48 protein-coding genes (2 of these 48 running past the window's edge) are annotated in these 57671 nt (G+C 46.0%); 15 read left to right on the forward strand and 33 right to left on the reverse strand.

The annotated features are described in order from the left end of the window. On the reverse strand, positions 1-68 hold the beginning of the coding sequence (locus tag FKN16_RS09700) for a hypothetical protein (RefSeq protein WP_005395624.1). The gene continues 556 nt to the left of window position 1, outside the view; the window shows 68 of its 624 coding nt (coding positions 1-68); its start codon is at positions 66-68; its stop codon lies beyond the left edge, outside the window. 325 nt (positions 69-393) lie between these two features. Continuing rightward, positions 394-714 (reverse strand): DOPA 4,5-dioxygenase family protein, encoded by a 321-nt coding sequence (locus FKN16_RS09705; protein WP_005375836.1) that lies wholly within the window; start codon positions 712-714, stop codon positions 394-396. 656 nt (positions 715-1370) lie between these two features. Between FKN16_RS09705 and pdhA the strand changes: the two genes are divergently transcribed. From pdhA to FKN16_RS09720, 3 genes are read left to right on the forward strand one after another with little or no spacing between them, the layout of a single operon-like run. Beyond that, complete coding sequence (pdhA, locus tag FKN16_RS09710) at positions 1371-2465, forward strand: pyruvate dehydrogenase (acetyl-transferring) E1 component subunit alpha (RefSeq protein WP_170902574.1); 1095 nt, start codon at positions 1371-1373, stop codon at positions 2463-2465. Further along, positions 2458-3441 (forward strand): alpha-ketoacid dehydrogenase subunit beta, encoded by a 984-nt coding sequence (locus FKN16_RS09715; RefSeq protein WP_042521051.1) that lies wholly within the window; start codon positions 2458-2460, stop codon positions 3439-3441. Before pdhA ends, FKN16_RS09715 begins: the two co-directional genes overlap by 8 nt. Next, positions 3438-4586 (forward strand): dihydrolipoamide acetyltransferase family protein, encoded by a 1149-nt coding sequence (locus FKN16_RS09720; RefSeq protein WP_005375831.1) that lies wholly within the window; start codon positions 3438-3440, stop codon positions 4584-4586. The genes FKN16_RS09715 and FKN16_RS09720 overlap by 4 nt, the downstream gene beginning before the upstream one ends. A gap of 67 nt (positions 4587-4653) precedes the next feature. Here FKN16_RS09720 and FKN16_RS09725 read toward each other — a convergent pair whose 3' ends face one another. Further along, the gene (locus FKN16_RS09725; protein ID WP_054574341.1) at positions 4654-5619 is read right to left on the reverse strand and encodes an FAD-binding protein; all 966 of its coding nucleotides are present in this window, start codon (positions 5617-5619) and stop codon (positions 4654-4656) included. Positions 5620-5756: 137 nt separating this feature from the next. Here FKN16_RS09725 and FKN16_RS09730 point away from each other — a divergent pair, with 137 nt between their 5' ends. Further along, the gene (locus FKN16_RS09730) at positions 5757-7418 is read left to right on the forward strand and encodes an electron transfer flavoprotein-ubiquinone oxidoreductase (protein ID WP_170902575.1); all 1662 of its coding nucleotides are present in this window, start codon (positions 5757-5759) and stop codon (positions 7416-7418) included. A 159-nt stretch (positions 7419-7577) separates the two neighbouring features. Here the strand turns inward: FKN16_RS09730 and FKN16_RS09735 are convergent, their stop codons facing one another. Beyond that, complete coding sequence (locus FKN16_RS09735; RefSeq protein ID WP_170902576.1) at positions 7578-13361, reverse strand: VCBS domain-containing protein; 5784 nt, start codon at positions 13359-13361, stop codon at positions 7578-7580. Between the two features lie 368 nt (positions 13362-13729). On the opposite strand from FKN16_RS09735, the gene FKN16_RS09740 reads away from it, so the two are divergent. The 3 genes from FKN16_RS09740 to FKN16_RS09750 all read left to right on the forward strand — a co-directional run bounded on the left by FKN16_RS09740 (position 13730) and on the right by FKN16_RS09750 (position 17650). Further along, the gene (locus FKN16_RS09740) at positions 13730-15043 is read left to right on the forward strand and encodes a TolC family outer membrane protein (RefSeq protein WP_048625183.1); all 1314 of its coding nucleotides are present in this window, start codon (positions 13730-13732) and stop codon (positions 15041-15043) included. Positions 15044-15048: 5 nt separating this feature from the next. Further along, complete coding sequence (locus tag FKN16_RS09745) at positions 15049-15666, forward strand: OmpA family protein (protein ID WP_168187771.1); 618 nt, start codon at positions 15049-15051, stop codon at positions 15664-15666. Positions 15667-15994: 328 nt separating this feature from the next. Then, the gene (locus FKN16_RS09750; protein ID WP_065646165.1) at positions 15995-17650 is read left to right on the forward strand and encodes an ABC transporter substrate-binding protein; all 1656 of its coding nucleotides are present in this window, start codon (positions 15995-15997) and stop codon (positions 17648-17650) included. A gap of 74 nt (positions 17651-17724) precedes the next feature. Here FKN16_RS09750 and FKN16_RS09755 read toward each other — a convergent pair whose 3' ends face one another. From FKN16_RS09755 to artP, 5 genes are all read right to left on the reverse strand, one after another. Next, positions 17725-18297: a protocatechuate 3,4-dioxygenase gene (locus tag FKN16_RS09755; RefSeq protein WP_170902577.1), complete on the reverse strand. Its 573-nt coding sequence runs from the start codon at positions 18295-18297 to the stop codon at positions 17725-17727. A 139-nt stretch (positions 18298-18436) separates the two neighbouring features. Continuing rightward, on the reverse strand, positions 18437-19105 hold the full coding sequence (artM, locus tag FKN16_RS09760) for an arginine ABC transporter permease ArtM (RefSeq protein ID WP_170902578.1): 669 nt from the start codon (positions 19103-19105) through the stop codon (positions 18437-18439). After that, positions 19102-19791 carry an arginine ABC transporter permease ArtQ gene (gene artQ / locus FKN16_RS09765; protein ID WP_005388570.1) on the reverse strand — a complete coding sequence of 230 codons (690 nt, stop codon included), beginning with the start codon at positions 19789-19791 and terminating at the stop codon, positions 19102-19104. The genes artM and artQ overlap by 4 nt, the downstream gene beginning before the upstream one ends. A gap of 1 nt (position 19792) precedes the next feature. After that, positions 19793-20536, reverse strand: coding sequence for an arginine ABC transporter substrate-binding protein (locus FKN16_RS09770; protein ID WP_005390934.1), 744 nt, complete (start codon positions 20534-20536; stop codon positions 19793-19795). An 88-nt stretch (positions 20537-20624) separates the two neighbouring features. Continuing rightward, positions 20625-21353: an arginine ABC transporter ATP-binding protein ArtP gene (gene artP / locus FKN16_RS09775; RefSeq protein WP_104970792.1), complete on the reverse strand. Its 729-nt coding sequence runs from the start codon at positions 21351-21353 to the stop codon at positions 20625-20627. 427 nt (positions 21354-21780) lie between these two features. On the opposite strand from artP, the gene FKN16_RS09780 reads away from it, so the two are divergent. Beyond that, the gene (locus tag FKN16_RS09780) at positions 21781-24015 is read left to right on the forward strand and encodes a hypothetical protein (protein ID WP_170902579.1); all 2235 of its coding nucleotides are present in this window, start codon (positions 21781-21783) and stop codon (positions 24013-24015) included. A 141-nt stretch (positions 24016-24156) separates the two neighbouring features. Further along, entirely contained in the window at positions 24157-25152 is a 996-nt protein-coding gene (locus FKN16_RS09785) for an ABC transporter substrate-binding protein (protein ID WP_005390942.1), read from the forward strand. 82 nt (positions 25153-25234) lie between these two features. On the opposite strand, the gene FKN16_RS09790 is transcribed toward FKN16_RS09785, so the two are convergent. The 7 genes from FKN16_RS09790 to FKN16_RS09820 form a co-directional block, all read right to left on the reverse strand. Next, positions 25235-25612 (reverse strand): nuclear transport factor 2 family protein, encoded by a 378-nt coding sequence (locus tag FKN16_RS09790; protein WP_005390944.1) that lies wholly within the window; start codon positions 25610-25612, stop codon positions 25235-25237. Positions 25613-25756: 144 nt separating this feature from the next. After that, the gene (locus FKN16_RS09795) at positions 25757-26488 is read right to left on the reverse strand and encodes a DUF3726 domain-containing protein (RefSeq protein ID WP_047009283.1); all 732 of its coding nucleotides are present in this window, start codon (positions 26486-26488) and stop codon (positions 25757-25759) included. Next, a complete protein-coding gene (locus FKN16_RS09800) occupies positions 26485-28221 on the reverse strand; it encodes a hypothetical protein (protein WP_170902580.1) in 1737 nt (578 codons plus the stop codon). The genes FKN16_RS09795 and FKN16_RS09800 overlap by 4 nt, the downstream gene beginning before the upstream one ends. A 101-nt stretch (positions 28222-28322) precedes the next feature. After that, positions 28323-29924, reverse strand: coding sequence for a BCCT family transporter (locus tag FKN16_RS09805; protein WP_170902581.1), 1602 nt, complete (start codon positions 29922-29924; stop codon positions 28323-28325). A 109-nt stretch (positions 29925-30033) separates the two neighbouring features. Further along, positions 30034-31023 (reverse strand): membrane dipeptidase, encoded by a 990-nt coding sequence (locus FKN16_RS09810; protein ID WP_170902582.1) that lies wholly within the window; start codon positions 31021-31023, stop codon positions 30034-30036. A gap of 69 nt (positions 31024-31092) precedes the next feature. Further along, positions 31093-32553 (reverse strand): aldehyde dehydrogenase family protein, encoded by a 1461-nt coding sequence (locus FKN16_RS09815; RefSeq protein WP_053349978.1) that lies wholly within the window; start codon positions 32551-32553, stop codon positions 31093-31095. Between the two features lie 72 nt (positions 32554-32625). Next, a complete protein-coding gene (locus FKN16_RS09820) occupies positions 32626-33024 on the reverse strand; it encodes a RidA family protein (protein ID WP_012842492.1) in 399 nt (132 codons plus the stop codon). 155 nt (positions 33025-33179) lie between these two features. Between FKN16_RS09820 and FKN16_RS09825 the strand changes: the two genes are divergently transcribed. After that, positions 33180-34070, forward strand: a complete 891-nt coding sequence (locus tag FKN16_RS09825) for a LysR family transcriptional regulator (RefSeq protein ID WP_139059842.1) — start codon at positions 33180-33182, stop codon at positions 34068-34070. 105 nt (positions 34071-34175) lie between these two features. Here FKN16_RS09825 and FKN16_RS09830 read toward each other — a convergent pair whose 3' ends face one another. The 15 genes from FKN16_RS09830 to FKN16_RS09900 form a co-directional block, all read right to left on the reverse strand. After that, complete coding sequence (locus tag FKN16_RS09830; RefSeq protein ID WP_085343642.1) at positions 34176-35561, reverse strand: FAD-binding oxidoreductase; 1386 nt, start codon at positions 35559-35561, stop codon at positions 34176-34178. Positions 35562-36088: 527 nt separating this feature from the next. After that, the gene (locus tag FKN16_RS09835; protein WP_170902583.1) at positions 36089-37192 is read right to left on the reverse strand and encodes an NADH:flavin oxidoreductase; all 1104 of its coding nucleotides are present in this window, start codon (positions 37190-37192) and stop codon (positions 36089-36091) included. A 217-nt stretch (positions 37193-37409) separates the two neighbouring features. Then, positions 37410-37823: a hypothetical protein gene (locus FKN16_RS09840; protein WP_249370527.1), complete on the reverse strand. Its 414-nt coding sequence runs from the start codon at positions 37821-37823 to the stop codon at positions 37410-37412. 123 nt (positions 37824-37946) lie between these two features. After that, a complete protein-coding gene (gene cyoE / locus FKN16_RS09845; protein ID WP_031780178.1) occupies positions 37947-38867 on the reverse strand; it encodes a heme o synthase in 921 nt (306 codons plus the stop codon). Beyond that, positions 38828-39139, reverse strand: coding sequence for a cytochrome o ubiquinol oxidase subunit IV (gene cyoD / locus FKN16_RS09850; protein ID WP_012842490.1), 312 nt, complete (start codon positions 39137-39139; stop codon positions 38828-38830). Before cyoD ends, cyoE begins: the two co-directional genes overlap by 40 nt. Beyond that, positions 39139-39741, reverse strand: coding sequence for a cytochrome o ubiquinol oxidase subunit III (gene cyoC / locus FKN16_RS09855; protein ID WP_005375782.1), 603 nt, complete (start codon positions 39739-39741; stop codon positions 39139-39141). Before cyoC ends, cyoD begins: the two co-directional genes overlap by 1 nt. Beyond that, a complete protein-coding gene (gene cyoB, locus FKN16_RS09860) occupies positions 39731-41767 on the reverse strand; it encodes a cytochrome o ubiquinol oxidase subunit I (protein ID WP_005375781.1) in 2037 nt (678 codons plus the stop codon). The genes cyoC and cyoB overlap by 11 nt, the downstream gene beginning before the upstream one ends. 5 nt (positions 41768-41772) lie before the next feature. Continuing rightward, entirely contained in the window at positions 41773-42654 is an 882-nt protein-coding gene (gene cyoA / locus FKN16_RS09865; protein WP_005388604.1) for a ubiquinol oxidase subunit II, read from the reverse strand. A 792-nt stretch (positions 42655-43446) separates the two neighbouring features. Next, positions 43447-44205 carry an SDR family oxidoreductase gene (locus FKN16_RS09870; protein WP_005390975.1) on the reverse strand — a complete coding sequence of 253 codons (759 nt, stop codon included), beginning with the start codon at positions 44203-44205 and terminating at the stop codon, positions 43447-43449. Between the two features lie 110 nt (positions 44206-44315). Continuing rightward, positions 44316-45221: a 3-hydroxyisobutyrate dehydrogenase gene (gene mmsB, locus FKN16_RS09875; protein ID WP_170902584.1), complete on the reverse strand. Its 906-nt coding sequence runs from the start codon at positions 45219-45221 to the stop codon at positions 44316-44318. An 11-nt stretch (positions 45222-45232) separates the two neighbouring features. Continuing rightward, complete coding sequence (locus FKN16_RS09880) at positions 45233-46372, reverse strand: enoyl-CoA hydratase/isomerase family protein (protein WP_170902585.1); 1140 nt, start codon at positions 46370-46372, stop codon at positions 45233-45235. An 8-nt stretch (positions 46373-46380) separates the two neighbouring features. Continuing rightward, positions 46381-47166: an enoyl-CoA hydratase gene (locus FKN16_RS09885; RefSeq protein ID WP_005390981.1), complete on the reverse strand. Its 786-nt coding sequence runs from the start codon at positions 47164-47166 to the stop codon at positions 46381-46383. A 38-nt stretch (positions 47167-47204) separates the two neighbouring features. Further along, complete coding sequence (locus tag FKN16_RS09890; protein WP_170902586.1) at positions 47205-48359, reverse strand: acyl-CoA dehydrogenase family protein; 1155 nt, start codon at positions 48357-48359, stop codon at positions 47205-47207. Between the two features lie 19 nt (positions 48360-48378). Beyond that, on the reverse strand, positions 48379-49872 hold the full coding sequence (locus FKN16_RS09895) for a CoA-acylating methylmalonate-semialdehyde dehydrogenase (RefSeq protein WP_170902587.1): 1494 nt from the start codon (positions 49870-49872) through the stop codon (positions 48379-48381). A 23-nt stretch (positions 49873-49895) separates the two neighbouring features. Next, positions 49896-51107: a thiolase family protein gene (locus FKN16_RS09900; protein ID WP_104972720.1), complete on the reverse strand. Its 1212-nt coding sequence runs from the start codon at positions 51105-51107 to the stop codon at positions 49896-49898. A gap of 277 nt (positions 51108-51384) precedes the next feature. Here FKN16_RS09900 and FKN16_RS09905 point away from each other — a divergent pair, with 277 nt between their 5' ends. The 5 genes from FKN16_RS09905 (at position 51385) to FKN16_RS09925 (ending at position 56402) form a co-directional block, all read left to right on the forward strand. Beyond that, positions 51385-51759 (forward strand): MerR family DNA-binding transcriptional regulator, encoded by a 375-nt coding sequence (locus FKN16_RS09905; RefSeq protein ID WP_012842485.1) that lies wholly within the window; start codon positions 51385-51387, stop codon positions 51757-51759. Positions 51760-51825: 66 nt separating this feature from the next. Then, a complete protein-coding gene (locus FKN16_RS09910) occupies positions 51826-52995 on the forward strand; it encodes an isovaleryl-CoA dehydrogenase (RefSeq protein ID WP_170902588.1) in 1170 nt (389 codons plus the stop codon). Positions 52996-53020: 25 nt separating this feature from the next. Then, complete coding sequence (locus FKN16_RS09915) at positions 53021-54625, forward strand: carboxyl transferase domain-containing protein (protein WP_170902589.1); 1605 nt, start codon at positions 53021-53023, stop codon at positions 54623-54625. A gap of 29 nt (positions 54626-54654) precedes the next feature. Beyond that, positions 54655-55494, forward strand: coding sequence for an enoyl-CoA hydratase-related protein (locus tag FKN16_RS09920; protein ID WP_048625205.1), 840 nt, complete (start codon positions 54655-54657; stop codon positions 55492-55494). Further along, positions 55494-56402 (forward strand): hydroxymethylglutaryl-CoA lyase, encoded by a 909-nt coding sequence (locus FKN16_RS09925; protein ID WP_170902692.1) that lies wholly within the window; start codon positions 55494-55496, stop codon positions 56400-56402. The genes FKN16_RS09920 and FKN16_RS09925 overlap by 1 nt, the downstream gene beginning before the upstream one ends. Positions 56403-56410: 8 nt before the next feature. Here FKN16_RS09925 and FKN16_RS09930 read toward each other — a convergent pair whose 3' ends face one another. Together FKN16_RS09930 and FKN16_RS09935 are read right to left on the reverse strand one after the other, a co-directional pair. Continuing rightward, positions 56411-56962 (reverse strand): DUF2301 domain-containing membrane protein, encoded by a 552-nt coding sequence (locus FKN16_RS09930; RefSeq protein ID WP_170902590.1) that lies wholly within the window; start codon positions 56960-56962, stop codon positions 56411-56413. Between the two features lie 40 nt (positions 56963-57002). Next, on the reverse strand, positions 57003-57671 hold the 3' portion of the coding sequence (locus FKN16_RS09935; protein WP_170902591.1) for a DMT family transporter. Its footprint extends 210 nt past the window's final position; only the last 669 of its 879 coding nucleotides appear in the window; its start codon lies off the right edge, out of view; its stop codon occupies positions 57003-57005.

Below are 57671 nucleotides of genomic sequence, written 5' to 3' on the forward strand. Positions count from 1 at the left end.
GCAGGTCCGTTGCGAAACAACAACCAAAATATATACAGTGAAAGTATGACCAAGAGTATCGAAAACATACCCTTCCCCCTCAGAAATTATCGGCTCCACTGCCAATGGCGTTGGGGTCGTAAACTGCACTTCCCTGCTATACTTATTTCATTTATCTGAACTTATTATTTTATTGCTGCCAAAACTTATTTAACGACATGCTAAACAGAAACATGGTCTCACTTGATGTTTAAGCTCAAAAACCTACTTGTAGGTTTAGCACACAAAAACAGGGCCTGCAGAATGGAGAAAAGGAAACCGCGACTTATTAACGAACATGAAGACGCTAACTTGCTACGGTGACCGCGATGAGGGGAGAAGCATTCAAAGCGGTCATACATGCGAGAGGAACAACTATTTCTCTAGCTTCTCTTCAAATACACCAATCTCTCTACCCAGCCAAATCGCGCGTTCCGTATGATCGAGCAACTCTTCTTCACTCACAGGATGGATAAGCACAGAAAAATCGCCTCGAATCGTATCGAGCCAAGCCAAAAACTCTTCACTCAATGACTCTAGGTGAATTTCAAACATCGGCATTTTATGTGGGCCAACCAATCTTCCAACCAAAGGAAACACACGCAGCACATCTTGACGCTCTTGACGGATGATCTCGTTCAAGGCTTGCGCTTTATCTTGTTCTCTTAAAGGAAAATAAACATGAGCGTGATACATAATTTCTCCATAATCACTTCGACTTGAGCACCATCTACTGTTGATAAGCTCAAGGACCGCCGAGGGTATACATTTGTAATGTCGTCACCCTACCCTGATTCCACTCTGTTGGGAAGAAGTTATGTATTCTCATAAGGCCGGAGTTTCGGGCACAACAAAAAATCTCAATACAACACATAACAACTACTTGAGTTGATTCATTAATAATGACTCACTTTGTCAAATTTTACAGCCAAATTTTGTTGCAAATATGTTTCATTCAATAGCAATTAAATTCGAGTTTAAAAATGCCATCAATTAAAAATTAGCATATTACTCTACAAAATCAGGGTGTAAGCAAAACTTTACTACTGGTCAAAAGTCAAAATGAAGCACAATTTAACAATTTGTTTACACTTATTGTATCTGGCTATACCACGATTTAGTTAGAGGGTTAGATGCAGAAAAATGTTTCTCTGTGTCTTGCGATGAAATAGCCGCAGCGGTGTTATCGAAAAATAGTTTAAAGGACGTACAGATGCCTACAGCTATAGAAAACACAAGCAACCTTAGGTATGGCCTTTGCGCTGATATCAGAGTTTGAGTACCCATACAAACTCTGGTTTGATATGAACAGCTGCAGTCCAAAAGACACGCAGCGTCAAAAGGAGCTTGAGATGAACGTTCAGGCATTACCCATGCATCGGTTTATCGACCATCATGGGGACCTAGTCGGCCAACTACCCAACTGGGCTGACACTGAAACTTTGGTCGGGTTTTACCGAGACATGGTATTGACTCGCACTTACGACAACAAAGCCGTTGCGTTGCAACGCACCGGCAAGTTAGGGACCTACCCTTCGCACCTAGGTGCTGAAGCCATCGGCATTGCGGTCGGCAGAGCGCTGAAAGCCGATGATGTATTTGTCCCTTATTATCGCGATATGCCTGCAATGTGGTGTCGTGGTATTGGCATGGAGAAGAATCTTCAATACTGGGGCGGTGATGAGCGCGGTAGTGATTTTGCTCCAGAGGGCAGCCCAATTCCTAGCCGAGATCTTCCATTCTGTGTCCCCATTGCGACGCAATGTACGCACGCTGTCGGGGTGGCTTCCGCACTGAAAATTCAAGGTAACCATGAAGCTGCGCTAGTCATGTGCGGCGATGGCGGTACATCCAAAGGGGATTTTCTAGAGTCAATAAACTGTGCGGGTGCTTGGAATATTCCACTTGTTTTCGTTGTGAATAACAACCAGTGGGCAATTTCAGTGCCGCGTAGCCTTCAATGTGCTGCCGATTTCTTATCAGAAAAAGCGCAAGGCGCTGGCATCCCGGGCATTACGGTAGATGGTAACGATGTAGTCGCCGTTTATGATGCAACTAAGACCGCACTTGAGAGAGCGAGAAAAGGGAAAGGCGCAACACTCATCGAAGCGGTCAGTTACCGATTAAGTGACCACACTACGGCCGATGATGCGACTCGTTATCGTAAAGAAGATGATGTTCAAACTGCATGGCAATACGAACCTATCGCACGTCTTAAAACGTACCTCCTTAATCAAGGCGCTTGGAGCGACGAACAAGAACAGCAATGGCTAGATTACTGTAAAGAGCAAGTAGAGTTAGCTGTTGAACGCTATCTGAGCTTACCGCCACAAGCACCAGAAACCGGTTTCGATTATTTGTATGAATCGCTACCTCAAGAGCTTCATGCACAAAGAGATGAACTCATCAACAAGGCAATGAGAATACAGGGAGGCAGACATGGCTGAGCTAACGTTGGTTGAAGCAGTAAACCTTGCCCTGCACCACGAAATGCAACAAGACCCCAATGTTGTCGTATTAGGTGAAGACGTGGGCGATAATGGTGGTGTATTTCGTGCCACTGTTGGACTCAAGCAAGAGTTTGGTCTTAAACGAGTCATCGATACGCCACTCGCTGAAGCCTTAATCGGCGGGGTTGCGGTCGGTATGGCAACGCAAGGATTACGACCTGTCGCCGAATTTCAGTTTCAAGGTTTCGTTTTTCCTGCGATGGAGCACTTAATGTGCCACGCGGCTCGAATGCGTAACAGAACTCGCGGTCGGCTCACTTGTCCCGCGGTTTTCCGTGCGCCATTTGGCGGCGGTATCCACGCTCCGGAACACCACTCAGAAAGCGTGGAAGCGTTATTTGCTCACACTGCTGGATTTAAAGTGGTGATTCCTTCTTCTCCACAACGCGCATACGGCTTACTTCTCGCTGCAATTAGAAGCAATGATCCCGTCATGTTCTTCGAACCGAAGCGCATATATCGCACCGTTAAATCTGAAGTCGTTGATAACGGCGAAGCACTCCCACTCGACACCTGCTTCACCTTACGCAAGGGGCGAGATATCACGCTCGTTACTTGGGGCGCATGCGTCGTAGAGTCACTTCAGGCCGCGCAAACCTTGTCTAGTCAGGGAATTGAAGTCGAGGTGATTGATTTGGCGAGTATTAAGCCAATTGATACCGCGACGATTTTCAGCTCACTAGAAAAAACTGGACGTTTACTCGTTGTTCATGAAGCGAGTAAAACTTGTGGTGTGGGATCTGAGCTATTAGCTCGAACCGCTGAACACGCCATGTGCTTACTTAAAGCCCCACCTAAACGAGTAACTGGAATGGACACCATTATGCCTTATTACCGTAACGAAGATTATTTCATGGTTCAGAAAGAAGACATTGTGACCGCAGCGCGCGAACTCGTGGAGGATTGGAAATGAAGACGTTTAACTTACCCGATCTCGGCGAAGGCCTCGCTGAATCAGAAATTGTAAAATGGCACGTTAATGTCGGTGACATGGTTAAATTAGATCAAGTGATCTTAACCGTAGAGACAGCAAAAGCGACGGTAGACGTCCCTGCCCCCTATTCGGGCCGTGTGGTCAGCCGTCATGGTGAGGAAGGTGAAATCGTCAATATTGGTGCATTACTGCTAGAGATTGATGAAACAGGTGCCGGGAGAGAAGTAACGGCAGAGAAAAAAGCCACTGCTGACGCCGCAACCGTCGTCGGTAGCGTTTCTCACCAAGCGCATCATGTTAACGTTGATGATTTCTGGATTGGTGGCAACCACAACACGACAGAAAGTAACCTCGTTACCGCCCTGCCTTCGGCTCGCTTGTTGGCACAAAAACTTGGGGTAGATCTTAACCTCGTGTCAGGTAGTGGCCCGAACGGACTTATCGTTGATGCCGATATTTACGACGAAGCCGGAAAACAGCGTCCAGGCACCGAAGTTTTGAAAGGCGCTCGACGTACCATGGTATCGTCTATGACCGAGTCGCACGAACATGTTGCCGCCGTAACCATTACGGAAGAAGCGTTGTTGGAAGATTGGCTGCCAAACGAAGATATCAGTATCCGCCTTGTTCAAGCGATTGTTCATGCGTGTCAAGAAGAGCCTGCTTTAAACGCTTGGTTTGATGCCGAAACCATGACACGCTGTGTACACACAACGGTCAATGTAGGAATTGCAGTAGATAGCCGTCATGGATTGTACGTACCAGTTTTGCGCCACGCAGATGAATACGAGCCACAAGATGTTCGTCGTTGGCTCGATCAAACCGTTGAAGGGATCAGAGAGAGAAAAATCGGTCGTGAGCAATTGCAGCACGCGACGATTACGCTTTCCAACTTCGGCGCGATTGCCGGTATTTACGCAACACCTGTCGTCACACCGCCACAAGTCGCTATTGTCGGCGCGGGCCGAATACTCGACCGAGTTGTGATAAGAAATGGTCAAGCAATTTCGGTGAAAGCAATGCCGCTATCCGTAACGTTTGATCATCGCGCTTGTACTGGTGGTGAAGCTGCAAGGTTTACGAAAGTACTTGCAGAGCACCTGCAACGTCCGAGCGAAAAGTAACTTATTAAAATCAAATGATAAAGGCTTCCAGTCCGGAAGCCTTTTGTTTTAGGGAACAAGACTATATCTACAGCTTCTCTAACAGCTCAGGCATTACCACAAACAAATCGCCGACCAATCCATAATCTGCAATGTCAAAAATAGGCGCATCAGGATCGCTATTAATTGCAACAATCACCTTGGAATCTTTCATTCCCGCCAAATGCTGGATCGCGCCAGAAATTCCGACGGCAATGTATAACTCCGGTGCAACAATTTTGCCGGTTTGTCCGACTTGATGGTCATTAGACACATAGCCCGCATCGACCGCCGCTCGTGACGCCCCTACCGCTCCACCTAGCTTGTCAGCCAATTGTTCTACTAAAACAAACTTCTCTTTACTCCCGAATGCACGCCCCCCCGACACCACTACTCTAGCCGCTGGCAATTCTGGTCGCTCACTTTCTGGCGTTTGTTGCGAAACAAACTCACTAAGTTTATTGATAATCACCGTGTCGACTTGAGTAAGCTTAGGGACAACTGGCGTGTCAGATAGCTCTGCGGCATCAAAAGCCGTACTTCTTATGGTCATCACTTTATAGAGATCATTCGACGTGACTCTCGCCAATGCATTTCCAGCATAAATTGGACGAATCACCGTATCGATAGACTCGATTGTCATCACGTCAGAAAGTTGACCAACATTAAGCAACGCCGCCACACGAGGCATCACATTCTTACCAAATGTACTGGCAGGAGAAAGAATGTGTGAGTAGTTTTTGGCTACTTGTGAGATCAAAGGTGCGATATTTTCCGCTAAGCCATGTTCATATCCCTTCGCATCAACCCAGATAATTTCTGCAACACCCTGAACGCAATTCAACTCATCCAAAACTGATTGGCACTGATAACCAATAAGCAACACAGAAACAGGAAGCGATTTATCATCATCCTTAATCTCAAATGCCGCTTTAATTGCACACAGCGTCCCTACAGCCAACGATTGGTTGTCATGCTCTGCGAGCACAAGTGTTGCTAATGGTCGGTCTTCCATGGTCATGCCTCATATAACACGTCAGATCCATTACTTGAGCTTAGTCCACTTCACGTTAACGTCAACTGAGCTATAGTTTTCTGTATAGAAACCAAAACCTGTCACGCAGATGACGATAATAGAAAGGAAGCATAAAGATGGAACGAGAATGCATGGAGTTTGATGTCGTGATCGTGGGGGCCGGACCTGCAGGCTTAAGCGCCGCTTGTCGGCTAGCTCAACTCAGCCAAGACAGTGAAGGTGACGCACTTTCAATTTGCGTTGTAGAAAAAGGCTCAGAAGTGGGCGCACATATTTTATCTGGCGCTGTTTTTGAAACTAGTGCCTTAGATGAGCTTTTCCCCAATTGGAAAGAAATGGACGCCCCGCTAGCAGCCTCAGTTCAACGAGATGATTTCCTTTATCTTACTACTGAACAAAACCATATTCGCGTTCCCCACTTCCTTACACCGCGTCCAATGATAAATGGCGAGAATAATTACGTAATTAGCCTTGCCAACCTTTGCCGTTGGCTCGCTAACCAAGCAGAAAATCTTGGGGTGGAAGTTTTTCCTGGCTTTGCCGCTGCAAACATCAATTATGATCAGAGTGGCGTCGTGACAGGCATTAATACGAGCGACATGGGACTAGATAAGAACGGCCAAGCCAAATCTAACTTTGAGCCAGGTATCGAGCTAAAGGCAAAATACACCCTTTTTGCTGAAGGTTGTCGCGGACATCTGGGTAAAAAACTTATTCAAAGGTTCGACCTAGACGCAGGCAAGCAACCTCAGCACTACGCGCTTGGCTTAAAAGAGATATGGGAATTACCCTCTGACAGCAAGGATGTATCCGGCAGTGTTATCCACTCCGCTGGCTGGCCTTTGAGCGAGACAAATACCACTGGCGGCGGTTTTCTCTATCACATGGAGAACAACCAAATCGCGGTCGGTTTGATCGTAGATTTAAACTACAGTAACCCTTACTTAAGCCCGTTTGACGAGTTTCAACGCTTTAAGCATCATCCAGCTATCGAGCAACACCTGAAAGGTGCCCAACGTATCGCATATGGTGCAAGAGCCATTGCAAAAGGTGGACTTTCTTCTCTGCCGAAACAGCAATTCCCCGGCGGTTTATTGATTGGTTGTGATGCAGGAACTTTGAATGTCGCTAAAATTAAAGGCAGCCACACAGCCATGAAGTCCGGAATCATTGCAGCAGAAGCAGTACATACTGCCCTACAAACTGGGGCTTCTGAGCCAGACTACCAGTCATTGTTTGAATCATCATGGTTGTATGACGAGCTCGCCGAAACACGTAACTTTGGTGCGAACATCCACAAGTTTGGCAGCATACTGGGCGGTGCACTTTCGACCTTTGAGCATAACCTATGGCAACCACTGGTTAAGAAGCCGTTACCTTGGACTGTCAAGGACTATTCGTACGATCACGAACAGTTAAAACCTAAACAAGAGTGCCAACCAATTACATACCCAAAACCAGATGGTGAAATCAGTTTTGATAAGCCTTCGTCGGTATTTTTATCGGGAACACAGCACGAAGAGAACCAACCTTGCCACCTTGTTCTGACTTATCCTCACATTCCAATTGATGTGAATTTGGGTATGTATGACGAGCCGAGCCAGCGCTATTGCCCCGCTGGGGTTTACGAAGTGGTGGAAGTTGAGAGTAAGTTGAAGTTTCAGATAAATGCCGCCAACTGCGTGCATTGCAAAACCTGTGACATCAAAGATCCTTCACAAAACATCACATGGAAAGCGCCAGAAGGTGGTGGCGGACCAAGCTATCAAAACATGTAACCAAAGAACCACTTAAAGTGCGAAGCAGTGCATTTACTACTGCCAATTTTTGAAGTGGTTAGGCAAAAAGTCGGTAACTAACAACAGCAGAAAAGAAAAACAGCACCTGATGATTCAATCAGGTGCTGTTTACTAAAATAACTTTATCTTCAGGTAATACTAATCCACGTTAAAAACTTGGTGATGGAACAGCTGATCAACGATTTCATGAGATGTCGCTGACGACCCTAGCTCCAACCCTGATAAATCAAAGTTCTCTAATGCCACGGACATTGTGTTGCTGCCTTCTCCAGTAATCGTCAAATTCAGAGTATCTAGGGCACTATCGTAGTCTGCACTTACGTGTTCCAACAAGTTATCCATATCCGTTGTGTCGTCACCGACAAACTCAAGAATGTCACTCAAATCCAACTTGTCTTCATCCAGCCTAAAGTCTTTAATCACATCTCTTGATGACGTCATGTCCAGTGATTCTTGAGTAAAGGTGAAGGTGTCAATACCCTCTCCACCTGTCAAGATGTCACTGCCTAGACCTCCCGTCAGGATATCGTTTCCGAGCCCACCAACCAGAATGTCATCGCCTGCGCCACCATTCAACGTATCTTCACCTGCTTGACCTAGCAAAATATCAATGCTTTCGCCACCAGTGATGCTATTCGCAAACTCATCTCCCACCGACGCATGGCGCTCAGTTTGCACAATATCGGTGCCAGAATCGTTCAATGTAAGTGTAAAGACGTTTTCACTTATGCCACCTTTACCATCAGACACTTTAAACAAGAAATGTAAATCCGCCTGCTGGTCTCCCTGTAGAGTAAGCTCATCGCTTTGAGTAAAGCTATAACTGCCATTGGATGACACTTCCAAAGTGCCGAACGCTGTCTGGATATGAAGCTGACCATCTACGTCACTGGATGAAGAAACTAACGGCTGATTTACAGTTACACCGTGCAGATCTGCGCCCAGCAGAGTGAAATCGCCTTCTGCCAAAGAAACGGTCATGCTATCACCATCAGCGTCCTGGCTTCCCGCCAGTAACTCACCGGCAATTGGATCGGGAGAGAACTGGTTTAGGTACTGCCCCAAGTCTTCACCTGAGTCGATAAACACCACTTTGTCGCTAAGCTCATCTAGAGCCTCTGCTGCTTTGACATTATCAGAGAGAGCAATACCAATCCCATATACCTTGGCGTCATGAGTCTGTTTGTAATCTTCCCAGCGCTCGGCTAGATCAGGAGAAGTAACAGCGCCCTCGCTAGGGTTGGGTTCGCCATCTGAGATAAAGAATATGGTGTCCTTACTCTCAGACGGTTTTTCTGGACCGAAATAGTCCCAACCATCCTGCCAAGGGTAAACGGCATTACTTGCCTCACCAGGCTCCATTACAGCCTCTAAAGCTTTATCGTAATCCGTATTGGTACCGTATTCTACGTCACACCAGTTGCGCACATATTCTGACACTTCATTTTGGAAACTTAAATCGTTTGGATCACGACCATTCATCTCTGGTGGGCGTGTCATCAACTCAACTTCACTCAAGGTCAGCCAGCTATGTGTGGATGTATCTCCGTCGAAACGTACCAGGCGGATATAGGTATTTGATTCTCCTCCATCGGCAATCATGTTTTCAACCATGGAATGTAACGCTGCTGCTGCTTTGTAAGCTCTCGATTCAGTTTTCGGTGCGGTTGCCTCACGACCCACGGTATTCTCACCGTCAAAGGTGCGGGTCATGCTGTTCGAGTGGTCGAACACTACCGTCACTTTATTGATCGGTAAGTCTTCCATCTGAGCAAAGCCCTGAACTGGAGATGAGGTTGGGGCATGGTTCTCAGTGACATTCAGGATAACCTGAGTTGTATCGATATCCACACCATCGCTTGCAGACACTTCCAACTGATACGTTTGCTGAGTCGAGTGATCCAGTTTTACACCATCTTTCAGCCAAATCTCACCACTATTAGAGTCAACACGGAATAGATCAGCATCACCACCACTCAATTCATACTTTATGGTGTCACTGCCATCCGGATCAAACGCTTCCACCTGGCCGACTAATACCCCCACTTCTTGCTCAGCGACGTCAAAGCTTGCTGTATCTTCTGTTGGCATACCGTTGGCATCGGTGCCGTGGGTTTGATCTGCATCACCGACACTGATGAATTCTGGTGCGCGATCTCGGATATCAATGGTAACTTCGCTATTTGTAGTATCACCGTCAGCATCGATAACCGTAACGTCAAGCTTCTCTTGTTGATGACCTACAACATTACTCGCTTGATAGTCGTAGTGACCATTTTCAAAGTTAATGGTCAGCTTGCCGTGGTTGGTATCAATCTGCGCCAGAGAATGATCCGATATTTTCGTGCCATCGCTGGTAGTGACATCACCGTTTACTTTGTTGTAGTAATATATCTCGCCATCGATAGTGATGTGATCTACCCACTGAGCATCACCGCCATTGTCATCCAGAAGGTTGCCTTGCAACTGGCCTGAGACCGTTTTACTAAGCAAATCCCCAATCTGAGAATCATCTACAACGACAATAGCACTGCCTTTATCTGTCGCGATCGACTCCAGATGTTCCAGAGACGCTCCATTACCAATACCAACAGACCAGATATTTTCAACATCCTGACCGCTACTGCTGATGCTATTTTCCATCGCATTTTGCAGAATGATGCCCTCTTCTTCAGAAGTAGGCTGAACCCGACCATTCACTATGTCCTGATAACGCTGTTCACTTTCAAAATCATCTGATGTTGACCACTTAATCAAGTTTTCACGGGTTTGAATTTCTCCCACGTTCGTTTGATTTGTCCAATAGGTAAAATCGGAAGGTCGACCATCTGAGATAAAGTAAAGCTGGGTATCGGTATTACTAAGCAATGCGTCATCTTCTGGATCACTAAGTATTTCATTTATTTGGTCAACGGCCTGGTTATATGGCGTCGATGCATAGGGATGTATACCAGAGATAAAGGCATCAATGGCCTCGGCAGAATCTAGCCACTCAGAAATCTGGCCAGATGGTTGTCCGCTGTAAGTTGCAATTCTAAAACTTACTGGACCCAAATCTTGGTATTGCTCAAACATTGACTTAATGGAGTCTTGAGCAAGTTGCCAGCGAGTAACATATTGTCCGTCTGCATCTGTTACCCAGTCGAGCATTGATTCTGACGCATCAAGTGCAATCACAACACTATTACTTTGTGAATCAACATCATTTATTTCGTAGTGAGCTGAAGACGATGACGGTAATGAATCCGTCACATTCAGATGCAAGGTGGCACTCTCAGACTGACCTCCGGCATCCACCTCGACGCTAGCGCGGATATCCAGCATGTCCGCCCCCTGCTCCGCATGATCAAGAGGCATATATTGATCAACTGTGAAATGACCCGTTTTGCTATCTATGTTGGCTTGAACCACTTTGATGCGGTCGGCACCTGTTCCAGTATAACCAGTTAGAGTGCTCTGATCTGCACTCACTTCAAACACAACCTCTTTACCATCACTGGTGAAACCACCTAGGTTTTGATCGGCGTTGAAGTGATATTCAGCCTCCGTTGCAGAACCGAGGTTTGCGATAAAGTTGCCTTCAGCATGTACGCCAGTATCCGTATCAACTTGAGATTCATCCAATGCTGCGTGTGCATCACTGAGCGACATAGGCTCACCCATCACACTAACGGTAACTTCTGCTTTATCAGTCAGGCCGTCGTCATCACGGATGGTGTATTCGAAGGTATAATCTTTCACTTCACCCGTTTTCAGGGTTTGTTGATCAGCTGGCAGTGACTCTAGGTACTTGGCCGCATCAAAGACCAATTTACCATCTTGCAGACTAAGGAAGCTTTCTGATGGATAGTCGATAATAGTCAGAGCGTCACCATCCGGGTCGCTGTCATTCGCTAGAACATCCAGCTCTAACGTGCCTGAGCCGTTGGTCTGGTAAGCGTCATCAAAGGTCGTCAGGTCCGCTGATACCTGAGTAATAAAGTACTCTGAGCCTTTAGGATCAATGACACCGTCTTTATAGCTGGTAGTAGACATTTCAATACTATCGAAGAAACGCCCATCTGCATTGATGTTGACTACTTGATTACCACCACGGGTACCTTCAAACTCACCTGTGGCAACCAAGTCATCTTTGTAGTAAGCCTTCCAAACACCGCGCTCAATACCAGGCTCCCAGCTACCGTTCGAAGTGTCTGTCCATAGGTTTTTCACTTCAACTTCAGCATGATCGGCAACCTGACCATTAGCGAAGGAGAAGCGCATTGCTTCACTTTGTCCAGTTGCATCATCATATCGGATCTGACCATCTTGAACCCGGTCAGAGCCGCTGTCTAGCGCAGAACTAACGCCATATTTGTGGTCGCCGTCACCAACATAATCAGCTTTCGATGCATCAGAAACCTTGTTTCCAGATCGAGTATCAATCACATAATAATCAACTGTGATATCAGCACTGTCATCCCAGTTGCTCTGGTCAAGTGTCTTGGTCGTTTTTTCAATGCCCTTATCATCTTCAGCAATAGGGGCTTCATTAATATCGCGAACCAACACTTCGACCTGAGCGGTGTCTTTACCGCCAAACTGGTCACGAGCTTCCACTTCTAGCTGGTAGTTATCGATAGATTCATGGTCCAGATTTGCACCATTTTTGACACTGATCTCACCGGTAAGACTGTTGATTTCAAACAGTTCGCTATGACCGTTTAAGTGATACGTAATCTGACTGTCCTGATCGACATCGAATGCATTTACTTTTCCAATTACACCCGATTGACTGTTTTCATCAACGCTAAACTGGTAACTATCGATGTCGGTTTTACCTTGGGAATCCAGACCAAAGTTGTCATTACTCCCACTAACAAATTCAGGAACATCATTAGTGCCCGTAATATCAATCACGATGTTTTGTTGGGTGCCATCGGTTGCCGTCAGGGTGATGGTGTCTTGCACCTGCTCACCCTCGTCCAGCTGTTGAACTTGGCTTTGATCCAGCGTATACGTCCACTTTCCATCCAACAATACCAGTTCACCGTAAGTGCCCGTCGCTGTAGTGTTGCTAAACACTGGCTCATCGCCATTATCAAGATCAGTAATAGCAATGGTGCCGGTTGCGGTCACCACATCACCGAGATTGCCTTCAGTCACCTTGCCCGTGAACGTGCCCGTCACGACTGGCGCATCTTCAGTGCCCGCAATAGAGATCACAACTTCATGCTCAGTGCCATCTACAGATAAAACGGTAATACTTCTGATGATTGGGTCACTGTCATGATCCAAAGCCTGCACTTCTTCGTGCTCATTATTCAGCTGATAATTCCAGTTACCGAAAGCATCAATTGAGAAGACGCCCCAATAACTATCTTGAACCTCACTCTGTGATTGGAATAACGCTTCACCTGTATTTGGATCAGTAACACTGAGGTTGCCAGAAGTTCCAAGCGTCACGTCTTCTTGAACGGCACCTCTATCTTCACCATCAATCAACGCTTCAGTTTCACCAAGCTCTGAGGTTGTGAATCGAGAAATATTAAATAGCGTTGTACTTTGCTCTGTCGTCACGCCGGCGGTTTCAAAAAAAGTACTTGCTAGTACTTCTGCCCCCGTTCGTTCAACAGTACCAGAGGCCGTCAAACTTGAACCCGTAATTTCACCAGCTTCAGTAGCATATTCATCACCTAGTTGACTCGGGTCTTGTCCTTTTTCGATGGCCTCTAATATTTTCGCAAGCTTGTCGGTAGAATCAGTTTGAGCTTCACCTTCTGTGTCAGCAATATATACATGCTGAGGTTGGATCTTCCCCTCTACTAATTCAACGACCACTTCTCCCGGTAACAAGTTTTCTTTAGACGCAAAAGCTTTAATTTGACCATCTAGGCCGATTACAACATAGGTTTGTGCGGTTAATTTTGATGGTCCAACCAAGAGCTTATACCTCATTTAGTAAATACAAAAATCTCAAAGTCCATAAAACTAAGAAAGTAATAAGACTTATTTTCAAGAAGCGATATACACAATTGGGCGTAAGCTAGCATCAATTAACCCACCTAAAACACGCAATTATCCTATCAATAATTTTCATGTTTTAAATTTGTTTTATTTTGCTCCGTAAAAACATATGTTATGCGACCTATTTTTAATATTCTTTAAACTTGTCATTAAATTTTCATTGAAATAGCAGCTTACATTCCAAAAAAGCAAGCAAAGGGAAACGTTTGCCTTGGGTAACATTAGTAATCTTTAATATTTATTTTTGAAAAATAACTGGCGTTAAATTATTTGGGGAGATTTTAGTGAAGCTAAGTAATATTAGTATCGCGTGTTTTGGTTTGCTAATACCACTGGTTTCTAGCGCACAAACTTTAGAACAAGCAATAGCGACAACATTTGCAACGAACCCTGATATCAAAAGTGCGTTTAACGAGTATATGAGTAGTCGTTATATTATCGATAAATCACGTGGAGCATATAAACCTAGTCTCGATATTGACGCGGGTATCGGTTACGAGAGCATTCACCCTTCCGACTCTACTGGTAAGAGTGATACCGAGATGACCCGCAAAGATATGGCAATTACTCTTACCCAGTTGATCTGGGATGGTTCAAAAACCCTATATGACATTGATCGTACCTCTGCAGATGCAGAGTCTGTGCGTTATCAGTTACTTGCAGATGCCCAAAATGTTGCGTTAGAAGTCATCAAAGCTTATTTGGATGTAGTAAAAACACAAAAGCTGACTGCGCTTTCCACTAGCAACCTAAACACACATAAGCGAATTTATACTGATATTAAAAAGCGTACAGAGTCAGGAATTGGCTCAGTTGCCGACCTTAACCAGGTTAAAGCTCGTTTAGCAAAAGCTCAAAGTAATGTTTTAGCTGCACAAAATAACCATAAAGACGCTCAAACAGCATTCTTTCGCTTAGTTGGTGAAGCACCAACTAACCTTATTTTTCCGCACGCAGACCAAAACTTTATCCCCAATTCTCTAGACGAGGCCCAATCGCAGGCTTTTGACAATCATCCTGTCATAAAAATAGCACTCGCAGATGTCGATTCTGCCAGGTTCCAATATAAACAAGCAGATGCAAACTATTTCCCAGTCATCTCATTTGAAGCGAAACAAAGCTGGAACGATGATGTAGGAGGAGTAAATGGTCTCAACTCTGAAACACAAGCAATGCTCCGTGTCCGATACAACCTTTACAACGGTGGCCGAGACTCTGCAAACAGTGACAGTATGGCCTACCAACTCAATAAAGCGAAAGACCTCAGAGAGCGAGCATACCGAAGTGTGGAGCAAGAGCTCCGCCTTTCGTGGAGCGCTCTTGAGCTGACTAAACAACAAAAGTCTTTTTTAATACAACACGTTGATTCCATGTCAAACACCGTTATTGCATACCAAAAACAATATCGTATTGGAAAGCGCACCCTACTTGATCTGCTGAACACTGAAAACGAGTTGTTTGAATCACGCAAAAACTACTTAGAAACACAATTTGCGCAGCAATACGCACAATATCGAACCCTGACTTCAACCGGGCAGCTTTTAGACGCATTGCGCGTCGACATACCGGAAGAGTGGACTCAATCGGTGGAGTACTAAATACAATGAAAAAGAATCTTCTAATCACTCTGGCTTTAGTCATAATGAGTCATCATAGTGCATACGCAAAAGATGAGCTGGCGTACATTCCTATACCAAAGGCGAATCAGATTGCTGACCTAAACGACTTGGACCAAGATGGTGTGATAAACGCTCGTGATCTTTGCGCAGGTACTCCAATAGGGGCAGAAGTGGACAATGATGGTTGTGAAACCTATTTGCATAAAGAAGAGCAATACCAACTTAAGATTTTGTTTGATAATGACTCTGCTCTTATTAACCAAATTTTTAAAAACAAGATAGATGAGTTGGCTGCATTTCTTAAAAAGTATCCAACCACTTCTATAGAGATACAAGGATACGCAAGTAAGGTAGGACGCGCAGAATACAATTTAAACCTATCTCGCCATCGTGCAGAGAATGTACGCGATCTATTGATAGAAAAAGGAATCCCGGGTGACCGCCTCGCAATTATTGCTTTTGGCGACACACAGCTAGCAGAGCCGGGTATGGATCGTGTCAGCCACGCATTAAACCGCCGCGTTACTGCCACTGTTGTCGGCCAGCAAGGGATGGTTAAAGATGAGTGGACGATATTCACTACCTTCCCAGAAGTAAAATAAACTTATACCCCTGCTTATTTACATAGATGAGTGGGGGTATTTTCATGTCATTACGCCTAACTAATTAGACACAACTAATAAAACAAACACTAACATTAATCATAACTCACTAATATTATAGTAAAAATTAAAAGTGAGCCTTTGCTCTCTATTAGTAGTAATATATTAGAGTCAAAATGAAAACCACCAATACTTTTAAATGGGAAGAAGATAAGCCAATCAATAACACTGAGAGGTTTAAGCAATCACCTTTCTTCACCACAATATGAAATCAATTTATTATATAGCTTTAATAAATCAATCATCTATTGAGGAAACATAATAAAACATGACAGAAACATGTCTTCGTAGATTGAGCCAGTTATTAAAACATTACAAACACTCTCAAACGTATCAGGTAAACCTCGACGATTTAGAACTGGTTTTTTCAACTTCTAGACGCAATATATCTAATATACTGAGAATACTTGACAGCTACAATTGGATCCACTGGGAGCCAGGTCGTGGCCGTGGGAAAGCCAGCACACTAAAAGTGACGGTAACAATACACCAAGCCCTCTACTTTACGATTCGTAATGAAATCAACAATGGTAGTTTTGACGTCATCTCGAGGTTACTTGAGCATTACCGTAGCACCGCTGTAAGCGCACTTAGCCAAGCACTCGCAGAAGTTTCAGAAGAAAACAAAGATTCAAATACACTCATCGTCAGCCAGTATCCTTGGGTAGATGAGCTAACCCCTTCACTGACTTATCGTTTTTCAGAACTGCAGGTAATACGCAGCTTGTATGACACCCTATTTACCGTTGATCACTACGGTCAATTAAAAAATCACCTCGCTTGTGAGTACAAAAATGAAGGCAGTTGTATATATATTTGGCTCCGCCCTGATATCTACTGTCACGATGGGCTAACATTACAAGCAGAAGATGTCGTACACTCTTTAAATAAGCTCATTACAACAGATGGTCCCGTCCAAAAATTACTTCAGCAAGTCACTCGTATCAGCTTCGATAATGCCAAACAAGCTATACGTATTGACTTAAAGCAGCCTAATAACTTATTCATTTACTGCTTAGCAACCGCAAATGCGTCTATCACTACTCGACGTCAGAAGAGCTTTAAAGGTCGCAGTATCACAATAGGTACTGGCCCGTTTGTACTTAGGCATTGGGATACCGACAAAATAGTACTGAAGAAACATCATAACTATTTCGCAAAAAAGGCATTATTGGAGCAAATCACGCTCTCTCATCAGGGGACTGAGCTGGATCAATACATCAGTTATAATCAGGAAACTGACGATACCGAATGTTATATGATTCAGGCATTTTCTTTTCTAGCACGTAACCGTCGCGCCGAGTGCTCACTAAGCGAGCAAACTTGGCAGCGCCTATTTTCTTTTATCGAGAGTCGTAGATTTGAATTTGCCAAAGCGAATGGCTTGGAAACGATGCACATTCTCGATGATAGCTCTCACAACGAGAATGTTCCTCAGCTTGAGGGAACGTTGGTCATAACCCATCCAAAGTGGACGATTGATTATTTAAGTAAAGCGAACCAATGGATCGTAGATTTAATCCGTCAAACTGGGTTGCATGTAGAATTTGTGGAGCTAACTGACGCTAGTAATCCTCAACTTGTAAAAGAACAAGCCGACTTGCTCTTTGTCGAAGATGTCATTGAGCCACCTTTAACCTATGGAATTTATGAGTGGCTATTAACAGGTACAGGTATTCGATTTGCTCTTCACTCTGATGAATTTGAACAGCATGTTAATCACGTACACGATGCAGTCTCAGATCCCACGCCTGAAAAACGTTTGGAGGGAATACTCTCGGAGCTCAGAGCTGATACAACAATCTTACCATTGTTCTGGGGGCAAGAAAAAATCACCAGAGCGAAAGGTGTAAGCGGTGTTCAACTCCGCAAATCTGGGTACAGTGATTTCTACAAACTAAGAGTCAGAGCCGGACAAGACTAATCTGTTAGAAGCTTCTGTTTGCTAATTACTTTTGTAGTCTACGATGTGAGTTTTCAAAATAATGCTTAATCGCATTAAGCGAGCACAAAATTGAACTCACCGACGACACGACCATCAATGTTGACAGGCTCAAACTGCAAATAATCACGGGCTTTTCCGCCCCACCACTCGTTACCAGTTCGCCCTTTTAAATAAAGATGAGTCGTTAACAGCTCTTTCTCTCCACGCCACAATTTTACGTGGATGTGGGGAGGTCGAGAGCTATATGGAACCGGAAATAACGTTTGAAAAAGGTAATTCCCATCTTCGTCAGTTAAAACTGCACCAAAGCCTGCGAAGTGAGGATCAAACTTATTATTGTTAGGTTGATTCGGGTGTTCATAGATGCCTTGTCCATCACATTGCCATATTTCTATTTTCATTCCAGACAATGGGTTTCCTGCTGTATCCATTACCTTACCCTGAAGAAAAATGGGCTCACCAATAAGACCTTTCGACTGCAAAATCAAATTTTGACGAAGTGGCACTGGAACCACGGGATAAAACGGCCCTTCCGTTTGAGGTGGTGTCGGCTTCATTGGGCTAGCGGATTTTAGCGAAGGCGCAAATATTAGCGACCATAAAGCTAAGAAGTGTCGACGTTCCATATCATCACCAGTGATTGTTTACCTTACTTAAGTTTGGTGATTCTTGATGATTTTTCCAGCATAGCAGCACACTAAAACAAATATGCCTCTGTTCAGGGCAACGCTTGAACAGAGGCATTTACAAATTAGCTACTAATAATTAAACGGCTTCAAAGGCTAGTGCTTTCTTCTCTACCTGACGGAAGATAAGAGTGAGCAAACCATTTACGGTTAAATAAAATGCGCCTGCAATACCAAATACCGTCAACGTATCGTAAGTTTGTGCGTTAATGCGCTGCGCGTAACCCATCAGATCCATGATCGTAATCGTGCTTGCTAGTGACGTACCTTTGAAGACCAAAATCACTTCGTTCGAGTAAGCCGGAACAGCGCGACGAATGGCGTATGGCAACAGCACTTTCAGTGTGGCAGTTTTGTTCATGCCTAATGCACGACACGCTTGCCATTGACCGGAAGGAATCGCGTTAAACGCCCCTTTGAACAACTGAGTACTGTACGCCGCGGTATTCAGTGCTAGCGCTAACATCGCACAAAACCAAGGTTGGCTTAACCATGTCCAGAATACGCTTTCTCTTACGACATCAAACTGACCTGGTCCGTAATACACCAAGAAGATCTGCACCAACAAAGGTGTACCAGTAAACAAGGTGATGATGCCACGACTTAACCAATGCAAACCCGGAGTACGTAGGATCAGAGTCAGCGTCATCATCAGAGCTAAGAGACAGCCCACCACCAAAGAAGCGACGGTCAATTGGAGGCTAGTGCCTAAGCCATCCAACATCTGCCAAACGTGTTGTTCGTTCATGCGGTAGCCTCCTGTCCCATACTCATGCCTTGAATTGAGAACTTCTTATCAATCAGTTTGACGGCACGTTGCGTAATCAAAGTAATGCCCAAGTAAATCGCCGCAGCAGTTGCGTACCATGTAAACGCTTCATGCGTCGCAGCAGACGTTAGCTGCGCTTGCTTCAATAAATCCGTTACGCCAATCAGTGACACAAGCGCGGTATCTTTCAGCAAAACCAGCCATTGGTTAGTTAAACCTGGTAGCGCGTGTCTTACTGCTTGTGGCAAAACAATGCGAACAAAAGCGTGTGCTTGACTGATGCCGAGTGCACTTGCTGCCTCTCTTTGCCCTCTTCCAACGGCTTTCAATGCGCCACGTAGAGTTTGAGAAGCATAAGAAGCGAAGATTAACGACAACGCCACCACGCCAGACAAAAACGGGCTAACTTCAATAAAGTCGCCGGTGATTAAAAACAGAACCTGCGTCGAACCAAAATAGATGAACAACACGACAAGGATTTCTGGCAAGCCACGGACAATCGTCACAAATGCCGTCATTGGCCATTTAACGAAAACGCGGCGAGACATTTCACCACTGGCGAATACCACTGCCAGAATCAAACCGACTAAAAGGCTTGTGAAGGCTAGCTGGACAGTCATCCAACTAGCTTGAACAAGCGATAAAGAGTAACCCGTTAGTGCCATATTACTTACCGAAGTACTTGTTGTAGATTACGTCGTATTCGCCGTTCGCTTTCACTGTTTTCAGTGCCGTGTTCAGCTTGTTCACTAGCTCATCGTTACCTTTGTTTACTGCGATACCGAAACCGTTACCGAAATATTTAGGGTTGGTTACGTGTTCGCCCACGTATGCTAGATTGTCTTCTTTCTTGAACCATTCAGCTACGACAGCTGTATCGCCGAATACAGAATCAATACGACCGTTCTTCATATCGATGAATGCGTCTTGGTAGCTAGAGTAAGGAACCGCTGTTACGCCCGGCATTTGCTCAATCAGGTAACTTTGGTGTGTTGAACCGTTTTGAACACCAACGCGCTTACCTTCTAGTGCTTTTTGATCAGCAACTTTTTCTTTGATAGAAACAAACGCTGCTGAGTTTTCATAGTATGCATTCGTGAAATTCACTTGCTCCAAACGCGCCTCAGTAATATCCATTGCAGAGATCGCCGCATCGTAACGTTTGAATTTTAATGCAGGGATCAGGCTGTCAAAAGATTGGTTATGGAAGGTACATTTGGCTTCCATTTCTTTACATAGTGCGTTCGCCAGATCCACGTCAAAACCTTGGATTTGGTTGTTTTCATCCATGTATTCGAATGGTGCGTACGTCGCTTCCATCGCGAATTTGATCTCTTCTTGTGCTGCTGCGTTTGCTGCCATAGTTGCAGAAGAAAGGCCGATTAGTGAAGCTAGTAGAATCTTTTTCATTGCAATACTCCGTGTGTACTTAGTGGGCTGACACTCGCAATGACAGCCGAGCTTATCTGTTAAATAGACTGAACTTTAAAAACGTAATTTAGTGATTTAGGTAGTCAGCAAACTGGGCGGTTTGCGGGTTAGAAAACGAATCATTTGTGCCGTGCTCGACGATGTGTCCTTTTTCTAGATACAGTACGTGGCTAGCGATTTTCTTAGCAAAATCGACCTCATGCGTTACTACGACTTGGGTGATGCCAGTTTCGCTTAAATCTTTAATAATCTTAACGACTTGGTTAGTAATTTCCGGATCAAGCGCTGCGGTCGGTTCATCAAAAAGCAAGACTTCCGGTTTCATCATCAATGCACGAGCAATCGCCACACGTTGTTGCTGACCACCAGAAAGCTGCATCGGCCATGCATCCGCTTTGTCTGCCAAATGCAGTGTTGCGAGAATTTGCATTGCTTGGTTCTTCGCTTCTTCTTTATCCATGCCAGATACTTTTACCGGAGCCTCAATCAGGTTCTCCATTACTGTCATATGCGGCCATAAGTTGTACTGCTGGAACACCATGCCTACTTTACGACGAAGTGCTAAACCTTGTTTCTCTTTGATTTCAGTAGAGAAATCAAAAACATCATTTGCGATGTTTAGCTTGCCGTTATCCGCCCCTTCAAGAAGGTTAAGAACACGCAGTAGAGAGCTCTTACCTGCGCCACTTGGACCAAGTAACACCAGTGTTTCCCCGCTTTCACACTTAAAGCTGACATCGTGAAGCACTTGTGTCTCACCGTAGGATTTATTGATTCCGCTTACCTGAATAGTCATGCTGACATACCGCATTAATTGTCACTTGGTATTTATATTACTCAACTGGACTTTTTATGCAATAAAAATGTATAAAAATTTAATTTGTTAATTTTTTGTATGATCTGCAACCACCAAGACAGAGTATCTGACTGGTTTGAAGAGTTAGTTTTAACTGAATTTGTTGAAGAAAAATCCAACAACATGGTGACGACCGAAACAAGGTTAAAATGGTGGTTATTTTTGTGCTGACGTGTAGAGGAAGTTTTGAGTCTATGAGGATGATCTATTCCAAGTACACCCGCTCATTTTTGCACAGCATCCCCTGTTAGTTTTCCTGTAAAATCCTCTATGGCAGGGTCCTGATTACGACTTCGCGAATGGACTATAATTTCTTTTTGTATCTGACTCTTAATTTGAGTCATCTAAGTATTAATGGGATAACTCCATGTTGAAGTCGCATTGTTTTTCTCTCGTTACACTCATTTCTTTGAGCTTGCTTTCTGTACCCAACGTTTGGAGTAGAACAGCAATCGTGTTACCTGGGTTGCATGAACAGGGTATTGATCTTCAAGATAAGCCTATCTCTGCTGCCGCTGCACTTGAATGGGAGTTGGATAATGCCGATATCGTGTTTGGAGCTTACGAAAATAAGAGTGATAACGAGCGTGTAAAAGCGCTTGGTTACATGTACAACCAAAAGCTGGAACTTAACTCAGGTTGGCTGGAAAACGATATACGTAACCAAGCAGAACTGAATGGAGTTGACTACGAAGATTTCTTTCTCCACTTTTCTGAAGACACTATCATCGCAGAGGTTGACTCCAGCCATGGCGAGAATACTCTACTCAATCGAAAACCGATGATTGTTGGTTATACGGCTAGTGCTGACCACGCCGGTTTTTGGCTATATCAACCACCGCCATGGGATGCTGATGTATTCGGTCAGGCGAATAATGGTGGTGCCCTCTATGTTTATCACTCAGAGAAGTTCGACCGCTTGACCCTTACGTTTTCCCAGTTTGCTCAAGGTGGCAACTTCACAATTGAATACCCTTCTGCCATCGATTCATTCGGTCTGGTAACAGAATGGAAAAGCTTCGCAATTAAAAAAGACAAGACTGAAAACATGACTAAAAACCAAACGGTAAACTGGTCTGTTCCTTCGGATTGGGTTCGCGCAACAACGCATGATGGTAGCGGACAAACCTATGGTGGCGGTCAGTATTTTGGGTCCACTTTTTTACGCGATGGTGGCCGTCTATACGTAGCGCGAGTGACTTGGCATGACGACAACATAGAAAATCGCCCACGCCTCGAAAACATTCAACTCAAAGATAGCTTCCCTGTCGTCAATCTCTTAGGAGCACCAACGGAGACACCTGAAGGTCAAACCATTCAGCGCTGGCGACAAATTCGAGGTTTTGACGAATCAGCTGATCGAAACCAAGATAATTATCTTTCTTGGCAAGAGTTCAAGAACCGCTCAAATAAGAATGCAACAGCACGATTTCGTTGGGAGTCACGCGTTATTCCATTTGGTCGCATGTGGAATCAAACCTCTTCTTGGGCATTGACTAATCTCGGCAATCCCGATTTTGCCAATACAATGCGCCACTATTATCAAGCTGAATGGGCGAAACAAGGTTTAAACGGTGCGTACAACGACGATACGAATAAGTTACTCGGAGAAAATCAGTTCTACGTTTATTCCGGTGGTGGGGTGGATGAGCTTGGTTTGTTGGCGGGAAGCCAAGCCGCTGATGATGCATACAAAGCGCAATTCTCGGCGTTCTTAAACAAATTGGCGACGCTGGATGCGGATGCGTTAATTGGCCTCAACATAGGCACGGCCAACTTATTCGGTCGTAACGGCCAAAACCACTTGGTTGATGCTGGCTCCTTGTACTTGCGCGAGCACTACCTTTTCCCTTCCACTGGCTTTAGTGGCTATGCTGGCTTGGCTAAGTTTTGGGATAACTCTGCTCTCGCCAAAGTTGGCCAGAAAGTGATTTATCAAGCAACAACGCGTTATGGTCGCGTTCAATACTTTGGTAACACAGAAAACAATTGGAAGCAGGACCAATATTCTGCACTAGTGGTGTTCTACTTAAACTATCACCCTGAGCGCAGTTACTTTAGCCAGTGGAATAATGGTTACGTATATGGAAGCAATAACACTACAGGTGACAACTTCTGGAAGGCAGGCATACCAAAGAATATTGCTTATCAACCTAGCACCTTGCTTGCCATCGATTTAGGTACGCCAGCCAATCAAATCCCAGATGGGTATCAGGCGACTCCGTTAATGATGTCCACCAGCACGCCCTATTCCGCCGATTACACGGTGATTGGAGATGCTTCTATGAGCAAAGTGGCTCATCCTGACTTGCCTAATGGCGCTATCGATTTGTTACCAACCCATACGTACTTTGCGTATCGCTCAGAAGATACGGTAGTGATGCATGGCCCTACAGAGATGGTGTTAGCTCGCGAATTTACTAAAGGCCGAGTGCTGTATCGGACTGATTTCTCTGGCAAGAATATCGATTACTTCTCCTCACCGAAGATAACTATCGCACTTCCAGAGCCTATGCGACCTGTAGATCAAGACGGTAACATCGGCGACTATGTTTCTCACATTGAGATCGGCGGCTACGAAGGGGTGTTCTTGCTGTATTAACTCCCTTTCAACCACTCTCACTAAACGCTTCATAAATCGCCGTTTTTATGCTTAACGTCACTGAAAAAACCTTGTTCACTGAATCTTTATAAACCGATGTATATACTGAAGTAAATGACAACGACAAGGAAATTCAGTCACATGAAGACGACACCTTCAATGCTCTCTGTTCTGCTGCTATCAGCATTATCAACTCATGCAAATGCGGATGAATGTGGAAAAATAACCATCGCGGATATGAATTGGAATTCGGCCAGCTTAATGGCGCACATCGACCAATTTGTCTTAAATGAAGGCTACCAGTGCGATGCGGAATTGATCCCTGGTGATAGCGTTCCTACAGGCACCTCTATGATTGAAAAGGGGCAGCCTGACGTTGCGCCAGAGTTATGGACAAACGGTATTAAAGAAGCACTTGATAAAGGGATTGCGGATAAACGCTTGCGTATCGCTGGTGAATCGCTTGTCAATGGCGGTGAAGAAGGCTTTTGGGTTCCCGCCTATCTGGTAAAACAGTACCCAGAGCTCGCGACGATAGAAGGCGTCATCAAGCACGCCAAACTATTTGAACACCCTGAGGATGATGACAAGTTCGCCTTTTATAGCTGCCCTGCTGGTTGGACATGCCAAATCACCTCCGGTCACTTGTTTAATGCATTAGGGTTAAGTGAGCACGGCTTTGAGATGGTTGACCCAGGCTCTGGCGCTGCACTAGCTGGTACCATCGCCAAAGCCTATGATCGCAAAATGCCTTGGTTTGGTTACTACTGGTCACCAACACCCGTATTGGGCAAGTATGATATGGTCAAAGTGGATTTTGGTAGCGGAACGGATCTCGAAGAGTATCGCAACTGTACCACCCAGCCTGATTGTACTTCTCCCAAAGTAACAATGTACCCACCTTCTCCAGTTCGCACAGTAACAACTGAGGCATTTGCGAACAAAGAACCCCAAGCATTCGCGTACTTGCAGAAACGCGGATTTACCAACGAGCAAATGAGTGAAATGCTGGCCTGGATGGAAGATAACTACGCAGATGGTGAAGAAGCGATGTTTTACTTCTTTAATACCTACCCTGACTTATGGAAAGGTTGGGTATCTGAAGACGTAGCGATGAAGATCGAAAAAGCGCTCTAGTGATTGACGTCTAACTCGTACCAAATAATTTAGCCTCCCATACCGTTTGAATAAATAGTATTGGAGGCTAATCAACGGTTCGTTAATACATGGTGTGACCATTCAATGTTTCTTTAGGAATCTCTTGCAGAGCGTCCCAATGTTCGACGATTTTCCCATTATGATCAAAACGAAAGAAATCCATCGTCACGTATTCAATATCATTAGGCCATGTTTGGTGAGTGTGTAGTGCCACCAAGTTCCCTTCAGCAATGGCTCGCACAAACGTAATGTCTTTATTGGGATACTCATTTTGCATCCGCTCAAAATACTCGATAAAAGCCTCGGGGCCATTTCCAACTAATGGATTGTGCTGGATGTACTCATCGCCAACGTAGTCTTCAACCGCCTTTCTTGGGTTACCCCGATAGGCGGTTTCGTAAAACGCAATGGCATTTCTTTTGTTCTCTTGCAGGTCCATTTTTCTTCCCTATGTCGCTCTACTTGATATTTAACGATAATCATAGTCTTAGAACCTAAGAAGTGACCGAACATCGCGCACAAAAAAGGCCGCTAAACCGCAGCCTTCATCACTTGAAACTTGGAATCACTGTCCCTTCAGAGCTTAAACCACACCACCAGCGCCCTGCATGGAACGCTCACTGTTCTCCACTAGCAATGCGGTTGCTGTTTGTTTCAATGTTTCCCACTCTTGGTCTTCGACAAAAATACCATTTTGCCAAGAGGCTTGTTGCGTGTTGCTTAACTCATCGCCTTCAATGTGAATGGTGTATCCCTGTGCGCTTTTCTCGATATCGAAATCGTTCACAGAGAGTTCGATAACCATACTATGCAAATCCGTATCATGCCCATCAAACTGATCCGAGAAAAAGACTTCTGGCGCGATTCGTCCACGATTTAACACATAAAGCGTTCGTTTTGGACTAGAGCCATTGACCCATTGTGCACGGCACGCAATGCCTTTTGCAGAGAGCTTCAACAACTCACTAAAACCTAGCCAACGGTTATGACACTGTTTCAACGTGATAGTAATCGACTTGCTGTTGATCATTTTCTCAAGTGCGAAATCCAACACGGCGGGTAAGTGGCACGCCACACTGCCATTGTGCAAATCCATCTCGATACTCGCTGACGTATTGTTGGTCACCGATACGGCGCAGTCCGAATCTAACCCAAGAAACAGGCTGGCGTTATTAAAGTGACGCACCCCGTGCAAGCCAACCATTTGCAAGTCCGCCACCATGTTCGCAATGACATCCGCCTCACCACAGTGACGGCGCATGCCAAGAAATGCCTTATTAACCGCGGCCACCAATTCGTTGTGAGAGACGATCATAATGCAAATCCTCCGTTGATTTTTAGATTGTCACTTTGCGCAATTTCTTCTCGCTCCGGCATGCTCGGGAAAATCCATGTGTCCGCCAGTTTTGGATCGTGAATTTCATCTAACAGCGGCGCACCTTGGAAGAAAGTTACTCGAACCCAACGATCCGAGCGCGGATCAAACTTAGTCGCACCAAAGATCGCCAACTTACAGCGCAATAAGTGCATTGGCAGTGCATCTTGGCGCAGCACGTTCATTTGAATATCACCCATTGCTCGGTTACCTAACGTCCATACACGACGTGTGATCGAACGATAAGTCGGGTTCTGCAACAAAAACTCCGCTACGGACATTTCTTCATCACAACCAAGCAAGGCGTGGTACAAGCGATTCACTTGTCTGCCGATATCAAGCGGCAGCTCTTTTTCTTCTCCTGCTTCCTCCCCACGAACACCAAGCCTTGGCTCTTCTTTGTCTTGTGAGCGATACCAGAACCAGTAGTTGTTCTCGGCTAGTGAGTAATCCGCATTAATCGCCCAGCAGTATTTGCTTTGCAGCACCTCAAGTAAGTCATGGATCTTTTTCCCGCCCGGAATCGATAACGTTTCATCCGTATTCATTTGGCTGGCAAATTCGTCCACCAAAGATGGGTAGAGTTCAATCAAGCAAGAGGTGAGGATTTCTTGGGCTTCCACACTCATTGTTTTCTTATGCTCGACCAAACTCGCCCAGTTCGGATGTGATGCCATTAACGTTGTTAGCTCCGATAGCAGTTGTTTGATGTCTGCTATCGCTTGATGATTGAGCCTGTCTTGATGTTCATTGATGGTGATGACTTGCTCTAAATGACGCTGTGCTTTTTGAAGCAATCCTTGCAAAGGAGCATGGAACGACGCTTCACACGGCATCGCAAAGACTCGCGCTACCGCACGTTCGCGAGAGGTCATCCATTGGTCAACGATGCACGGGTGATTAATCAAGTATGGAGCCATGCCTAAGCCAGTAGCATTGCCGACACCAAGGTAGCGCTGCAAGCCACGATGCAAAGCCACCGCGTTGTCGCCTCCTTGCTGAAGTGCCAGGTAGTGCACCCAATCCAGGCTGAATTCACGCAACATATATACGGCACACATTTGCGCACTAAAAGACTGGCTGAAATCTGGGTTATTCTCTAACAGTTTGAAATCGGCGATACCAAACTTTCCGTTACCATACACAGCAGTGGTACGAAGGATATACCCCACTTCCGCCAACTCTTTTGGCTCGGGCTGCTTGCCTTGAGAAAGAGCGCTAACAATGTGCTCAAACACGCGCACGCTTTTGTTTGCGCGAGCCAGAACAAGTACGTTGTTTGGATTACGTCCCGCTTCTTGCAGCGGTACATTTGCTCGCAATCTTTCCAACAAAGTAACATCAACATCGCCTTGAACCAGTGCAAATGTGACGTCCCACTTTTCAGCAATGACGCGGTCATTACGCTCGTCATCAGCAATTTCATCACAGAACACCACCAAATGATAAACGTGCTCTGGCGTGGTCAACTTGTAAATAACGTGACCATAACCACGCGGACAAAGTTGCCACTCATGCTTGGTTACTTGCCAGTTTTGGCTTGCCATATTACGAATCAGACTACGAACAAAGCTGATTCGGTTTTGGTGCATTGCGCCAAGCCTTTCGGCTGCCATGACAATCGCTGCATCGCGCATAGTTGCTTCCGTATAAGTAGAACGATGTGCATCCATTTTGCTCACCACCTATTTGTTATTGTAAGAATACTAGGGTTTGTGCGGATGCAGGAGGAAAACACCCGCACAAGCTCCACGTTGTTTGAATTAAATAATTGTTATAGCCCTTGCTCTTTCGCCATTTTGATTGCGATTTGCGGCGCATTCCAAAGTGACGGTAACAAAATCAGCGAAACCGGAACCGCGGTAATGACAATGAAAGATTGCAGAGCAGAGATGCCGCCAGAGCCAAGGGAAATCAGGATCAATGCTGTCACACCCATCATTACGCCCCAGAAGGTACGGATGATCGCATTCGGCTCCGTTTCACCACTGATCACGACACTGATTGTGTAGGTCATTGAGTCGCCCGTCGTGACGATGAAGATCGTGGTTAAAATCAGAAATAGAATTGAAGTCAGCATTGGCATTGGTAGTTGCTGAGTCACCGCAAGCAAAGCACCTGGCAAGTTAAAGCCTTCAAACGCCGCACTCACACTACCCGGTTCAGCAATTTCAAACGCAAGGCCAGAGCCGCCTACAATCGTGAACCAAAAACAGGTGGTGAGCGGAGCAACAATGCTGATGGTGGAAATAACTTGGCGAATAGTGCGACCACGAGAAATACGCGCAATAAAGATTGCCATCATCGGACCATAACCAAGGAACCAGCCCCAGAAAAATACTGTCCACCAGCTTAGCCAACCTTCGTCACCGCGATAGGTCGCCATTGGGATAAAGTTATCCAGCATGCTCCCTACACCTTGAATGTATCCGTTAAAGATAAAATTCGTAGGGCCAAAAAACAGGATGTAAACCATCAATGCCATTGCCAGAATCACGTTGTAACGACTAAGCAGTTGCATGCCTCGGCTTAATCCACTGAGTGCTGACAAGGTGTAAAACGCAATCGCAAACAAAATGATGATAAGCTGAGTGGTAAAGCCATCAGGAATATCAAACAGCGCATTTAACGCGTAGCTAACCTGCAAGCCCAGAAACCCAATTGGGCCGATGGTGCCCGCGGCTACCGCGATAATGCAGCATGCGTCTATCAATGCACCGAGTTGGCCTTTAAGTGCTCGTTCGCCCAACACAGGGTAAAGCAAAATACGTGGTTTTAGTGGTAAACCTTTGTCGTAATGCAGGTGCATCACCACGATGGAAGTTAAGCTACCTACAATCGCCCAAGCCAGAAAGCCCCAGTGCATAAAGGATTGCGACAACGCATTCACCGCACCTTGCTGCGGGTTATCTTGCGCGCCGTATAGAGGGGGTGGGCTAACATAGTGTGCGATAGGCTCAGCCGCGGCCCAGAAAACGCCACCACCAGCCAATAAGGTACAGAAAATAATCGCCATCCAGCGGAAAGAATCCATTTCTGGTTTCGCAATCCCGCCCAACATCACCTTGCCTGTTCGCCCTGCAGCCAAGCCAAGACCAATAAGAAAAGTGAGAAGCAGCAGTAACTGCCAGTAAGGACCAAACACCTGAACTGCCCAGCCAAAGCCAGCGTTAACAATCGTAGATAACAACTCGCCGTCATAAAGTGCAATAGCAACGAACAACGCGATAAAACCACCGCTATACCAAAAGGCCGGGTTATTCAGTCCTAATTTGTCCGTCGTGTTTTCTGTTGTTGATGTGTTGTGTGTTGCTTTTGACTTGCCCGATGACACGCTCATCGTGGAAGCTTTCATGCTATTGGTTAAATCAGACATACTCTGGCTCCAGAGGTTCTTTGCAGCAGCCAAAGACTGGCTACAAATGTGAGTTTTACGCCTGCCGTATTGTTGTTATGTAGGCAGGCGGTTCCTAATTTTGGGTGTACTATGAAATAGGCTCTAATCCTTCTTTGAGGAAGTTAAACCAGTTTTCACCCAATATTTTTCCTGCCTCAGATTCACTGAATCCGTGACGCATTAATCCGTTGTAGATGTTCTCCATCCCTGCACTGCCGCAGAACCATGGCAGCGCATCTGGCCATCCCGAGTTACTTGCTGAACCTTCGCCGTAATCCATCGCTTTTGACCAACGACCGTTGCGCATCCACTCCAACACTTGTTGCGGCTGGTTTAAGCACAAATCGCTACCGATACCTAAATGGTCAACGCCAAGCATGTCTGCGGTTTTCGCAACCATCTGGCAGAAATCATCCAGCGTGCACTGGCTGCCATTTGGCAAATGGAACGGATATAAACTGAATCCAATCAAACCGCCGCGCTCCGTCAGTGCTTTGATCACGGTGTTGGACTTGTTACGCAGTGCGTCATGCGCAAATGTCGGGTTAGCATGGCTGATACAAATTGGACGCGAAGAGAGCTCGATAGCTTCCAACGTTGAACGCTCCGCGCTGTGGGACATATCAATGATCATCCCGACTCGGTTCATCTCCTCAATCGCTTGCTTACCAAAGCGAGTTACGCCGGAATCGTTTTGTTCGTAACAACCTGTCGCTAGTAAGCTTTGGTTGTTGTAGGTCAATTGCATGATCAGCAGACCTTGGCGGCGCATCACTTCAATCAGGCCAATTTCATCATCAATCGGTGAGCAATTCTGCGCGCCGAAGAAGATGCCGACTTTGCCTTCTGCTTTGGCTTTTTCTACATCTGCCATTGAATAAATAGGCATGATGAGGTCCGCATTTTGCTCGAAGCGCAAGTTCCACTCAGCAAAACGCGTTAAGGTTTCGCGCGCAGTTTCGTGGTAGACGATGGTGGCATGAACGGCGGTAATGCCACTCGCCTTAAGCGTTTGGAAGTACTCTCGATCCCAATTGCAGTACTGCAACCCGTCAATCACAATCCGTTGTTGGTACATAACCACTCCTTAAACAATTTCTTAGCCTTTCAGTGCGGGTAACTGACACCATCAGCTACCCTGCTGTTCTTAGTAAGGGCGCTGATAAGCGGTTTTCACCACGGTGTAGAACTCTTTGGCGTACTGACCTTGCTCACGAGGGCCAAAGCTAGATTCTTTACGGCCACCAAATGGGACGTGATAATCTGTACCCGCAGTTGGCAAGTTAACCATGACGCAGCCCGTTTGGACTTGCTGTTTGAAGATCGCGCTATTGCGCAAGCTTTGCGTGATAATGCCGCCTGTCAGGCCAAAGCGCGTATCATTCGCGACTGCAATCGCCTCATCCAGATCAGAAACGCGAATCACGCTTGCCATTGGTGCAAAGACTTCTTCTTGGTTCACTTCCCAGCTGTTTTGTGTGTTCAAGAACAGGGTTGGTGACATGTAGTACCCGTCATGCTCTAGGCTCAGACGCTCGCCACCAAAAGCCAGCTCTGCGCCCGCTTGGCGTGCGTTTTCAATCCACTCAAAGTTCGCATTCAGCTGGTTACCATCAACAACAGGGCCCATGAATACGCCCTCTTCCAGTGCGTGACCCACTTTTAATTCGCTCATGCGTTTGATTAGCGCTTCAACATACGCGTCGTGAATTCCGTCCATAACCACAAGACGAGAAGACGCGGTACATTTTTGACCTGCACCCGAGAATGAGCCTGCGATTGTGGCTTCAACGGCAATTTGAATATCTGCATCATCTGCCACTACGAGCGCGTTTTTACTGCCCATCTCTAGCTGACAACGCACAAAGTTTGGTGCCGTTGCCGCGGCGACTTTACGGCCTGTGTCCACAGAACCAGTGAAGCTCACGCCGTTCACATCTTTCGAATTGATAAGGGTATTACCAACTTGCGAACCGCTACCCAAAACGAGGTTAAACGTGCCAGCAGGTAAACCTTGGCGATGGATAATCTCAGTCAGTGCAACGGCACTTGCTGGAGTTAGGTTGGCAGGCTTCCAGACGACACTGTTGCCAAACGCAAGTGCTGGCGCGATTTTCCAAGCCGCTGTTGCTGTTGGGAAGTTCCAAGGAGAGATAATGGCGATAACGCCGACGGCTTCGCGAGTAACTTCAACGGAGACACCTGGACGGACGGAAGCAGCGTTATCGCCAATTTGACGCAGTACCTCAGCAGCAAAGTATTGGAAGAATTGGCCGGCACGGTAAATCTCACCTCGACCTTCAGCAAATGGCTTACCTTCTTCACGCGAAAGCAAGGTGCCCAATTCGTCACATCGTGCAATGAGCTCATCACCAATCGCTTGCAGCACTGCTTGTTTGCGCTCGATTGGTGTTTTTTCCCACTCTGGCTGCGCTGATTTAGCCGCTTGAATCGCTTGCTCTACTTGCGACACACTCGCTTGTGCGAAATCGCCAATGTTTTCGCTGATATCAGAAGGGTTAATATTGGCGATGGTGTCCATGCCCGATTGCCATTCACCTGCTATATAGAGGGATTTTTCTGCTTGAACATTGTTAATAAAAGTCATGGTTCTTTCCTTGTTCTTCCGATTTGTGATGGCAAGCCACCCACTCACTGATCTCAATTATTCTTGTTGGATTTATTCTGGTTGGCTTGCCGACGCGTAGACGACAAACTCCACCAACATTTCTTCTCGTGCTAACCCTGCAACCACCATGGCGGCGCGATTTGGGTACGGCGCTTCAAAATATTCCGCGTACACTTGGTTAACGGTTTTTAAGTATTCTCTGTCGGTCACGTAAATCAGGACCTGCAATACAGAGTCCAAAGACTCCCCTGCACACTCCAGGGTGTGAATGAGATTGTTAAAGGTTTGACGTGTTTGTGCTTCGATGCCGCCTTCCACAACCGCACCTGTGTCATCAATAGGAATTTGAGCCGTATACAGGGTTCCGTTGTTGACTATCGCCCATTCAAGCGGCGCTTTAGAAGCAAATAGACTGGTTTTAACTGGGTGTTTTTTAGTAGAAGTATTCACGTGCCTTTCAACCTTTGTAACAGCTTTGTTTCAATATGGTTAAATGATGCACATTGACAGGCGATAAATCTAACGGTAATTTTTTTACATTTGATAAATAAAACTTATCACTTCATTGAGAATAACGTAAATAAAGGGATTAAGAGGCATTAGGGATGAGTATTAAGCTTCAACAATTAATGCATTTTGTGATGGTAGTCGAGGAAGGTGGGTTTCGAGCCGCTTCACATCGTGCAAATCGATCTCAGGCTGCGCTCTCCACGTCGATAAAAGAGCTAGAGAAAATGCTAGGACAAACGCTGTTTGAGCCCGGCAACAAAACCAAATTAACGCCTTTTGGTGAGATTTGTTTGCCCAAGGTGGTTCAGTTTCTCAATATCTACAGTGCGCTGGACAACGATCTCAAAGCTGCCGCGGCCGGACAGCAAGGGAGAGTGCGAATTGCGAGCGTTCCTTCTGTTGCAGCGAAACTCATCCCGAGCGTGTTGGGTGCCTTTTGCGAGCAGTATCCAAATGTAGAAGTAAGCTTGATCGATGATAACGCGGCGGGCGTCGAGGCTCGCTTACTCTCCGGTGAAGTCGACTTGGCGCTCGGCAACCCCTCTCACCTTGATGAAGGCGGCATTGACTTTACGCCGCTGTTGTCCGACCCCATTGGCGTGGTGTGTTTAAAAGATAACCCTATTGCCAATCAAACAGAGGGAATCGAGTGGCAAACTTTGCTCGAACAACCTTTCATTCGTAACGGCACCTGTACGCTTCTCGATCCAACCCCAGCCAGAGCACTGAGTGAGCAAGCGCTCTATTCGGTCGAGAATATCACTTCGCTGTTTTCTGTCTTAGAACTTGGGATTGGTGTCACGACCCTACCGAAGCTTGCTTTCCCAACCAATGAAACACGCTTGGTTTGGATCCCACTTATCGATCCACCGCTTGAAAGGCAAATTGGTATCTTTACGTTGACCGACCGCACGATCTCGCCTCAAGCAAAAGCGTTTCATGATTTGTGTGTACGTTATCTAAACTATCAAGATGAAGAGACGTAGTTCGAAGGTTTTAGCTAACAGTGGCTCCATTAGATTTTAGAGCCACTGTTATTTGATATTAAGTGACAGATCCGGTCATATGAAATGACGACGCTCTTATTGCACTTATTCTGGCTTGATATTCTGATTCATTCTGAACAAGTTATTTGGATCAAACTTCTTCTTCACTGCTTGTAAACGCGCAAAGGTTGGACCGTAGGCAGACTCTGTACGTTCAGCTTCGTCTTGTGTAAGGAAATTGATATACGCTCCGCCACTTGCATAGGGCTTAGTCTTGGCAAAAAATTCCCTTGCCCAGCTGATGCAAGCTTCATCATCTTCTGCTAAATCCCATCTTCCATGCACATTTAATACATAGTTTGCATCACGGCTAGAATAAGCCATAGACTCGGGCTCAGGTCTAGAGGCAGCGCAGCCAAGAGAGGCGATAAAAATCTCACACTGAGGCGATGGTAACTTACCTGCGTATTCTATCGCTGCATCAATCACACCTTCGCTTAGCGAGTTAAAATTGTGCGATTTCCAATAGTTACGTGCGCCCGGAGTAAGCAATGGATCAAACGCTTGCTGCCACGCCGCAAATGGCTGTACACCAACGTGCTCACCATGTGCATCACCAAACTCTCTCAACGGTGCAATTAACTTCTCACCTTCAGCCGGGTCACCCGCATAACATATCGCGAGTACAACCACTTCTTTACCGTGAACGCTTTCAGGTAAGAATGGGAGTGGCGGCGCTTTCCGACTCACCATCCAGACACTTAGGTCATCAGGGGCCGACTCAGTGAATTTCGCAAACTGGGTGATAATGGATTTCGCTTGCTCAAATGGAAAGACAATGAGACCACTTAACACCTCTGGACCGACAGGATGTAGCTGGAATTCAAAACGCGTAACGATACCAAAGTTACCGCCGCCCCCACGTAACGCCCAGAACAAATCGGCATTTTCTGTCTCATTCGCGAGCAGTTGACGACCATCTGCAGTTACGACATTTGCAGAGACCAAGTTGTCTATCGTCATACCATATTTTCGGCTCAACCAACCAAAACCACCACCAAGCGTTAACCCCGCAATTCCCGTGGTTGAATTAATGCCGACAGGCGTTGCTAATCCATATTTTTGTGTGGCCTCATCGACATCAGCCAACGTACAGCCAGGTTCAACGAAAGCCCTTCTTTCGCTTTCATCCACTTGAACATGATTCAAAAGCGACAAGTCGATCATCACACCATGATCGCAAACCGCATTGCCCGCAATATTATGCCCACCACCTCGGACCGAAAGTAGCTGATTGTTATCCCGAGCAAAGTTAACCGCCATCACGACATCATCGGCAGACTTGCAGCGAGCGATAACACCGGGACTGCGATCTATCATGCCATTCCAGATTTGACGAACTTCGTCGTACGTAGGATCTCCGGGCAAAACAACATCACCCTGAAATTGATTTTTGAAGTGTTCAATGGTTGCATTTTCTAGACTATTCATATTAGTTGCCTCTCACGTTTTACATGAGGCTTGCAATGCACAATGCAACGACAAGCTAATACAAGTCCCTCACAATTAAACGTGACGTTTGAGTAGCTATTTTCAGCAAATAAACAAGGCCCCACAGTAACGATACCGCAGGGTCACAAATTCCCTTACTCTCTTGGGTTCGATAAAGCTGAAACACAGTTATAAAAATCAGATAGTTATCGCAATGATACCGCACCTCAAAGCACCTTCTGTATTCTTTACCCTGCGTGACACTCGCACCTAATTATTAATAAGTTCATTGTAAGTTTAGAATGCAATTTAGTTTCAGATATGAAACTTTGTCTTATAATTAATATTTTTAATAATTAATTATATTACCTTTATTTATCAATTAAATAGGATTATAAAAATATTTCGGACTGCGAATAGTGAATAGCCGTTAGAGGCAGTGATATTGAATTAAATAGAATAGCCTTCTTAGTATTTTAGAAGACTATTGCATTATTAATCAGTGATATACCGTCACTTAAGGTGGGTTATTTACGACGATTTCGGTTCTTATACACTACGCAAAAGTTACCACGTTTGGTTCGGCATTTTGAGCAGCGCTCGCAATCCACTGGCGCTCGATTACCCTCTTTCCAGCGCTTTATTAACTGAGGCTCAGCCAATAAAGGACGTGACACAGCGAAAAATTGGATATCTGTGTTTTCTGCAATTTTCTCAATCGCATCAATGTCACTCAATCCGCCGACAGTAATCACCGGGATGCTCACATCTTGACTGATCACATGTCCATATTCGTGAAAATAGCCTTCTTCTTGTAGTGTGTAACCATCGAACGTTTCACCAACAAGCTCGTTTGCTTTGCCGTGAATATTGCCAGACACGATGATCGCATCAACGCCCACTTCTTCGAGTTTCTTACAGACGACGCGAGTTTCATCGAACGTTAAACCGCCGTCAAAGAACTCTGTTGCCGTCAGTTTAACGAGGATGGGAAATTCGCTCCCAACCAGCTTTCTGGTTTCAGAAAAGATTTCTAAAAGGAAACGCATGCGATTTTCTAAGCTACCACCGTATTCGTCTTCGCGACGATTATAGTACGGGCTTAAAAACTGGTTAATTAAGTAAGTGTGTGCCGCATGAATCTCTACGCCGTCAAAACCAGCGTCTTGAGCACGTTTACTCGCCAATGCGAATGCCTTTACGATGTAGTCGATTTCGTCCTTAGTCATCGCTTTGCCTTGCGTATTCGTGCCACGCTCAGGCACGTCACTCGGAGCGAAGATGACACGCTCACCGACGCTGTAGGTGGTTTTGGTTCCACCGTAAGCAATTTGCATTACGATTTTAGAATCGTGTTGATGTACTAGCTCTGTTAGCTTTTTGTATTCTTCAATAAAAGAGTCGTTGTAGATCCCCATCATCCCAGCGTTGGGTTTCTCTTCTTCCACGATATTGGCATAACCGGTAACAATTAGACCCACTTCACCTTTCGCCAACTCTTCGTAAATATCGTAAAGCTTATCCGTCATGTGGCCATTTTCAGTCGCCATGTTTTCCCACGTTGCGCTGCGCACAAAACGGTTCTTTAGGGTCATGCTGCCAATGCGGGCTTCGGAAAACAAAATGCTCAAAACCAGTCCTCTTAAAGTTGTCTTTATGGTTCTATCTTTTCCCAAGTAACCAAGAACAAAAAAGGAACAGCGATACACAACGTATGGCTGTTCCTTCTCTGAATCCGTGAGACCTGCAAACTACAGGCGCACCTTAATGCCTCGTGAGTGACAAAACTTTAATCTGGATTAAGGTTTAGTGAGATAAGCTTGTAAGCAAAGCAACTCGGCCTATTTCTCAGTTTACCTTCACTCTACATTCTGGGGGTAAGATCTTCTCTTTTTCGAATGAAACTTCACAATCCACGAGAACGCTTCCTCCCCCATGTAGGTAAAAGTAATCAAGCACGAAAAATACTTTATTATCACGCTCTCCATACTCTTCTACAAAAACGCCAGCACTCTGGTTGAAATCCAGTTTTTCATTATCTAGAGAAATGGAGGAAACTCGAAATACATCATTTATTTCATAACCTGAACGATTAATTGTATCGACTTCAATCACTGGATTAATCTCCATGTTGTGGATAATAAGCCTAACAAGAGTATCTCCAATACGATAAGTTTCCACGGAGCTAACCGAGGACGGAACTTGGGCTAATACGCATGAAGAAATTGCAACAATTGAAAGAAGAGTAAAACGACGAAACATGAACCAAGACCATAGTAAAAAGGGATAATCATATTATCTCTTTTAGGCATGAATTCGAGTCTAGCAAAGCATGTAGCTCTCAGAATGGGAGCTACATGGAAGTGATATTAAAGAACTTCAAACTCAATAAATAAACGGCAACGGAATAAGCTCTAATCCTAGTACACCACTAATCCCCATCACCACTAGCAGTGAGACTTTAAACACCGACTTTGACCAAGCGATGTAGTTGCTGTCATCAATGCTGCGAAAAGTCACTTTCGTCCACATAAAGCAAACGACCGCTGCAACCGCTAAGTATTCATACCCGGCTTCACCAAGTAAAAATAACCCCAACGATACGGCCCCAAACGCCACGACATACGCTTTCATGTGTCGATGCGCTTTATGAATGCCCTCTTTAACTGGTAATACGGGAATCCCGGCTTCTCGGTAGTCTTGCATGCGGAACATGGCAATCGCGTACGAGTGCGGCATTTGCCAGAGACAGAACATGGTAAAGAGTAAAATCGCTTCCAAGCTAATAAAGTTTGTTACCGCTAAATAACCCACTAATGGCGGGACTGCACCTGAAATACTTCCCACTAAGGTTCCATACACCGAGTTACGTTTGTACCACATCGTGTAAAAGAACACGTAATACACGTAGCCAAGCAAAACGACGACAGCGGATAGTGGGTTCACTCGGATAAATAACAGTGCGGTGCCTACCAGCAATAAAGCAAGCGCATAAACAAACGCAATATCGATATTGATGTTACCTTTCACTGTTTCACGATTTCGTGTACGTGCCATCTTTTGGTCGATATCACGATCGAAAATATTATTCACCACACAACCTGAAGCGATGACTAACCCCACACCAACTAACGTTGTAACGAACAACATTAGACTAGCTGGTTCTGTTTTTGCGGCGAGGAAGAACCCCGCCGCAACAGAAATCAGGTTGCCGAAAATAATGCCCGGTTTGGTGATAGACAAATAACTTTTCAGCATACCTTGGCCTACAACTTCATGTTGACGTTCATGTTGTAGATGATCCATACCGAGCCAGCGATAAGGATAAGTACAACAATGGCGGTAAACATCAGTGATACAAGGTTCCAACGTCCGTCGGATGTTTTTGTTTCCATGTGCAAGAAGTATTTAAAGTGAACAAATATCTGCACTAATGCACATCCAAATAGAATCGCATAGGTCGTTGTATCTGGTAATGATTTCGTCCAAACAAAGTAGAACGGAATTACCGTCAGAATCAGTGAGGCAATAAAGCCTTTCACGTAATCTGACGCACTGGTTTCTACATGTTGATCCATTACATTACCCCCAGTAAGTAAACGATGGTAAAGACACAAATCCAGACGATATCTAGAAAGTGCCAGAATAGGCTTAAGCAGTTAAAGCGCATTGCCATATTGTCGTTCAGACCTTTCGTCGACAGTTGGTGATACGCTACCGCTAACCAAATCAGACCAAAGGTTACGTGCAGGCCATGCGTACCAACCAACGTAAAGAATGCCGATAGGAATGCACTTGTTTGTGGGCCATAGCCTTCTTCAATCAGGTGATGGAACTCATAGACCTCCATACAGATAAAACCAAGACCAAGTGCGAACGTGACTAACATCCAACGTTTGAGACCAGCAACGTTGTTGCGCTTCATCGCGATAATGCCAAAACCAAATGTGATACTGCTAAACAGCAGCAGCATGGTTTCGACAAACACGAATGGGAGTTCGAAAATGTCTTTACCTGTTGGGCCCGCAATTGAATTGCTCGACAGCACAGCGTATGTCGCGAACAAGGTCGCAAACAGTACACAGTCACTCATCAGGTAAACCCAAAAGCCAAATAGCTTGTTGCCATTCGTGTCATGGTGGTGATCATGGTCGTGATGTGCTGCGATATTAGTTTGCATACGTCACCTCCAGATCATCTTTACTTTCGCTGTCTTTCACTGAGTTTTTCTTCGCTTCTTCAAGCTGAGCTCGACGCTCGGCCTCAATTGCTTTGATCTCTTCAACTTCCACGTAGTAATCCACGTCATCGTTGTAGCTGTGCTGAATACACGTCACGATAATACCGACCAAACTTGCTGCCGCTAGCCACCAGATGTACCAAATCATGCCGAAGCCAAATAGGAGCGACCAAGCCGACACGTAGATGCCTGTTGCCGTGTTTTTTGGCATATGAATACGTTCGTATTCCACTTCTTTAGTTGGATCGAACTCGCCACTTTGTTTCTGGTACCAGAAGGCATCCAGCACATCACCTTTTGGTAGGTGCGCAAAGTTGTAGAACGGCGGTGGAGACGATGTTGCCCACTCAAGAGTACGACCACCCCACGGGTCACCAGTTAGGTCACGGTTTTGCTCGCGGTCACGGATACTCACGTAAATTTGGATGAACTGAGACAATACGCCCAGCGCAATCACAACCGTACCTGCTGCAGCAATCGACAACAGTGGGAAGTATTCAGGGTTGATGTCTTGGCTTAAACGACGAGTCATCCCCATAAAGCCCAGCGCGTAAAGCGGTAGGAACGCCATTAAGAAACCAATAATCCAAAGATAGAACGCACGTTTGCCCCAAGTTTCATTCATGGTGAAACCTGTCGCTTTCGGGAACCAGTAAGTGATCGCAGCGAAACATCCAAACACCACACCACCGATGATAACGTTGTGGAAGTGAGCAATCAGGAACACTGAGTTATGCAGAACGAAATCTGCACCCGGAACAGCCATTAGTACGCCTGTCATACCACCAACAGTAAAGGTGATCAGGAAGCCCACCGTCCACATCATTGGCGTCGTAAAGCGGATGCGGCCTTTGTACATGGTGAATAGCCAGTTGAAGATCTTCACCCCTGTTGGGATAGAAATAATCATCGTGGCAATACCGAAGAAGGCATTTACGTTCGCGCCAGATCCCATCGTAAAGAAGTGGTGTAGCCAAACGACAAACGCAAGAATCGTGATAACTACGGTAGCCCAAACTAGCGATGTGTAACCGAACAACTTTTTACGTGAGAAGGTTGCGGTGACCTCTGAGAACACACCAAAAATTGGCAAGATCAAAATGTACACTTCTGGGTGGCCCCAAGCCCAAATCAGGTTGACGTACATCATTACGTTGCCGCCAAGATCATTGGTAAAGAAGTGCATGCCTAGGTATCTATCCAGCGTTAGCAGAGCGATAGTCACCGTTAGGATTGGGAATGAAATGATGATCAAAATGTTTGCACACAGAGACGCCCAAGTGAAAACTGGCATCTTCATCATTGGCATAGACGGTGTACGCATACGCAAAATGGTCGCGAAGAAGTTCACGCCTGTTAACGTCGTACCAACCCCTGATATCTGTAGCGCCCAAATCCAATAGTCGACCCCGACTCCTGGGCTAGCCTCAATACCTGAAAGCGGCGGATACGCTAGCCAGCCGGTGCGACCAAATTCACCTAAGCCGAGAGACATGTTTGTTAGAATGACACCAACAACAAACAGCCAAAAGCTCAAGTTATTCAGATACGGGAAAGCTACGTCACGCGCACCAATCTGTAATGGCACGATGATGTTCATCAGACCAATAACCAATGGCATCGCTACGAAGAAGATCATGATCACGCCATGGGCAGTAAAAATTTGATCGTAGTGATGCGGTGGCAAGTAACCTGCTTCACCCGCAGAAGAAAGGAGTTGCTGACTACGCATCATGACTGCGTCAGCAAAACCACGAACAAGCATCACCATCGCTACTGCGATGTACATGAAGCCAAGTTTTTTATGGTCTACTGAAGTAAACCATTCATTCCACAAATATTGCCACTTTCCGGCTTTAGTTACCGCGTAAACTACGGCTAAACCAACCAGCGCCACAACCGCTAAGGTGATGACGATAATAGGTTCGTGGAATGGAACTGAATCAAGAGTTAATCTTCCAAACATTACGATTATCCTTGGTTTTCAGGCAAACAGTTCATTGAACCAGGATGCTGAGTCACAACGTCGGTGAACAAGAACGGAGGAACGCTAGAGAACAAAGTGACTGGCTCTGCGATACTTGGCGCTGCCAGTGAGCTGTATTGCTCCCAATCTTCAATACGATCAGGGCTCGCCTTCACTTTCTGCACCCAATTTAGGAACGCAGCACGATCAGACATTGCTGAAGCTGTGAACTTCATTTGCGAAAAGCCTTCGCCGCTGTAGTTCGATGCAAAACCCTTGTAGTCACCTTCATGGTTCGCTATCAGGTTAAGCTTGGTTACCATGCCTGGCATCGCGTAGATCTGTGTACCTAAGCGAGGGATGAAAAACGCGTTCATGATGTTGTCCGAAGTCAGTTTGAACTGCACTGGCACATCTTTCGGGAACGCCACATAGTTCACCGTCGCAATGTTTTCTTCTGGATAGATGAACAACCATTTCCAATCGAGTGACACCACTTCGATGGTCATTGGCTTAACATCACTTTCCAATGGTTTGGAGGGCTCTAGTTCATGAGTCGAACGCCATGTGATCGTCGCAAGAATCGCAATGATGATGATTGGAATTGTCCATACCACCACTTCGATTTTGGTCGAGTGTGACCACTCGGGTGCGTACTCTTCTTCAGTGTTAGAGGCGCGGTATCGGTAAGCAAAGTAAATCGTCATTAGAATCACAGGGATTACAACGATCAACATCAGCAAAAGAGCAGTAATAATTAGCTCTTTTTCCTGCACACCAATGGCACCTTTGGGGTCAAGTAAAGCTGAATTACATCCTGAGAGCATAAGTATGACGGACGCCAAACTTCCCCTCGACAAGATGCGTTTATATCTTGAGGCTTCCATTAACTTTCTCGATGGTTGTCTGGTTTCAAAACAAATGCCAATCACAGTAAATAAGAGCTCAGAAACAGCGCAGGGGAAATGTTTGATAAAAAGGCAAAAATTTTGATAAGTAGTTATTCTACTTACAAATTTTTCAGCGCCGTTATCAAGCATCTTAACCAGCTAGAATGAACAATTACTTGCTACGATTGGTATCAAGCTAAGAACCAGTTGTTATAGTCATTAGAATGTTTATGTGTTGAGCATGAGTAACGTCGGGATCAGAGCGAAACAAAACGGAATTGAGTGGAGATCAAAACCACACTATTAGTATGAGTTTATTGTTACACTTTGAAACACAATGTTACATTTGGCGCATTATGAGGAGTAAAAAGTTAAAGCTCATTAGCCACAACTGGAAACTAACCTTCCATTAATGAAATCAACACACTTTCAATAGGACATTAACCTCAACACGAATTTCACGTGCTTCACAGTTAATGTCTTTTGAAACAGACAGTTGCAAATTAATTTTGATGAGACTGACTATCAACTGCATTTACATAGATAGCTTGAGTACGAAGGGGAAATTAAAAGTGGTAAATTGTGATCAATATCAAATTAATGATTTCACTTAGTATTTGAGTGGTATTTACTTCTCATTATTTACTTTTGGCAAACCATTCGCAGAGCGAATCCAAACATGAGTAATAAACACACTTACGTTGCCCAGAACTGGCTCTCGGAAAAATAGGAAATGATGAAAGGGAAAGAAGCTTGTCATTCCGGTCTGTAAACCTAACCCTAGGGCTTTTACATACGAATGCCGCCATCCACTTCTAAAACTCTGCCAGTAAAGTAATCACTCTCAAGAATGTATTTTACTGCATGCGCGATTTCACTTGTTTCACCCATCCTTCCAATTGGGATCATCTTTTCTAGTCGTTCTATGGCTTCTGGTTTCATTTGCTCTGCCATCGCGGTATGTACCACACCTGGTGCAATCGCCGCCGCGCGGATACCGTATCTTGCTAACTCACGGGCCCACGTCGTCGCCATGGTTGCGACCGCCGCTTTAGATGCAGAATAATTGGTTTGACCGATATTCCCTGCTCTCGCGACACTAGAAATATTGATGATAACGCCTTGTGAACCGCTCTCAATCATCTTAACGGCAGCTTCACGCCCACACAAAAATGTCCCCGTAACATTGACGTTCATGACCAAATTGAATTGATCCAAAGACATCTTACTGATCACGCCGTCTTTTGATTTTACAAGTAACCCATCTCTTAGCACGCCAGCGTTATTGACTAGCCCATTGAGTTGGCCAAAATCTTGGATAACCGCTTCAAACGTGTTTTCAACATCGATTTCGCTCGTTACATCCACTTGATAAGTCAACGCTTTTGCACTCAGCATTCGGCACTGCTCTTGTGTTTCCATTAAGCCGCTTGCGTTTACATCTAATAACGCTAAATCTGCTCCGGCTTGAGCAAGCGTAATTGCCATCATTTGCCCAAGTCCCTGCCCTGCACCTGTAATGGCAATGACACTATTTTTAATATCCATAGTTACTGCACTCCGTCGCTAATAATGTTCCCTATTTCAAGCCTGTTTCGGTGGTCCGAAATGATGAGATTTACTTCACCATTTCAGACTGCTTTGTAGCAAAACTCAGTCTAGCCCTTCTTACTCTTGTAAAACTCAAACAAGCTTGAGAAGTCGAGCTCGCCGTGGCCGCTCGCGTTGTGGAAAGAATATAAATTACGCGCCAGTGAGCCCATCGGAACCGAAGAGTGTGTTTGTAACGCCGCATCTAACCCCAAACCGAGATCTTTCAACATGAGTTTGCTCATAAAGCCCGGTTGGTAATCGTTGCTGGCTGGTGCACTGTCCATCACGCCTGGGCAAGGATTGTAAAGCTCCAATGCCCAATTTCGGCCAGAGCTTTGAAGCATGATGTTTGATAACACTTTGGGATCGAGTCCATGATCGATACCTAGATTTAGCGCCTCGCACGTACCAGACATTAAAATGCCGAGCATAAGGTTATTACAGATTTTCGCCATTTGACCATCGCCCGCTTTACCGGCATGGAAAACATTTTTTCCCATGTACTGCAAAATGGCATTGGCTTTAGAAAATGCTTCATCCGAGCCACCAACAATAAAGGTTAATGTCGCCGCTTTAGCGCCGGCAACGCCACCCGAAACGGGCGCGTCGACAAACAACACGCGTTTATTTGCCGCTTCATTGGCGACTAATCGCGCGGAGTCCGGATCAATGGTTGAACAATCAATCATCAAGGTACTTGGCGAGACAAGATTGAGGACACCTACGCCGCCGTGTAAGTCGCCAAGATACACGGAACGAACGTGAGATCCTGCTGGTAGCATCGTGATGACTGTGCTTGCACCATCCGCGACTTCCTCAATAGAGCTCGCCACCACCGCACCAAAAGGTGCAAGTTGCTTTGCCGCTTCGCTATCGACATCGAATACTTGCACGTTAAACCCAGACGCTAATAAGTTCTGCGCCATCGGATGCCCCATTCTTCCTAAACCGATAAATGCGATGGTACTCATGATCATTCTCCTTATTGACCTGGTGTTTGTTCACCCAAATCAGCAAGCGGATGTTCGTCATCCGGCCAAAGTGAGGTAAACAAGGTATCGATGACATCTTCATCGACTTCACTGACACTGTTAAACATCCAATTAGGTTCGCCATCCCGGTCAATAAGCCGAGAACGGACGCCCTCTTTAAACTCACCTAATAAGGCGCTGCGAACCGATAAACTCAGCTCCAATCGGAAGCAATCTGCAAGTGGTAAGCTGTGGTATTCTTTCACTTGTCTGAAGCAAATATGCGCGGTGATTGGACTGCCCGCGGCGAACGTTTGTTTCGCGTTTTCTATCCACTGACTGTTCCCTTCGATAGCCATGACTCGCTGTGCTATCGCATTAAGATCAAAGCCTTTGCACGCTTCCTCTATCTGATCTAAGTATGGACAAATTTGCGTGGTTGGTTTGCTATCAATAACCTGTTCTTCCATTAATTGTAGTAGCGCAGTTACCAACTCTTTCGCATCTTCTTTGCCCCACTGGAGCCGCTTTAGCTCATCCAGTAAGGTGGGATACTGCTCTTCCAACAGTAACCAATCGGCCAAACCAATAGTGACAGCGTCACTTGAATTCACCATTGAACCTGTCAATCCGAGGAATAAACCCACTTGCGGATCTATCTGGCTTAAAAACCATGTACCTCCCACATCGGGATACAGTCCAATATTAATTTCTGGCATAGCAAGGCGTGATGTTGTTGTCACAACTTTGTGGCTGGTTCCCATAAAAAGTCCCATTCCACCGCCCATGACAATACCTTCTCCCCAACCGATAATGGGCTTGTTGTAAGTGTGAATGAGATAGTCACACTCATACTCCAACGAGAAATAGTCCGTACAGAACTCTACGATTTTTTCTTTACTCTCGTTATGCATGACGTGATACATAGCTCGAACATCGCCACCAGCGCAGAATGCTTTTTCTCCAGCGCCGGTTAGTACCACACAAGTCACATGCGGATCATCTTGCCACTTGATAAGCTGATCGTTAAGTTGGACTAACATGTCATACGTCAATGCATTCAATGAAGCGGTGTTGTCTAACGTTGCGATACCAATGCGGTGCACGCCATCTAAGCACTCTATTTCACTAATGGTTACCATCCCTGCCATGTGGCCTCCTATCGGTTTTTCCATTGCGGTGGGCGTTTTTCTAAAAAGGCGCGAACACCCTCAACTTGATCTTCCGTATCAAAAAGATTCAGAAACAACTCTCGCTCTTTCATTAAGCCGTGCTTAAGTGGCGCAGAGCGCATATTTTGAATGAGCGCCTTACACGCAGCGACAGAAGATGGTGACTGGTTCGCAACAGATTCAGCAAGCTCCAACGCTTTACTTAAAGCTTCGCCTTTGGGAACTAACTCCTCAGCCAAGCCTAGTTCTTTTGCTTTGTCAGCGCTGACTTGCTCTCCACATAAAATGATGCGCTTTGCCCAGCCTTCCCCTACTAACGCTGTGAGGTTTTGGGTACCGCCAGCGCAGGGCAAAAGTCCGACTTTGGCTTCAGGTAAAGCAAGTACCGCTTGCTCTTCAACTACTCGAATATCACAAGCTAATGCCACTTCTAAACCTCCGCCCATGGCGTAACCATTAATGGCGGCAATGGAAACACCACGGAATTCCGAGAGTGTTTCAAAAGCTTCACCAAAGCATCGCGCCATGTCTAACGCAACCGCTTTGTCACCGTCGGAAAATAGCTTGAGATCCGCACCAGCAGAGAAAAACTTTTCTCCACTGCCGGTTAAAACCAGTGCGTAGACCTGCTTATCATTGTTAAGTGTGAGTATCAGCGACTTCAGTACCTTGAGGCTCTCTGCTGTCCACGTATTGGCTGGCGGGTTGTTCATTGTCACCACCGCAACGTGATTAGTGATCGTATGTTGAATGGCTTCTTGGGTTAATGGCATATCTGAATCCTTTCTCAATGAGCAAATCCAATACTTCGCTACAGCAAGGCCGATTCCTCGGAGAGCAAACGGCGCGCGATGATCAAGCGCATAATTTCGTTTGTCCCCTCCAGAATTTGATGCACACGCACATCTCTGAAATGACGCTCCATTGGATACTCTTTGATGTAACCATAGCCGCCATAAAGCTGCAGCGCTTGGTCGCAAACCTGAAAGCCTACATCGGTTGCGAACCGTTTTGCCATCGCGCAATAAGCCGTGGCATCCGGGTCATTTCGGTCGAGTTTGCTGGCGGCATAGAGCACTAACTGCCGAGCAGCCACTAGCTCTGTCGCCATGTCTGCTAATTTGAATTGTAAGGCTTGAAACTGCGCAAGCGGCTTGCCGAACTGCTTACGTTCTTGAATATACCGTGCCGCCTGATTAAGGGCCTGTTGCGCCGTACCGACGGAGCAGGTCGCAATATTTATACGCCCTCCATCAAGCCCTTTCATCGCAAAGACAAAACCTTGACCTTCTTCGCCAAGTAAATGGCTAGCTGGAATAACGACATTTTCAAAAGTAACCGCTCGTGTTGGTTGGCTGTTCCAACCCATTTTGGGTTCTTTGCGCCCATAGCTGATACCATCTGTTTGAGCAGGAACAACAAATGCAGACACGCCTTTGGCCCCCGCTTCTCCGGTTCTCGCCATCACGACCAAAACATCTGTCTCTCCTGCGCCAGAGATAAAGGTTTTGCCACCGTTGAGGACATACTTATCTCCCTTTTTTGTAGCGGAAGTGGTCAGTGCAGCGGCGTCTGATCCTGCGTTGGGCTCGGTTAAGCAATAGGAGCCTAACCACTCCCCCGTAACTAATTTCGGACAGAACTGCGTTTTGGCTTCATCGGTAGCAAAACTGGCTATCATCCAACTGACCATGTTGTGAATCGTCATAAACGCCGTAGTGGACGTACATCCCATGGCCAGTTGTTCAAAGATAATTGAAGCATCTATGCGACTCAGCCCTAGGCCACCTTGCGCTTCTGGAGTGTAGAGACTGAGAAACCCCAGTTCTCCCGCCTCTCTCAATACGTCTTTGGGGAAGATCTGTTTTTCATCCCACTCCGCCGCCATCGGTGCTAAACACTCATCGGCAAATTGCTGAGCGGTATCGGCAAATGCACGTTGATCTTCATTAAGTTCAAAGTCCATAAAAGCTCCTTCTATTCACTCAGCGCAGTTGGATGGTCAGATTAGGCCCCGTTGGAATATCGTCATCAAACCAACGTGCCGTCACCGTTTTAGTCTCGGTATAAAAACGTACCGCTTGTTTACCATACGCATGCAAATCGCCATAGAAACTGCCTCTCCAGCCTGTAAAAGAGAAAAATGGCAAAGGTACCGGAATAGGCACATTGATCCCAACCTGACCGACTTGAATGTCATGCTGATATTTTCTTGCAGCAGCGCCATTAGCGGTAAATATGGAGGTTCCGTTGCCGTAAGGGTTGCGATTCACCAACTCAATGGCCTCTTGCAACGTTTCGACTTCCATACAAACTAAAACAGGGCCAAATATCTCTTGCGTGTAAATCGACATATTCGCTGTTACACCGCTAAACAAGGTTGGGCCAATCCAGTTTCCATCGGGAAAGCCTTCCACTTCACACTGACTGCCATCCAGTTCACACACTGCGCCTTGTTGTTTGCCATCTTCAATTAGGTCCAATACGCGTTGTTTAGCTTGCTCACTGATGAGTGGGCCATAAGCAGCTTGCTCATCGTCCCAAGGCCCTGGGTGTACTTTCGCCATTGCCTGTTTGATGTCTGTAATCCATTGTTTTGAATCGCCGACAAATACCGCAACAGAAATCGCCATACAACGTTGCCCCGCCGCCCCAACGGAGGCCCCCACTAGGTTATTCACCACTTGTTCTTTGTTCGCATCAGGCATGATCACCATGTGATTTTTAGCACCAGCAAAAGCTTGAACGCGTTTAAAGTGTTTCGTACCCGTGGTGTAGATATAACGGGCAACAGGAACCGAGCCAACAAATGATACCGCTCGAATGTCAGGATGAGCCAGTAGAAAGTCGACTTGGTCTTTGCAACCGTGAACGATTTGCAACACTCCTTTCGGCGCGCCAGCTTGCTCAAATAGTTCGGCTAGACGAATAGAAGTCAACGGCACTTGTTCGGAAGGTTTGAGCACAAACGTATTGCCCGCCGCGATAGCGATTGGGAACATCCACAACGGAATCATGGCAGGAAAGTTAAACGGCGTAATGCCGCAACACACACCTAGGGGCTGAATCATTGAGTAACTATCAATATCCGTGGCAACGTTTTCGACGGTTTCGCCCATCATATTGCTGGCAATGTTTGCAGCCTGCTCAACAACCTCTATACCTCGCCACACATCGCCTTTAGCATCCGCTAAAATCTTACCCGTTTCATGAGAAAGCAGTGTGGCAAGCTCATCATGATGTTCTTTGAGAAGGTGCTGATAACGAAGCATGACTCTGGCACGCTCGGATACTGCCACTTCCTTCCAGGATTGGAATGTCTCTTTCGCATTATCAATGGCGGCTTCCATCTCGTGATCCGTTGAGCAGGGAACGTACGCAATGACATCATTATTGGCAGGATTGGTCACCTCAACCCAATCCGAAGTTTGAGATTCACGAAACTCTCCACCAATAAACAAGGGAACCAAACGAGTCATCATTTACTCCTTTCTGATTTCAATTAAAGCGGTATTTCAATGCCTATCGCCGTTGCCTCTCCACCACCGATACAAAGTGACGCAACGCCTCGCATCACTTTTTTGGCGTCTAGATCACCGTCGGTACCTAAAGCTTGTAGCTGACGCAAACTATGAATCAATGTCACCAGAATTCGTGCGCCACTTGCGCCTATCGGATGCCCGAGTGCACACGCTCCGCCTTTAATATTGACTTTGCTCATATCAAGCCCAAGCTCTGCTACCGCGATTTGTGTCACGACAGCAAAGGCTTCATTGATTTCCCACAGATCCACTTCGTCAATTGACCAATCCAACTGGGACAACAACTGTTCAATCGCATAAACGGGAGCCAAAGTATATTCAGCAGGTTTTCTGGCGTGTGTGGCGTGAGACTTGATAACGGCGAGTGGCTCAAGACCTTGGTGGAGCGCAGTCTCTTCATCCATTAGAACAAGCGCTGCAGCGCCATCGGAAATCGCACTCGAATTAGCAGCGGTCACCGTGCCTTTTTTATCAAATGCAGGTTTGAGTTGAGGGATTTTATCCAGATCAATCGAGCGCGGGTGCTCATCGTAATCCAGCGTTCCTTGTTCAGACTTGGTGTTGAGTTCAATCGGTGAGAGCTCGTCGGAAAATAAGCCTCGCTCTTGAGCTTCCAACGCACGTTTTGCCGACATCACTGCCCATTCGTCCATTTGCTCTCTGGTAAACTTAAGCCTGTCTGCGACGTGCTGAGCATAAACACCCATTAAGTGCCCTTCGTACGCATCTTGCAATCCATCGAGAAACATGTGGTCATACGTCGACTGGTGGCCCATGCGCATTCCCTTTCTCGCCTCTTTCAATAAATACGGCGCATTGGTCATACTCTCCATACCACCAGCAATGGCCGTTCGAATCGTTCCAGCTTTGATAAGATCGTGCGCCAACATGACGCTCTTCATGCCGGAGCCACACACTTTGTTGATAGTCGTGCACCCTACACTCATGGGTAAATCCGCACCAATTGCCGCTTGTCTCGCTGGGGCTTGCCCACAACCCGCGGGGAGCACACATCCCATGAAAACTTCATCTACAGATGTCACATTCACTTCATGCATCGCAGCCTTGATCGCTAGTGCACCTAATTGGGGAGCGGAGTAAGTTTGCAACTTTCCTTGAAAGCGCCCGATCGGCGTTCTCTTCGCGCTGACAATCCAGATGTCTTTTTCCATGATTCGCATTCCCTTGAGGTATATGTGAACACTAGACTGACTGATAACGCCCTTGCATGACATTGCTTACCAAGTGCTACGCCAGTCTTTGTCGCCCTTTCTCACTGACAAACTTTCATACTGCGATTTCTTGACGTTTACGTAAGCATAGCACTAGCCTTTACAATGAGATGAAAAAACACACCAAGTAGGCGTTTATCTTTCAAAATTTGCGTTCGGCCTTTCCGTTGAAGGTTCGATTTCCAGAAACTGGATTTTTATTCGAGGTAAGTATGTTATGGAAAAATACAAGATCAGTGACCTCGCCAAGGAGTTTGATATTACCACTCGCAGTATCCGGTTTTATGAGGACGTAGGTCTGATTGAACCAGAGCGAAAAGGCAACATGCGCGTTTATCAACGCAGAGATAAAATTCGTCTCAAACTGATTTTAAGAGGGAAACGGCTCGGTTTTTCACTGGCGGAAATTCGTGAACTTTTCGAGCTCTATGACATGCAACAAACCGAAGGACAGTTATTGAAAATGCTCAATATCATTGAAGAGAAACAAGCCGTCCTACAACAGCAACTCAATGACATCAGCGTCGTAATGGCAGAGTTGAATGCCGCTAAAGAACGCTGTATTCAAACACTCAAAAGCAAAGAGACATAACCGCTATACTCAAATAGCGACACTGCAATCGGCTTTTCCACCTTACCTCTGATATCGGGAGACGTTATGAAAAGCACCTACGCCCCACTCAATTTCGGACTTGGTGATACCATCGATATGCTCCGAGACCACGTTAATGCCTTTTCTACGGAACATATTGCTCCCATCGCCGCAGATATAGACCGCGATAACCAGTTTCCGAACCATTTGTGGCCTTTGTTTGGAGAAATGGGGCTGCTCGGTGTCACCGTCGATGAAGAACTTGGTGGTGCAGGCATGGGATACCTTGCTCACGTTGTGGCGATGGAAGAGATCAGCCGAGCCTCTGCCTCCGTCGCTTTAAGCTACGGCGCTCATTCCAATCTGTGCGTCAATCAGATTTTTCGCAATGGCACGCCTTCTCAACGCAAGAAATACCTTCCCAAACTCATCGATGGTACGCACGTTGGCGCCCTAGCTATGAGTGAGCCCAATGCCGGTTCAGACGTGATAAGCATGCAACTGAAAGCGGAGAACAAGGGCGACCATTTTGTACTGAATGGCAACAAAATGTGGATCACCAACGGTCCCGACGCTGACATAGTGGTGCTTTACGCTAAAACGGATGTCAATGCAGGTTCACGAGGTATTACCGCATTCATTGTTGAACGCAACGTCGAAGGTTTCAGCCATGCTCAAAAGCTGGACAAACTAGGCATGAGGGGCTCGAACACTTGCGAACTTGTGTTTAACAATTGCGTAGTGCCGAAAGAGAATATTCTTGGCGAGCTGAATCAAGGCGTCGAGGTGTTAATGAGTGGACTAGATTACGAGCGCGTCGTCCTCGCTGCCGGACCACTCGGGATAATGCAAGCTTGCATGGACATTGTGGTCCCGTACGTACATGAACGAGAGCAGTTTGGAAAATCCATTGGCGAGTTTCAGTTAGTTCAGGGCAAGATCGCCGATATGTATTCTCGAATGAGTGCAGCAAAAGCGTATGTATATACCGTCGCAGCGGCTTGTGATCGAGGTAACGCAACACGCAAAGATGCCGCAGGAGCGATTCTGTACAGTGCAGAACTCGCCACACAAATGGCACTTGATGCAATACAGTTGCTCGGTGGGAATGGCTACATCAATGAATACCCTGCTGGTCGTTTGCTACGTGATGCAAAGCTTTATGAAATCGGCGCGGGTACCTCAGAGATTCGCCGCATGTTAATAGGCCGAGAACTGTTCGAAGAATCTCGCTAAAGGAACATACGACAAGGAAGTCATTATGGCCATTATCAAAAGTAAAACTAAGCCAACTGACGAGTTATTTCTTTCCAATAAAGCTGCGATGGAAACGTTGGTCACTCAACTGAATCAACATATCGAGACCATCAAACAAGGAGGCGGTGAAAAAGCCATTCAGCACCAGAGGCAAAAAGGAAAACTCCCCGCACGAGAACGCATCGCGCGCTTGCTTGATGACAACACTGATTTTCTTGAAATTAGCCAGTTTGCCGCCTGGCAAGTGTATGACGAATCCATCCCCTGCGCTGGCGTTATCGCCGGCATTGGTTTCATAGCGGGGATTCAATGTATGGTCATCGCCAACGATGCTTCGGTAAAAGGCGGAACCTACTACCCACTCACGGTAAAAAAACACCTTAGAGCGCAAGAGATAGCCCAACGTTGCCAACTCCCCTGCGTATACTTGGTGGACTCCGGTGGCGCAAATCTCCCTCATCAGTCCGACGTCTTCCCCGACAAAGAACACTTTGGTCGCATTTTCTTTAACCAAGCGAGGATGTCAGCAAAAGGCATCCCTCAGGTTGCTGTTGTGATGGGGCTTTGCACTGCTGGGGGCGCATATGTTCCTGCCATGGCGGATGTGTCCATTATGGTCAAAGAGCAAGGCACCATATTTTTGGCGGGACCGCCTCTGGTGAAAGCGGCCACTGGCGAAGTCGTGACGGGTGAAGAGCTCGGCGGTGCAGACGTGCATTGTCGTAAATCTGGTGTTGCTGATTATTACGCTGAAAATGATGAGCATGCCCTAATGCTTGCCCGAGAAGCCATTGCCAATGCCAATAGAGCGAAACCGATTAAGCCGGAAAACACCGTGCTACCTCCCCGCTACGATGCTGAAGAAATCTACGGAATCGTGAATGCCAACTTACGACTATCATTCGACGTCCGAGAAATCATCGCCCGCATCGTCGATGATTCTGATTTTGACGAATTCAAAGCCTTGTACGGCAGAACGTTAGTGTGTGGCTTTGCTCGCATTCACGGACACTTGATCGGCATTGTGGCAAACAACGGCATCTTGTTTTCTGAATCGGCACAAAAAGGCGCGCACTTTATTGAACTTTGCGCCAAACGGAAAATACCGCTTCTCTTTCTCCAAAACATTACCGGATTTATGGTCGGGAAAAAGGTGGAAGAAGAAGGCATCGCAAAACATGGCGCCAAGCTGGTGATGGCCGTCGCTTGTGCTGACGTACCAAAGTTTACCGTAATCATCGGTGGGTCGTACGGCGCTGGCAATTATGGCATGTGCGGCCGAGCTTATGATCCAACCATGATGTGGATGTGGCCGAACGCTCGTATTTCTGTGATGGGCGGAGAACAAGCGGCAGGCGTCTTAACACAAGTTCGAAAAGACGCGAAGGAACGCCAGGGAGAAGCGTGGTCAGAGCAAGAAGAACACACTTTTAGAGAATCGATCATAGACTTGTATGAAACACAAGGACATCCCTATTTTGCGAGCGCTCGGCTATGGGATGACGGAATTATTGACCCCAAACAAACGCGTCAGGTGTTGAGTCATGCGCTAACGGCAGCATTAAATGCCCCCATTCCTGATAGCGAGTTTGGCGTCTTCAGAATGTAAATATCCAGAGATAAATTAAGGAAGTAAGTATGCAGGAAATGCAACCAAGCATTATTCCCAACGCCCAAAGACAAGATGACGTTCTTTGGCATGTCGATGACAATGGCGTAGCGACCATCACTCTAAACAGAACAGCCAAGCACAATGCTTTTGATGCTTGTACGATCGACTTGCTGATCCACCGCCTAGATTATCTCGCTTTACGAACGGATGTGCGATGCTTGGTATTAAAAAGTAACGGCAAGCACTTTTCATCCGGGGCCGACCTGAATTGGATGCAGTCGATGGCCGACAGCACGAGGCAAGATAATTTCGTTGATGCCCAAAACTTGGCAAGACTCATGGAAACACTAGATTCGTTCCCTCAACCCACCATCGCGGTTGTACAAGGCTCCGCTTATGGCGGCGCGCTGGGATTGATTTGTTGCAGTGATATCGCCATCGCGAGCCAATGTGCCAACTTTTGCTTAAGTGAAGTTAAGCTTGGTTTAGTTCCGGCAACCATTGCACCCTACGTCATGCGCGCGATGGGGAATCGACAAGCTAGACGTTATATTTTAAGTGGTGAAGTCATTTCAGCCGAGGATGCCGAACGGTTTGGTATTGTGCACGAAGTAAAAGAAGCCAAACAACTTGAAAATGCGGTCGATAGCGTGATCAAGACGTTACTACTTAATAGCCCAGATGCGATGCGTAAAGCGAAAACGCTCTGTCACCAATGTCATCAAAACCCCATCGATCAACAACTGATTCACTATACCAGCAAGCTCATTGCGGACATTAGGGTATCGCCACAAGGCCAAGATGGCTTGCAAGCGTTTCTTGAAAAACGAAGCCCAAGTTGGGTAACCAAATCACAGGACAAGTAATGCTGCCTTCCAAAGTAAATATTGTCGAAGTAGGTCCACGAGATGGGTTGCAAAATGAATCTCCTGTTGCGACCCAGACTAAAATCCGGTTGATCAACTTACTCTCTGATACTGGGCTAACGCATATTGAGGCGGGCTCTTTTGTTTCGCCCAAATGGGTGCCACAAATGGCGGACTCAACAGAGGTCATGAAAGCAATAACAAGGCGAAATCATGTTACTTATTCTGCCCTGACACCAAACCTAAAAGGCTTCGAACAAGCCTTGGAGGCTGGTGCCAATCAGGTCGCAATTTTCACTTCATCATCAGAAGGATTCTGCCAACACAATATCAATTGCTCGATTGCAGAAAGTTTAACTCGCTTCGAGCCTGTAATGCGATTAGCCACCAAACACGGCATCCCTGTTCGAGGTTATCTATCCTGCGTTGCCGATTGCCCTTATGACGGTCCGACGGCCCCTAAACAGGTGGCGAGCGTGACCAAATCCCTCATCGATTTAGGGTGCTATGAGGTGTCTCTAGGTGACACCATCGGCACAGGCACGCCAAATCGAATTGCAGCCATGCTGGAAGCCGTCATGTTGGTTACACCTCTCCCCATGCTTGCTGTCCATTTCCACGATACATGGGGACAAGCGCTCGCCAATATTCATCAAGCATTAAGTATGGGCATCAATACCATCGACAGTAGTGTAGCTGGGCTAGGTGGATGCCCATACGCTCATGGGGCCTCGGGGAATGTCGCGACGGAGGATGTACTGTATTTATGCCAAGGATTAGGGATCGAAACGGGGATCGACTTGGAGCTGTTAGCAAAAGCTGGCTGGATGATCAGCGAAGAGCTTAATCGAGAACCCACGTCAAAAGTATCGCTAGCTTTGCGTAACCGTATGACATCTCTAACATAAGACGTTTATTAAACCTCGTAGTTTGCTTTAATACCAATATCAAAATGAAGTGGCATCCGCCACTTTGATATAGACAGGAAACCCATAATTAAGCCAGACAACACTGTTGCAATATTCGCTACCGTCAGTATTTCGAAACAAAACGCAAAGGTTGCGATGGCAAGTAGCACTGGCACCGCTTTCAAGCCTGGAACTTTAAAACAAAAGGACTCTTTCAGCGCCACACCGGAAAAAGTGACAAAGACAAAACCAAGAGAAAGCCACACGCGGGATAAGTCTGGATCGCTCACCATGAAGAGCAGTCCCACCCAAGTTGACCAGCTGATGACAGTACGCACAGTTTTACTGTAAACATGGATATTTGCTGCAGTTAATGCACCTGCAATGGCGATGAGCAGCAACACATTTCGATCATAAAATGCCGAACCTTCAATAAGGTGCAAACCCGATATCGTCATCGCGATAAGTCCAAAGGCAAATACGCTAATTCCTAAACGGTATAAACAGACACTTAAAATATCTAAAAAGTCTAGTGATTCCTGATGCTCAGTATTGGCCATGCTTCACTCCTAAATTGTTCCCTACCCACATTTCTTGAAGCTACCTAGGGATAGACAAACGAAATCGACCGCCAGTACGATAAATAATAAGAGAAAATAAGATAAGCACACAGCCAACTAGCTTATTTGCCGTTAGCACTTCGCCATACCACAGCACGCTTAGAATGACGGTCCAAACTGGCTCTAATATCATGATCAAGGCAGCATTACCTGCCTGAACAAATTTTTGCCCCATGGTTTGCATTACGTAACGCAAGCTCGTCGCTAGCAAAGTGCTCAACGCGAACCACCACCAAATGGAGGAGTCAACCTCTGCCGGAAAAGACTCCATAAAGAAAGAAACCAACAAACCTAAACAACCAGCAGAAAAAAGCTGCACGCAAGTAAGCAGCAACACAGGCAATTTTTGAGAATATTTACTGTTCACATTAAAATGAAGCGCCAGAACCAGTGCCGCCCCAAGAAACCAAAATTGACTGGCCGATTGCTTCCAGCCGCCAACTAAAGAGAGACAGGCTAGACCTAATACCGCGATAGGCAAAGAAAGCCAGAAAATTCGTTGTGGTCGTTTACGAAACATAACCCACGCAACAATCGGCACAAATAGCATGGAGAGACTCATGATAAATGCGCCTTCCCCGAGCGTGTCGCTGATGGAGATGGCGTAAATCCATGTCATAACGGCACTACCTAACAGTAGCCCGACACC

Origin of the sequence: Vibrio sp. 11-4(1) (genome assembly GCF_013048625.1) — a bacterium.
GTDB classification, from domain to species: domain Bacteria; phylum Pseudomonadota; class Gammaproteobacteria; order Enterobacterales; family Vibrionaceae; genus Vibrio; species Vibrio diabolicus.

What these genes read in the sequence shown, in the direction of transcription:
- FKN16_RS09705 (WP_005375836.1), bottom strand. Translation starts at nt 714, where the DNA reads ATGTATCACGCTCATGTTTATTTTCCTTTAAGAGAACAAGATAAAGCG.
- pdhA (WP_170902574.1), top strand. Translation starts at nt 1,371, where the DNA reads ATGAACGTTCAGGCATTACCCATGCATCGGTTTATCGACCATCATGGG.
- FKN16_RS09715 (WP_042521051.1), top strand. Translation starts at nt 2,458, where the DNA reads ATGGCTGAGCTAACGTTGGTTGAAGCAGTAAACCTTGCCCTGCACCAC.
- FKN16_RS09720 (WP_005375831.1), top strand. Translation starts at nt 3,438, where the DNA reads ATGAAGACGTTTAACTTACCCGATCTCGGCGAAGGCCTCGCTGAATCA.
- FKN16_RS09725 (WP_054574341.1), bottom strand. Translation starts at nt 5,619, where the DNA reads ATGGAAGACCGACCATTAGCAACACTTGTGCTCGCAGAGCATGACAAC.
- FKN16_RS09730 (WP_170902575.1), top strand. Translation starts at nt 5,757, where the DNA reads ATGGAACGAGAATGCATGGAGTTTGATGTCGTGATCGTGGGGGCCGGA.
- FKN16_RS09745 (WP_168187771.1), top strand. Translation starts at nt 15,049, where the DNA reads ATGAAAAAGAATCTTCTAATCACTCTGGCTTTAGTCATAATGAGTCAT.
- FKN16_RS09750 (WP_065646165.1), top strand. Translation starts at nt 15,995, where the DNA reads ATGACAGAAACATGTCTTCGTAGATTGAGCCAGTTATTAAAACATTAC.
- FKN16_RS09755 (WP_170902577.1), bottom strand. Translation starts at nt 18,297, where the DNA reads ATGGAACGTCGACACTTCTTAGCTTTATGGTCGCTAATATTTGCGCCT.
- artM (WP_170902578.1), bottom strand. Translation starts at nt 19,105, where the DNA reads ATGAACGAACAACACGTTTGGCAGATGTTGGATGGCTTAGGCACTAGC.
- artQ (WP_005388570.1), bottom strand. Translation starts at nt 19,791, where the DNA reads ATGGCACTAACGGGTTACTCTTTATCGCTTGTTCAAGCTAGTTGGATG.
- FKN16_RS09770 (WP_005390934.1), bottom strand. Translation starts at nt 20,536, where the DNA reads ATGAAAAAGATTCTACTAGCTTCACTAATCGGCCTTTCTTCTGCAACT.
- artP (WP_104970792.1), bottom strand. Translation starts at nt 21,353, where the DNA reads ATGACTATTCAGGTAAGCGGAATCAATAAATCCTACGGTGAGACACAA.
- FKN16_RS09780 (WP_170902579.1), top strand. Translation starts at nt 21,781, where the DNA reads ATGTTGAAGTCGCATTGTTTTTCTCTCGTTACACTCATTTCTTTGAGC.
- FKN16_RS09785 (WP_005390942.1), top strand. Translation starts at nt 24,157, where the DNA reads ATGAAGACGACACCTTCAATGCTCTCTGTTCTGCTGCTATCAGCATTA.
- FKN16_RS09790 (WP_005390944.1), bottom strand. Translation starts at nt 25,612, where the DNA reads ATGGACCTGCAAGAGAACAAAAGAAATGCCATTGCGTTTTACGAAACC.
- FKN16_RS09795 (WP_047009283.1), bottom strand. Translation starts at nt 26,488, where the DNA reads ATGATCGTCTCTCACAACGAATTGGTGGCCGCGGTTAATAAGGCATTT.
- FKN16_RS09800 (WP_170902580.1), bottom strand. Translation starts at nt 28,221, where the DNA reads ATGGATGCACATCGTTCTACTTATACGGAAGCAACTATGCGCGATGCA.
- FKN16_RS09805 (WP_170902581.1), bottom strand. Translation starts at nt 29,924, where the DNA reads ATGTCTGATTTAACCAATAGCATGAAAGCTTCCACGATGAGCGTGTCA.
- FKN16_RS09810 (WP_170902582.1), bottom strand. Translation starts at nt 31,023, where the DNA reads ATGTACCAACAACGGATTGTGATTGACGGGTTGCAGTACTGCAATTGG.
- FKN16_RS09815 (WP_053349978.1), bottom strand. Translation starts at nt 32,553, where the DNA reads ATGACTTTTATTAACAATGTTCAAGCAGAAAAATCCCTCTATATAGCA.
- FKN16_RS09825 (WP_139059842.1), top strand. Translation starts at nt 33,180, where the DNA reads ATGAGTATTAAGCTTCAACAATTAATGCATTTTGTGATGGTAGTCGAG.
- FKN16_RS09830 (WP_085343642.1), bottom strand. Translation starts at nt 35,561, where the DNA reads ATGAATAGTCTAGAAAATGCAACCATTGAACACTTCAAAAATCAATTT.
- FKN16_RS09840 (WP_249370527.1), bottom strand. Translation starts at nt 37,823, where the DNA reads ATGTTTCGTCGTTTTACTCTTCTTTCAATTGTTGCAATTTCTTCATGC.
- cyoE (WP_031780178.1), bottom strand. Translation starts at nt 38,867, where the DNA reads ATGGATCATCTACAACATGAACGTCAACATGAAGTTGTAGGCCAAGGT.
- cyoD (WP_012842490.1), bottom strand. Translation starts at nt 39,139, where the DNA reads ATGGATCAACATGTAGAAACCAGTGCGTCAGATTACGTGAAAGGCTTT.
- cyoC (WP_005375782.1), bottom strand. Translation starts at nt 39,741, where the DNA reads ATGCAAACTAATATCGCAGCACATCACGACCATGATCACCACCATGAC.
- cyoB (WP_005375781.1), bottom strand. Translation starts at nt 41,767, where the DNA reads ATGTTTGGAAGATTAACTCTTGATTCAGTTCCATTCCACGAACCTATT.
- cyoA (WP_005388604.1), bottom strand. Translation starts at nt 42,654, where the DNA reads ATGGAAGCCTCAAGATATAAACGCATCTTGTCGAGGGGAAGTTTGGCG.
- FKN16_RS09870 (WP_005390975.1), bottom strand. Translation starts at nt 44,205, where the DNA reads ATGGATATTAAAAATAGTGTCATTGCCATTACAGGTGCAGGGCAGGGA.
- mmsB (WP_170902584.1), bottom strand. Translation starts at nt 45,221, where the DNA reads ATGAGTACCATCGCATTTATCGGTTTAGGAAGAATGGGGCATCCGATG.
- FKN16_RS09880 (WP_170902585.1), bottom strand. Translation starts at nt 46,372, where the DNA reads ATGGCAGGGATGGTAACCATTAGTGAAATAGAGTGCTTAGATGGCGTG.
- FKN16_RS09885 (WP_005390981.1), bottom strand. Translation starts at nt 47,166, where the DNA reads ATGCCATTAACCCAAGAAGCCATTCAACATACGATCACTAATCACGTT.
- FKN16_RS09890 (WP_170902586.1), bottom strand. Translation starts at nt 48,359, where the DNA reads ATGGACTTTGAACTTAATGAAGATCAACGTGCATTTGCCGATACCGCT.
- FKN16_RS09895 (WP_170902587.1), bottom strand. Translation starts at nt 49,872, where the DNA reads ATGACTCGTTTGGTTCCCTTGTTTATTGGTGGAGAGTTTCGTGAATCT.
- FKN16_RS09900 (WP_104972720.1), bottom strand. Translation starts at nt 51,107, where the DNA reads ATGGAAAAAGACATCTGGATTGTCAGCGCGAAGAGAACGCCGATCGGG.
- FKN16_RS09905 (WP_012842485.1), top strand. Translation starts at nt 51,385, where the DNA reads ATGGAAAAATACAAGATCAGTGACCTCGCCAAGGAGTTTGATATTACC.
- FKN16_RS09910 (WP_170902588.1), top strand. Translation starts at nt 51,826, where the DNA reads ATGAAAAGCACCTACGCCCCACTCAATTTCGGACTTGGTGATACCATC.
- FKN16_RS09915 (WP_170902589.1), top strand. Translation starts at nt 53,021, where the DNA reads ATGGCCATTATCAAAAGTAAAACTAAGCCAACTGACGAGTTATTTCTT.
- FKN16_RS09920 (WP_048625205.1), top strand. Translation starts at nt 54,655, where the DNA reads ATGCAGGAAATGCAACCAAGCATTATTCCCAACGCCCAAAGACAAGAT.
- FKN16_RS09925 (WP_170902692.1), top strand. Translation starts at nt 55,494, where the DNA reads ATGCTGCCTTCCAAAGTAAATATTGTCGAAGTAGGTCCACGAGATGGG.
- FKN16_RS09930 (WP_170902590.1), bottom strand. Translation starts at nt 56,962, where the DNA reads ATGGCCAATACTGAGCATCAGGAATCACTAGACTTTTTAGATATTTTA.